We start from the raw sequence: 55,761 nt of genomic DNA on the forward strand, positions 1-55,761 counted from the left end.
CCACCTCGGCCTACTCCAACTCGCCTGCAGCATCATCTGCTTGAGACGACTCCGAACCTCATTCTGAAACGATCAGTTAGAGCTCGACCAAGTGAGCGACCCGCCTGCCTACCAAGCCCATGGCCGGGCATGGTTGGTGCCCTGGGAGTCGCCCATGACCGATCCAGTGTGCTGACGTTGCGTCAGAGGTTGCCGTCACGGCCCCTTCGTCCCGAACGCGATGCCCACCCCCTGACCTCCACACACGCCCCCGCTGGACTGCGGCTCTCGCCCCCGCGCGCTTTCCTCGCCTGGCGGTGGCTGTTGCGCGCCCGGTCACTTCCGTACCGCTCTCAAAGCGGCCCGGCATCCGCCTCTACCTGCACAAAAGCCTCCCTCGCCAGCATGGCAGACCGGCAGGAACTCTCACTTCCCGCTCATGATCCGGGCGTCGCCGCACGTGAAACCCCTCGATTTGCCCGCTCTTCGGGCGTGTGCGATACCAGACGAGGGGGCTCTCAATGATCGCCTGGGAACCCTGCTGGCCGTTCTGGAAGAGGGAGCGCCGTGACAGGAGCACACGAAGCCGCCGGGCGTGTGATCGCCGGGCGCTACCGGCTCCTGCGCCGGCTCGGTGCCGGGGGCATGGGGCGCGTGTGGCTCGCCTACGATCAGGAACTCGCGTGTGAGGCCGCGCTCAAAGAGATCGCCCTGCCGCCGGGCGTCTCGGACCGCGAGGTGAGCGCCCGGATCGCCCGGGCCCGCGGCGAGGCGCGGCACGCCGCCCGGCTGCGCGAGCACCCCCATGTCGCCACCGTGCACGACATCGTGGAGGACGGCGGCCTACCGTGGATCGTCATGGAGTTCCTCCCCGGCGCCACGGACCTGGAGGCGCTGGTGCGCGAGCGCGGGCCGCTGCCGCCCGCCGAGGTGGCCCGGATCGGGCTGGCGGTCCTCGACGCACTGCTGGAGGGCCACCGGCTCGGCGTCCTGCACCGGGACGTCAAACCGGCCAACGTTCTGCTGACCAGCCCGGACCCTCGGCCGAGGTACCGTACCGAGGGCGGGCAGGTGCTGCTGACCGACTACGGCATCTCGCTGGAGCTGAGTTCCGGCGAGCCGCGCCTCACCGCCACCTCTGAGATCCTCGGGACCCCGCGCTTCATGGCCCCGGAACGGGCCCGCGGCGAACCGCCCACGCCGGCCTCCGACCTGTTCGCGCTCGGCTGCACCCTTTATTTCGCGCTCGAGGGGACCGGCCCCTTCGACCGCGACACCGACTACGCCACAATGACCGCCTTGCTCTTCGAGGGCCCCACCCGGCCGCATGGGGTGACGGACCTGACGCCGGTACTCCTCGGACTGCTGGCCAAGGACCCTGGGGAGCGGATGGACGCCGAGGAGGCGGCGCGCAGGCTCACCGAGCTCACCACCGCGCCACGGCCCGGGCCCCCGGCGCAGGAGGAGCCGACCGCCGTCTCGCTGGAGCCGCCGTCAGAGGCGCCGCCCGTCTCGGCGCTGGAGCCGCCGTCAGAGGCGCCGCCCGTCTCGGCGCGGGAGACGCCGGCGGAGGAGCCGACTGCCGTCTCGCTGGAGCGGCCGCCGCAGCCGACCCCCGAGCCGGAGGAACTCGGCCCCTCCCCGGGGCCGCTGCCGCACGAAGGTGGCGCGGCCCGCCTGCGGCCCGGCTTGTCCAGGCTCAGACGCCGGCGAGCCTGGCTCGTTGTGGGGGTGGTGCTGGTGGCGCTGGCCGCGGCCGGCGGCATCTACCTGGCACAGTTCCGCCCCCCGCGTCCTGAACCCACCACTGCTCTTCCCACCGCGCCGACATCCGTGTCCTCGATCCCCGTCGGCTCCCGTCCGTGGGGGGTGGCGGTGTTGCCGGATGGGAGCCGGGCCTACGTGGCCAACTTCGACTCGGGCTCGGTGTCGGTGATCGACACCGCCGCGAATCGTACGGTGGGCAGCCCCATCTCGGTCGGCAAGCAGCCGGTGGGGGTGGCGGTGTCGCCGGATGGGCGGCGGGCCTACGTGGCCAACGGCGCCTCGGATTCGGTGTCGGTGATCGACACCGCCGCAAATCGTACGGTGGGCAGCCCCATCCCCGTCGGCTCAGGTCCGGCGGCGGTGGCGGTGACGCCGGATGGGCGGCGGGCCTACGTGACCAACAGCGGCTCGGATTCGGTGTCGGTGATCGACATTGCGACGAATCGTACGGTGGGCAGCCCCATCCCCGTCGGCAAGCATCCGGCGGCGGTGGCGGTGTTGCCGGATGGGCGCCGGGCCTACGTGACCAACATCGGCTCGGAGGTGGGCTCGGTGTCGGTGATCGACATTGCGACGAACCGTACGGTGGGCAGCCCCATCTCGGTCGGCAAGCAGCCGGATGTTGTGGCGGTGTCGCCGGACGGGCGGCGGGCCTACGTGGCCAACATCATCTCGGATTCGGTGTCGGTGATCGACACCGCGACGAACCGTACGGTGGGCCGCCCCATCACCATCGAGAAGGGGCCGGAGGGGGTGGCGGTGTCGCCGGATGGGCGCTGGGTCTACGTGGCCAACAACTTCTCGGATTCGGTGTCGGTGATCGACACCGCGACGAACCGTACGGTGGGCCGCCCCATCCCGGTCGGCAAGGAACCGCTGGAGGTGGCGCTCTCGCCGGATGGGCGCCGGGCCTACGTGACCAACGGCGCCTCGAACTCGGTGTCGGTGATCACGTTCTAGAGGGTTCTGGAGGCCGTCTGAAAAGCTCCGGTCTGCTGAGGGCCCGGCGCCTGGCACGCGGTGACGCCAGCTCCCGGTGGACCAACAGGCCCTGCTGGTGCCGGCCAATCTGTGGTACGGCCATACCTATGCCCAGCTCGCGGCCGGGCTCGGCACCACTACGCCGCCGAAGGACAGGAGGGTCACCTGTTCGTCGGTCCGCGAGGCGGGCAGCTTCGGCGGAGCAACTTCCGGGATGACTGGGGCAATGCCAGGAAGGCGACGGGCGTCTCGGTTGAGCTGCACTTTCACGACCCGAGGCACACCGGCAATACGCTGGCTTCGACTGCCGGCACCAGCACCCGGGAGCTGATGACACGGATGGGGCACAGCAGCTCGCGCGCGGCACTGATCTATAAGCACATGACCAGTGACCGTGATCGGCGATCGCCGATCGGCGCCCGCTCGCTGACACAACGGCCGGACAGGGGCGCTGGGGTACGTCTCTGTCCGGCGTCGTTGATGTCAGCGGTGGATGTCAGAGACCTTCAAAGGCGACCGAGGCGATCATGGTGACAGCGGTGTGGGTCACCTCGTCCCGCTACGTCCGCAGTGCAGCGCTGACTCGGAGGCGTGACCACAGAATGCGACGCCGACTACGAAGCGTTCGCCGGATCATCGTCCTGAGTAGGCGTCCCCTTTCCTCTTCGTACGGCCCTGCCGCAGCCAGGCGAGTAGACCCACGAAACCGGCCGACCCGATCACCGCGAGCTTCCACGCCCCCTTGGTGGCGAACCACCCCAACCAAAAATTGGCCCAGCCCAGCAAGGAGAACATCGCCAGCGCAATTGCCGCCCCGCACACCGCGGCCGCAATCGTGGCGAAGATCGCCACACCCTTGGACAACTTCCGCTCCTCGGATGCTGTGACGTCCATCACTTCATCGTTCATGTTACTCCGTCCGGCCGAAGCGGCGATCACGCGTGAGTCCGGTGGGGTGCTCGGCCGCCGCGCCGTCACGGGGCACTCCATCCGCCGGTGCACGATGAAAAGTGCTCATGGAATCCACCTCGGCTCGATCTCAAAGGCTTGACTGAGGGCTGCATCTTTTGATGCGGCCCCAAGGTCAGCAGACACGACCAGAAGATGTCCGTCATGCCCCAAAAACACGCGACTTGACGCGACGGTGTGTCTTTGCTGGGCGAGTGGTGGTGAGCTCAGAAGCGGACGGAGAGGCAACGTTCGCAGCCCGGTGAGGGTGATCGACCGGCATCACGATCAACATGGCTTGGGGCCTCGGAAGCCATCCCACGTCTGCTGGTGGGTCAAAACGACCAATGTCATCAACGGCGGCGAATGTCGGCGTACGGCGGCGGCCCGGCATGGAGCCGCACTCTGGCGGCAGGGCCGCGAGAAGGATGGGCTGACCGAACTCCTGCCTCCGACTCCTCGTCCGGGGCCGTTTGCGTGAGCGGTGCGTGCGAATTTCTCCCGACGGATCAGCATCGGCACGGACTGCGGGCCGAGCTTCTCCACATCGTCGGACTCGGGCTCCGCTTCGGGGGCGGTGTTCGCGGAGGTGGCGCGGGCGCGCGGTACCAACCGGGCTGCGACCTCGGCGATCGCCAGATCCGCCTCTGGAAGCAGGCTCGTGCGTGTCGGCCGTGCTGGTGATCGAGGAGTGGCCGAGCGCACCAGCGAGAAGCCCTCGCCGCTGCTGGGCGCGGTGCCGCAAACGCCTCAGAGAGTTCCCCGCTGCCACCGCGCGGCAGCGGCGCGGTGGCAGCCATCAAGGGCGAGAGCCGGAACACGCTCGGCCGACTCATCGATTAGCGCGTAACCCCAAAGGCGGCCGCAATCAAGGGAGTTACGAACGGTTCCGGCTGAGCCAGTGGGTTCCGGGGCTGAGTTGGCCATGGGGGACCTTGGCCAGGGGGTGGGGCTGTGTTGTGTGATGATGCACGGAAAATGACCGGCCCTGGAGGGACCGGGTGCGTGAGAAGGGGCGGGAGCGCATCGTGGGCAAGGGCGGGGCGTCCATACCGGACGAGGAGTGGGAGCGCTTCCTACGGGAAGCCGAGGCCGGGACCCAGGGAGCGCCTGAGGAGCCGTCGGCGCGGGCCCGGATGGTGGCGCGGCGGTTGCGGGAGGAGCCCGGCCGGCCGGAGGGGTGGCGGACTCACCAGCCGGCCCGGCGGCGACGGGGCAAGGGCTGGTACGCGGTCGGTCTGCTGGTTGCGGTCGGCCTGCTGGTCGTGGCACTGGATCCGGGCCGGGTGGCCGGGTGGTTCGGAGGCGGAGGCGGCGAGAGAACACCGCTCGCCGCGGAGTCCGAACGTCCGGATCAACCGCCGGCGACCGAGGCGGGAGCCCAACTCCCCACAGTGGTACAGCCGTTCAGGGGGTCGCCTGCGGCGCGGTGGGGCGACGGGACGGCAGGGATCGGTCTGCCTGCGGCACGGGCGATGGGCTGGATGAGCGAGGAGCAGGTCGCGCAGGCACTCGATCGGACCCGGGACTTCCTTGCCGCGTCCAGTCTGGATCCTGGTGTGCTGCGCGGGGAGCGGCCGAGGAAGGCGATCGCGCTGATCAATCCGCATCAGCAGGATGTCCAGGACTACCTGGCGACCGCGTTCCGCGCGCCCAGTCGGGAGAGCGATCCTCTGCTGCTGTTCAGCCGGTTCGAGAAGTCGAAGGTGCGACTCGTCGGGAACGTGGTCAAGACACGAGGGCGGATCACGTACCGGGAAGGCAAGCGCGGCGCGGTCGAGGTGACCACCGACGTCACGTACGTCTACCCGGTCGTACGCGCTGCCGGGGAAAGCGACGAAGTCGCGCGCACCATCGTGCGCCGCGAGGTCGTGATGAGCTGGGACGACCCGGCGAAGGTGGTCATCGAGCCGGGGACGTTCTCCCTCGTCTCCTACAAGGTGGACACCACCAACGGCGGCTGCGACACCTTCACCGGGTATTTCACCCCCGAGTTCAACGCCGAGCGCGCGGCCACGGGTTCGGGAGACGGCCCCGAGGTCGACCCGTACGACCGGAGCAAGTCGATGGACTCGCGCATGCGGGAGGCCGGCGAAGCGGGGTGCGGGACCGCTACTCGGTCGTGAGTGGCGGTGACTCGGCCTATGGCACACGCAAGGCCTGATCCACGTCCCGCTCGCGCCTGGCCGGCGCATGCAACAGGATGCAGTACCGGCCCGACGCACTCGACGGATTCATCGCCGAGACCGGACTGATCACGACACTGCCATGACGTCACCCGAACCGAAAACCTCAGTAGCCGCCCTGGCGGCGGCCGGCTGCTGCTCTGCCAGGGCGGAAAGAGAGATCCGGAATACCGGTGGTCATCATGGCTGGGTAACCCGTAGGTGGCGTCGTTCGGCCAGCTCCTCCGCACTGACCATGGTCAGAAGCGGGGTCCCCGGCGGTGCGAACATGGTCACCACCAGCTGCGACTGCGCGTCCGGAAGATTGTTGGCGCCCTGGTAGTGGATCACGTCGCCCCCGGGCTCGAACAGGGCCTCACCGGCCTTGACTACCCGGGGCGGCTGCCCTTCCAGCTCGAAGAGGATCTCGCCCTGAGTCACGTAGCCGAAGAGCGGCCCGGGGTGCCGGTGCGGCGGCGCGCCGGGGTCACCGGGCGGCAGGGTGACCCGGATGCTCCTGGCCTCGGAGCCGGCCGGGATCCGGGCCGCCGCCTCCGGCAGGGTCGTGATCACCTCAATGCCCGGGGGCAGGGATGCGTGCTCAGCGCTCATGTATTCCTCCAAACAGAGACTGTCCGCAGTAAGGACAGGACGGCCTCCCCGTTTGTGACAGCCCTACGTGGCGACCAGCTTGTCCTGCGGGGGTGGTGGCTGGCCGGTGTACTCGTGCCGGTGTGGCATCGAAGACGGCGGCGGCTAGCCGGGAGGCGGCGGCCGTGCACGGGCTGAGCCCCGGCTGAGATGGACTACTGGAAAACGGACGTTGGTCATCTGCAAGTGAACACGGGTCAACGCCGACTCGTGGCTGGGTCTCGTCCCACTGGAGCCTTCGGCCGTACAGCGCCACGAGGTGGCGGGCCAGGGCGAGTACGGCGAGCAGCGCCACGAGCGCACACACGCTGTGCCACCCTGCCTGGCCGTAGGCGCGTACTCCGAGCCAGGAACCCGTGCTGCCGCCCAGGTAAGCGCAGGCCATGTAGGCGGTGTTGAGCCTGCTGCGGGCGTCGGGGCGCAGGGCGAAGACCCGGGCCTGGTTGGCGACCATGCCGGACTGCATGGCGACGTCGAGTAGCAGCGTGCCGAGAATCAGGGCGGTCAGACCCATCGCTCCGCCCCGGGCGCCCGCGGTGAGGACTGCGGCTGAGACGAGGATCCCGAGCATGCAGACGAGGTTCACAGAATCGGGCCCCCTACGGTCCACCAGGCGTCCGGCGAACGGGGTCCACAGCATGGTCGCCGCGCCGACCAGGGCAAGCATCCCGACCGCCTGGGCGCCCAGACCGTAGACCGGGCCGGTAAGAAGGAGCGCCAGGCAGGTCCAGACGGCCGAGAACCCGGCGAAGGCCGTTGCCTGGTAGAGGCAGGAGCGGCGCAGATCCGGCTCGTGGCGGAGCAGGCGCAGGGACTCAGCCAGGAGTGCCGAGTACGGCTGGCGCGACGGCGGAGTCGTGGCCGGCAGCGTGTAGGCCAGGACGGTCGCGAGGAGCAGGACCAGGACTGCGGCCACCAAGTAGGGGGCGCGCCACCCCAGCCATTCGCCGAGCGTCCCGCTGAAGGTGCGGGCCAGGAGCATGCCGCCGATTGACCCGCTCAGCAAGGTGCCCATCACCGCTCCGCGGCGGTCGGCGGCCACCAGCCCGGCCGCCAGCGGAGCGACGACTTGGGCGGCCACGGTGGTGACGCCGACGAGCGCGCCGGCAGCGACGAGGGGCGGCAGGGCCGGAGCGCAGCCTGCGGCGAGCAGGCCCGCGCCGGTAAGGGCGAGCAGGGTGACGAGGAACGGGCGGCAGGGGAGCCGGTCGCCGAGCGGCACCAGCAGAATGATCCCGGCTGTGTAGCCGACCTGGGTGGCGGTCACCACCAGGGCGGCGGAATCGGGCGACTCGTGCAGTCCGGCGGCGACCAGCGGGCTGATCGCCTGCGGGAAGTAGATGTTGCCCACGCCGACGGCGCAGGTCACGGCCAGGATCAGGACCAACCGGCGGCTCATCTTCAGTCCACCGGCCCGCCTGCGACGTAGATGACCTGGCCGGAGACGAACCCCGCCCCGGGACTCGCCTCGGTCGGTGCCCCCAACTCGGCTGCGATCTGGGCGACGGCACCGGTCACGGCCGTCTCGTCGGCGACGTCGGCGGCGACCGCTGCCGCTGTCCCGCCGTTGCTCGTGATGGCTTTTGCGGTACCGGCGCACTCTGACTCGTTCAGATCGACCACTCCGACTGCCAAGCCGTCTCGCGCAAGTCGCTCGGCCACTGCTGCGCCGATGCCGCGTGCCGCTCCGGTGACGATCGCCACGCGCTGTGCGTGAGCTGTATGTGTCATGCGTGGAAGTTCACGGCACCCGCACTCCGCTGCCAATCGATGTAGCTTCTGGCTTAATGATCAGCTTTGAGCTGGGCGTCGAGGACCTCGCGGACACGCGGTTCGCTGTATCGCCCCTGCATGAGACCGTGCTCAGCCTGCGGGTACTGCGCGAGCCGGGACTGTCCGCGCTGCACCTCCCATGGCGCAGGTCCGTTCTCGGCAGACTCAGCGCGCTCGACACCGACCTGCTCATGTCCCTGGTAGCGGCGAGGCGCACCCTTCCCGACTTCCTGACGCCGCGGCCTGCAAGATTCGCCCCAGCCTTCGAAGAGGAACTGGCCGTCGTCCGCCAGACCTCCCCCGATCTGGTCCGCCGCGATCTGCTGGCCACGCATGCGCCGGACCCGCTCCCCAGCGCTCTGCACGCTGCCACCGCTGCCGACGACGCGCCCGTCGCCAGACTCCGCGATGCCCTCTGCGAGCTCCTGCGGCAGTACTGGGAGGCCGCCATCAAGCCGATGTGGCCGCAAATGCAGCTGCTGCTGGAAGCCGACATGACCTACCGCGCGCGGCAACTGGCCATGGGAGGCGCCCGCCTGCTGTTCGCCGACATGCACCCGAATCTGCGATGGCACAACGGCGTGCTGCACATCGACAAGATGATCGGCAGGTACCGCGTCGCGGCGTCGGGCCGAGGGCTGCTGCTCGTACCGTCCGTGTTCGCTCACAAGCCCGCGCCTCCTGTCAGCCCGGAGGAACCACCGATGCTGGCGTACCCCAGCCGCGGAGTGGCGACGCTCTGGGTCCCGGCGCCCATCGCTGACGCGACTGCTCTCATATCCCTTCTGGGTGCGCCCAGATCGAGACTGCTCAGCCTCCTCGATGAGCCGCTGCCCACAGTCGAGATCGCCCGCCGCCTCAGGGTCACGCCGAGCGCCGTGTCCCAGCACCTGCGCGTGCTCTACGCCACCGGCCTCGTCACCCGGGCTCGCGCCGGACGGCAGGTCCTGTACCGCCGCAGCCCCCTCGGCGACCAACTGACCGGCCGGCGTCAGCCCCCCTGAGCTCGATAAAGCGAGGACCGGCTGTTCAGCCGACGGCTCAGGCCCGCTCCTGCCGGCGAGCGTCAGCCAGCGATATCGGCGACCCGCGGCGACGCTGAAGATCGGCTTGTCCAACGCCTACCGGTTGGCTCGGCTTGTCCAACGCCTACCGGCTGGCTCGGCTTGTCCAACGCCTACCGGCTGGCTCGGCTTGTCCAACGCCTACCGGCTGGTGGCCCGCCGCGGCACTCACGGGGGCGGATCCGCGCAGACGATCACGGTCGTGCCCCGCCCCGGTGGCCCGGACCGGCTACCGTCTCGGTCCCGCGACGGCGTAGGCCGCGGTGCCGACGACCGCGAGGACCAGGGCCGTCCACGTGCCCGCCGCCGTGCCGGGCGGCAGCAGCATCCAGCTCACCACCTGCATCGGCACACCTGTCGGGAGCGGGGCGGAGAGCGAGAACGACAGCCAGGCGATCGGCAGCGTCCACGCGTACTGCGCCCCGCACACCGTCGCCCCGATGGCGACGAGCCCCATCAGCCCCGCGCTGTTGCGGACGACGAACGCGGTGGTGGCCAGGTCCTCGCCCATCGTCTGCACCGCCGGCAGCACCGCGCCGACGACCGCGCCGATGAGCAGCACATGCGCCGCCCTGCGGAGCACCCAGCGGATCGCGGCCGTCCGGTCCAGCGCGACGTCCTGCCCGCCGAGCCCGATCGAGGCCGCCGTCGCCCCCGCGACGATCATGAGCGCGGGCATCCGCGGATCGCCGGGCCCCCCGCTGCCGTCCCGGGCAAGTGCCCACACCACCACCGCGCTGATCACCACCACGGCGAGTGACGCGGGCACCTGCCGCGAGCGCGCATACAGCGTCAGCCATCTCACCGGGACGCACCGCCGTTCAGCGCGTCGAACGCGTCCCCCTTGCAGGAGAGCGCGGCGGCGCGCATCGCGTTGATCCGCGAGAGCTGCTCGGCCCGCGGAAGCGCCTTGAGTTCCTTCCACACCGGGCGGGTCTCGGCGTCGACCTCGCGGCGCAAACCTGCTGACAAGGTGCCGGGAAGCGGCCTGAGGTCCCCGAGGACCCAGCCCACCGCGACGGTCTGCGCGAATTCATCTCCCCCGAAGCCGCTCCAGCCGACGGGGGTGCACCCCGGCACCATGCCTTTGGCGATCAGGGCCCAGGTCAGCTCCTCGCCCTTCGCGGCGGCGATGATGTCGTCATCGAAGTCGAAGAGCACGGTCTTGCGGGACCACTGCGGCGTGGAGCCGTCCGGCAGTACGGCGGTATTCTCCCGGACCGACACCGGCACCTGACTGCCCAGGGCGCCGTGCAGCAGGCGCAGCGCCTCCTTACCCGGACCCGCGAGGTCGGCGAGTCGCGCCTGCTGCGTCTTCGTCACGCACACCGTGCCGTCGCACACCATCTCGGCGGCGGCCTCGTCGACGACATATATCCGGCGCGGATCGGAGGGAAGGACGAGCAGAGCGATCACCGCGCCCGCCAGGACGGGCGTTACGGCCAGCAGCCGGGCGCGCGGGGTCGCGGCGACCAGCAGCGCGAAGCCGGTCGCGGCCATGGCGAGCAGCCAGATCGTCTGCCCGACGTGCACGGAGGCGGAGAGCGTGACGAGTGCATCGCGCACCTCCTGCACCGCCGGTGACAGCAGGGAGACCCGGTTCGGCTCCGTGCTCGGGAGCCCCGTCGCCGTGGTCGTCTCCGTCCGGCCCAACGACATCTGCATGAGGGCCGTGAACACGAAGGCGCCCATGGCCAGCGCGGGCGGGGTGAGCGCGGACGGCAGGGCCCGCCCGGCCCCCATGCCCAGCACGGCCCCCGCGACGAGAGAGAGTGCCCCTACCAGCGAGATCGGCAGCCACCCGAGGTGCGTGTACTCGGTGTTGGCGACCACCTGGACCGCGCCCACGAGGACGAGGAGCGCAAAGGCCGAGGCCAGCGTGATCGCCGTCGCGCCCGCCAGCGTGGCCGCGCGGTGCCGGGCGGGCCGCGGCGTGCTCGTCAGCAGCTCGGACATCTTCGAGCGGTGGTCGCGCAGGCCCTGCAGCGCCCCGAGCCCCACGGCGAGCGGCCACAGGTAGAACAGCAGGGAGCGGGTCCACAGGGCCATGGACGTCCACTGGGCCGTCCACGCCGTGGTGCCACTCCACCACGCGCCGTTCAGCAGGTACAGGAACGCCAGCGCCGGCGCCAGGACCACGACGCCGGCCCACGGGGCGACGGAGCGCCTCAGCTCGATACGCAGGACACGGACGTTCACCAAGTGCCCCTTCCCTGCTCGGGGTTGAGCAGCAGCGCCGAGTAGCCGCGCTCCAGCGGGCTGTCGCCCACGTGCTCGGGGCCACCCACCGAGGCCAGCTCGTCCGGAGGGCCCTGGAAGACCAGTCGTCCCTCGGCGAAGAGCACCACGTCCGTGCAGGCGGCGGCGACGTCCTCCACCAGATGGGTCGAGACGAGCACGCAGGTGTCCGTACCCAGCTCCTGCAGCAGCTCACGGAAGCGCAGCCGCTGCGCCGGGTCCAGGCCGACCGTCGGCTCGTCCAGCAGCAGGATCGTCGGGTCGTTGACGATGGCCTGGGCGATGCCGACCCGTCGCACCATGCCGCCCGACAGGGCCTTCATCTTCTCGTCGGCACGGTCCGCCAGACCCACTCGCTCCACGGCCCGCTGCACCGCCGCGGGGATGTCCGCCTTGGGGACCTCCTTCAGCCACGCCATGTACTCGACGAACTCGCGCACCGTGAAGCGTTTGTAGTAGCCGAACTCCTGCGGCAGGTAACCGATCCGACGGCGCAGCGCACGGTGCTCGCCCATGCCGCCCACGGACTCGCCGAGCAGTTCCAGGCTGCCCTCGGTGGGGCGCAGTACGGTGGCCAGCGCCCGGATGAGGGTGGTCTTGCCCGCCCCGTTGGGGCCGAGCAGACCGTGTACGCCGAGGCCGAGCTTCAGGTCGAGCCCGTCGACTGCCATCCGGTTCCTGCCGACTCTGACCTTCAGCCCGGTGGCCTGGATCTCCCAGGCGTAGGCCGTCGGCGCGATGTCGGCCGCGCTCGCCGCGGACGTCATGAGGTGTTCCTTTCCGATGGTCATCGATGGGCTCCCAGCACGGAGTACGCGCCCCTGCGGGCGATCACGACACCGATGCCGAGCGCGAGGATCAGCCCCCACGCGGGCAGACCGTCCGTCTGCAGGGCGAAGGTCGTACGGCCGGCGGCCAGGGTCGGCGCCACGATCACGGCGGCCCACACGGCGGCCAGCGCGACGGCGGCGCGGGTCACGCCGACGACACCGCCGAGCGCCAGGGTCGTCGAGGTGAAGGCCAGACAGGGCAGCAGCCACTGGGCCACCATCACCCCGGTCACCCATCCGCCCACGAGCAGCGCGGGGACGACCACGGCGAGCACGGACGCGGTGCGCCGCAGCACCAGGTAGAGCCCGGCCCTGGGCACCGAGGCCGTCAGCTCGTACGCCGGGTCGAGACCGCGCGACCAGGACGCCGCGACGCCGAGCACGGGCAGGACCGGGGCGAGCAGCAGCACCAACGACACCTCGCCGGAGCCGGTGTCGACCAGGTCGAGCAGCAGTGCGAGCAGTGTCACGCCCACGACCATGGCCAGCCACGGCACCATCGTGGGCGTCAGCCACCTCGACAGCCGCGCCGACCAGCGCCGTCCGCGCGGCATCGTGACGGTGACCGCCAACTGGGGTTCGAGGCCGGACCACACGGCGTCGACCAGCGCCGCCACCGCGGGCACCTCGGCAGCGACGGCGGCCGACAACCGGTCACGGCACACCCCGCACGCCTCCAGATGGGCCTCCACGGCCCACACCTCGTCGGCGGCGAGATTCGTGCCGCCGCGCGCGTAACCCTCGATGATCCGCATCGACGCGTGTTCCATGCTCATGCCAGCGCCTTTCGCATCGCGATCCGGGCCCGGCGGGCCCGGGTCTTGACCGTGCCCTCGGGCAGCCCGAGCAGGACGGCGGTCTCCCGGACGGACAGCCCGTCGAGAACCATGGCCTGCAGTACCTGTCTCAGCTCCGGCGCCAGGCGCCGCAGCGCGTCGCCGACGTCCCCGCCGACGGTTGCCGCGAGCACCTCGTCCTCGGCGGCGGGCGCCATGGGCTGCAGGGCCGCCGCGGGCGGCGGCTCGGCGTGGTGGGCCCTGCGCCGGAAGGCGTCGACGAGGCGGCGTGCCGCGATCGTCCACAGCCATCCGATGGCCGTTCCTCCGGCCGCGGTCCCGGCGAACGCACCCGCCGCGCGCCACACCGCCAGATACGTCTCCTGCATGACCTCGGCGACGATCTGCTCGTCCGCGCAGCGCCGGCGCAGCCGCACCGCCATCCACGGCGCGGTGCGCCGGTACAGCTCGTCGAACGCGGCACGGTCACCCCTGGCCACCAGCCGGACGAGACGCTCCTCGTCCAGCTCACCGGGTGCCTTCCTTACTGATCTCACACCCTCTAGACGCCCGGCCCGGACGGCAGGTTTTCCCCCCGGCGTGACCCCCGTCACATGCGGGGGATCCCGGAAGACCCGGCCCGACGGCAAGGCCCTGGGCCCTCACGGGCACCGCACGCCGGCCGGACCCGCGGCGCTGTGTCATCAGCGGGCCGAGCGGACCGTGCCGTTCTCCCAGGCCCAGGCGGCGATCTCGACGCGGTTGCGCGCGCCCAGTTTGCTCTGGATGCTCGTCAGGTGCGTCTTGACCGTGGACAGCGACAGGCACAAGTCCGCCCGGATCTCCTGGTTGGTGCGGCCGACCGCCACCAACCGCGCGACATCGACCTCACGGTCGGTCAGGGGGTGGGACCGTGCGCCACCGTCCTCCGAGGGCAGCCGCCGGTCCTCGAGTTGCTGCAGCAGACGCAGGGTCACGGCGGGCGAGACCAGTGCGTCTCCGCGTGCCGCAGCCCGTATCGCCTCGATGAGCGGGGCGGGCCCGGCGTCCTTGAGCAGGAATCCGCAGGCGCCGTTGCGCAGTGCGGTGTGGATGTAGTCGTCCTGGTCGAAGGTGGTCACCACGACGACCCGGATCGGGTCCACCGCAGCGGGTCCGGCCAGCACCCCGATCCCCATCCCTGGTGCTGCCACGATCGCGGTGTACGAGGCGCAGGCCGCGCGCGGCAACCCCCCGGTGCTGATCACCTCCGGCGGACAGGGCCCGGACGAGGACCTTCCCGAGGCCCACGCGATGGCCGACTACCTCACAGAGCGAGGCTTCCCCAAGGAGCACATCGAGCGCGAGGACCGCTCCACCACCACCGAGGAGAACCTGCGGTTCAGCAAGGCGATCATGCAGGAGCGGCGCCCGGGGCACCGCTGCGTCGTCGTCACCAACAACTTCCACGTCTTCCGCGCCGCCATCACCGCTCGCCGTGCCGCCGTCGACGGGCACGTCATCGGTTCCCCCACGGCTTCCTACTTCTGGCCCACGGCCACGATCCGTGAGTTCGCCGCAGTCTTCCTCCAGCACAAGGCGGTCAACCTCGCAACGTGCGTACTGCTCGGCTTCTTGGGGCTGTTGCTCTCATTCTCCAAGTAGTCCATGGAGTCACCGACCGCGAGATCCGCCAAGCCTTCCGGACCCAAGTGCAGTGGTGTGGCGGAGGCCACAGGAACCCCGCCAGACCCGCGGAGAGTAAAAGGTGTGAGACAAACAGAACCAACGGAGTCGGTGCGTGCGCGCATACGGGCAGGGGACCGTGCGGCGTTCGCCGACCTGTACGACCAGTACGCGCGGGGGGTCTACAACCATGCCCTGCGCCTGACCGGCAACTGGTCGGAGGCCGAGGAGGCCATGTCCGAGACCTTCCTCGCCGCCTGGCGTACCCGGGAGACCGTGGAGCCGGAGGGCGGTTCACTCAAGCCCTGGCTGCTCGGCATCGCCACGCACAAAGCTCACAACGCCAACCGTGGTCTGCGCCGACGGCTCGCCTTCCTGGCGCGCAGCCCGGAACCACGTCCCGTCGAGGACTTCGCGGACGAGGCGGCCGGCCGGATCGATGACGCCCGCCGTCTTGCGGTGGTTCACGAGGCGCTGGGCCAGTTGCGCCGCCAGGACCGGGAGGTGTTCGCCCTGTGCGTGTCGGCCGGGCTGGACTACCAGCAGGCCGCCGAGGCGCTCGGCATCCCGGTCGGCACCGTGCGGTCGCGGCTGTCGCGCGCCCGGGCGCGGCTTGCCCGGATGAGCTCCGGTCAACTCGACCGCGCGAAGGCGGAACCGCGGGGCCCTCGCGGAGAGAAGGAGAGTGAGGCCGCGTTCGCGGCCAAGTTTCTGCAGGAGGAAACCGGATGAACAACAACAATCCGCCGCACGCCGGTTCCGCCCGGAGTGAGGCCGAGGAGTTGCTGTCGACTCCGGCCGAATGGGACCTCCCGCCGAGCAGACACCTCCACTTCAAGGACGTTCTGATGCAGCAGATCGACGACGACCGCACCCCTTCCCCCCAGGCACGCCCGACACCACGCCGTCGACTGGCGCGTGCAATGGTGCTGTTGCCCCTCGCGTCGATGGCACTGGCCGGGGCACTGGTCGTCACGCTCTCCGGCAGTGACGACACCTCCGCCCCGACGACCCGAGCCGCCGACGCCAACAGCGCCTCCGCCGTTCTCCACCGGATCGCCGTCGCCGCCATGGCAAGCGACGCGACGCCGGTGAAGGACGGGCAGTTCGTGTACGTCGAGAGCCTGGTCCGCGAGAACAAGGGCGCCTTCGAGGGCCCCGTGCGGCTCGGCGCCCTGCACAAGCGTGAGGTCTGGATGTCGCAGGAGCCCGGCCCGGTCACGAACACCGGGTGGATCCGCGAATCCGGGAAGGACGCTGTGATGCCCGGTGATCTGGGCCCCATCGAGTCCACCGCTCCCGTCTCGGCGGGCATCCACCACCCCACGTACAAGTGGCTGGCCTCGCTGCCCACCGACCCCGACGCGCTGCTCAAGCTGCTCTACGGCCAGACCAGGGTGGAGGAGGGCGAGTCGAAGGAGCAGGCCGTCTTCTCCAGCATCGGCGACCTGGTGAGCGAAACGATCATGCCGCCGGCGAACGCCTCCGCGTTCTACAAGGCAGCCGCGAAGATCCCCGGCGTGAAGGAGATCCCTGACGCCGTCGACGCCGCCGGCCGTCACGGCATCGCCATCACCCGCGAAGACGCCTCCTCCGCGACCCGTTACGAATGGATCTTCGACAAGGGCACCCTCGCCTTCCTCGGCTCGCGCTCGTACATCACCAAGGACGAGGTCAAGGGGATCACTTCCGACACACTGTTCGGGACCAGCGCCATCATGGAGCGCACGGTCGTCGACCAGCACGGCAAGGAACCCGCCAAGAACAGCTGACCTGCGCCCCGCCGGGTCCCTCGGGCAGAGCCGTCACCTCCCGAGGGACCCCGCATCCCCATGACGATCACCGGGTGCCGGTCGGGATCGAGTTGATCCGGATCGACGTGTCGTTCGAGCCGCACGAGGTCAACGGCCAACCCGGCGCGATCTTCCGCGACCGGGACGGCAAGGTGGGCCGGTCGTCGACGCCTGGGCCATCGACCGCGAGGTGAAGCAGGCCCGTCGGCAGCCGAACTGGCCTCGGGAGTGGTGCGGGCCGGCTCGTTCACCGGCAGATCATGTCAGCGGCCGCAGGCTTTCTCGGCCGCCTCCGCGGTCGACGTGGCTGCGAGGTTGAACTCCCAAGTACCGTACGGTGCACAGGGCATGCGCACACCACCATGCCCCCATACCGTCCACATGCTGGGAATGGGCCGATCCGGCCGTCCGTCGCACCGGGCGAGGACTACGCTGCTGTACAGGCGTCCCAGACCCCGGCGGCATGTCGTTGCTGAGCACAGATCGCCGCGGGGAGCGGGCCCTTCGCCCGTCGTCCGGCGCATCCCTGGAGGGAACCGGGTGGGCCCTCAGTCCTGCCGCGCAGGCCGGCCAGTCGGCCGTCGCTCGACCTCCGCCGAATGTACTCCGCTGCCGGAAGTGGGCCGACGGTGCCGGGATCCCGGCACCACCGCGTCCGCTGCCGGATGGTCTTCCGAACCGAGGCGTCATGCCCCTTCCGCCGCTCAACGTCTACCGTCACGATCGCAAGAAACGGGCACTGATCACGCTGGCAGGTGAGATCGACCTGGAGACGGTGCCCCTGGTGCGCGCCTCACTGGAACGGTGCCTGCGTGACGGCATCCGCACCATCGACGTCGACCTCACCCCCGTCACCTTCTGCGACTGCAGCGGCCTCAACGCCTTCCTCCACGCCTCACGGCACATCACCGCGGCCGGGGGGACGCTGCGACTGCACCGTCCGCCGCCGACGCTGGTCCGCATGGTCGACGTGGCCGGCTGCGAATTCCTGCTCCTGGGACTTCCGTTCGGGCATCTGCCGCCTACTCCCGGGAACGCCCCGGCCACGACCGCTCCAGTCCCGCCGCATCGGCCTGTTCCGCTTGTCCCTGTTCCGCTTGTCCCTGTTCCGCCTGTACCTGTTCCGCCTGTACCTGTTCCGCCTGTACCTGTTCTCTCGGACGGTGCGGTGTGATGGCCCGGCCGTATCAGGGACCGTCACGGCAGCCCCGTGGGGACGAGAAGCCCGGCGTGGACTCCGGCGCGGACGCGGTGCGGTTGCGCCGGGTGAACCGATGGCTCGTGGAGGACATCCGAGAGGATCTCGCGGATCTGTACGAGGAGTCCTGCGCCACGGGATCCGGTGAGGCATACCGCAGTCCCAGCCGCCAGGACTTCCTGAACCATCTCGCGGGCGACATCCGCCGGCCGGGGTTCGCCATGGTGATCGCGGAGACGGACAGTCTGGTGGGGTGCGCCTTCGGGTTCCCGGTACTCAGCGACGGCCGCTGGTGGCGCGGTTTCGACGGTGCGCTACCACGCACCATTGAGCGGATCACCAAGTCCAGCAGTGTCTTCGCGATCAGCGACACCCTGGTCGGCCCGCACCCGCAGGACCAGAAGCTGGCCCACCGTCTGCAGGAGAGGCTGTTGACCGACCACCAGGCGACCCTCGGCGCCACCTTGGTGGATCAGGCCGACCGCCCGACTCTCGACTCGCTCCGCTCCTGGGGATGGCTGGACGTCGGGGAGCTTCGGAGGCCGATGAGCCCCACCACGTTGCGTGCGCTGGTGTTCCCCCTCGGGGAACGGACCACGGCAAGGCTGGAGGGTCTTGCGCACGAAACCTGGACCCGGTGGCCCGGGTGAGGTCCGACAGCCGGGAGGCCCGGATCCAGGTACTGGTCGCCGCGCAGGCGGCCCGGCGGGGTGCCCGGGTCGGCGTGGTGGATGTGTGCACCGCGGCCGTGGCGGCACTGCCGGTCGGCGGAGCCGGACTCTCCGCGATGTCCAGATCCGCGGCAAGCCATCCGTTGTGCAGCACCGACGATGTCAGCGAGCAGTTGGAGGAGCTCCAGCTCACCTTGGGCGAGGGGCCTTGCGTGGATGCCTTCACCCAGGGCTCGGCCGTACTGACGCCCGATCTGCTCACTGCTGAAGTGCAGAACCGCTGGGCCGTGTTCGCCGATGCGGCCCTGGAAGCCGGGGCACGCGCCATCTTCGCCTTCCCTCTGCACATGGGGGCGATCAGCCCCGGAGTTCTCGACCTGTACTCCCAAGTCCCGGGCCGGTTGAACGCGGAGGAGCTGGCCGACGCGCTGGCTTTCGCCGACACCGCCACTCTGGTCCTGCTCGACTCCCGGCTCGACGGGGAAGAAGGCCTGGTCGGCGGATGGTCGATGGACGGTCGCTTCGAGGATCTGGGCGCGTACCGGGCGGAGATCGACCAGGCCACGGGCATGCTCGCGGCCCAGCTCGCGGTCGGTGTCGATGAAGCCTTCCTCCGGCTGCGCGCCTACGCCTACGCGCGAGGACGCCGCCTCGCCGCGGTAGCCGCCGACGTGGTCGCTCACCGGCTCACGTTCCCTCCGGGCGCGGACACGGCTCAGACCGACGATGAAACCTGACACCTTTGCCGGGCCAAGAAACCAGACCAAGAAACCGGACCATGAAGTGAGTTGTGCTTCCCGTCCCTTCATTCGGGCCGGGATCAGTCTCGACGGAGGGTGTGCACGATGAATCAGCGACTCCTGGCCAAGACCTTCGTCGAGCTGGCGGACAACCTGGTCGCCGACTTCGACCTGATCGATTTCCTGCGCCTGCTGACCGACCGCTGTGTGGGCATGCTCGGCGCGAGTGCCGCAGGCGTGCTGCTCGCGGACCGCGACGGCGAACTCCGCGTCATGGCCGCCTCCGACGAACAGGTGCGCCTGCTGGAGCTCTTCCAGCTGCAGAACGACGAAGGGCCCTGCCTGGACTGCTTCCGCACCGGCGCACCGGTGATCGTCGCCAACCTGAGCGGGGAGGCCGATCGCTGGCCACGCTTTGTCGCGGCGGCCCACCGCAGCGGGTTCAGGTCGGTCCAGGCCCTGCCGATGCGTCTACGGGACGAGGTCGTCGGGGCCCTGAACCTCTTCCACGCCACCCCGGGCCCCTTCGACCCGGACGTCACTCCGCTCGCCCAGGCCCTGGCCGACGTCGCCACCATCAGCCTGCTGCAACAGCGCACCGCGCACCGCAGCACCGTCCTCAACGAGCAACTGCAGAGCGCGCTGAACAGCCGCGTCCTGATCGAACAGGCCAAGGGAAAACTCGCCGAACGACGGGGCATCGACATGGAACAAGCCTTCACCGCACTGCGCGGCTACGCCCGTGCTCACAACCGGCGCCTGTCCGACCTGGCCCGCGCGTTCATCGACGACTCCGAACCCCTCCCCGGCCTGAGGTCCTGACCAAGGCCACGGCCTGTCAGCAGCAGTTCCCGGGCTGTGGTTCACGGACTCTGGTTCACGGGCCGGACGGCCGCCGCCGCTGCTGCGCGGCGGCGGCCGTGGTCGCGAGGACGCGAGGCCCCCCAGCCATCGTGTCCTCGCGCGCTGTCCTCCGCGACGGCGGGGTTGCGGGAGCACCCCTAGTGGAAAACGCCAGGAGGACGGAAGCTGGAGCCGCTGTCTCCGGCGATGCGGCTCCGGCCGGCCTCGATTGCGACTCGGGGGCTGGGAGCCTGGGTGGGGGACTTGCCGGTTCCGTCGGTTCCTTACACGGACGAAGTCCCGCCTGCCCTGCTCGGAGCGTAGAGCAGATGCACGACGAGCGGAACAGGGCATGACGTACGCGTTCTCGCCTCGATGCGGCTTCGGAGCGGGACGCGGGCGAGGCATGAGGTACGGCTCGCCCGCGAGGACGAGACCGCCGAGGCCGAGGCGAAGGAGGAGACGCCGAAGAGAATCAGCCCGATCGCCACAGCGGCCGGCAGGGGCGGTGGTGTCCACACGGACACTTCGTCGCTCACCCGCGACGCTCGCGGTCCCGCCGGTCCTCGCGGTTCCAACGCCCTCGGTGCTGACGGCTGTAGCGGCGATCCCAGCGGTCCTGACGCTCCCGGCGGTCCCGGTAGTCCTGGTACTCACCGAAGTCGGACCCGCCGCCGCGGCCCCGGCCCCCGCCACCGCGGCCGTAGCGGGTGGCTCCGAAGACCAACACAGCCGCGGCGACCCACCAGATGGGGTTGAGGAAGCCGAAGCCGAACAAGACCACGATCAGGACGAGAAGCAGAACGAACACAGTGGGCCTCCCCGGGAGCGGAACACAGCATCGGTACCGGGGACTGGGGCCTCACCCCACAGCGTAGTCCTGCCCGAAGACTGCCGATAGTGAGCGACACATGCGTCTACTGCCGGATATCAATGGCCACTTGACGCCTGTCAAGGAAATACCGGAAGGGCCGGGGCCTGTCCGGCCCCCGGCAGCGTCGCACCGCGAACGCGCTCCTCAGAGGGCGCACCCCGCGCATCGGTGCCGGAACCCGCCGTGTCACGAGCGTGGCCGTTCCCGCACCCGACGGACACCCTCACCGAGGCCCCGTTCGCCCCAGCGTCCCCTTCCCAGCCTCCAGAACTCCCCCATGTCGACATCACGTTGACACTGGCGGGCGCCGGGCGTTGACTGACAGCACGGCGTAGGGCCATGCCACTCCGGATCATTCGGGCGAAGCATTACCCCTTCCCGCTCCGCCCGGCCCCCGCGGAACCAGGAAATCCCCGCGATCCGGAAGTCCGGCGATGTTACGGATTCCTCTCCTTCCGCTGATCCGTTTCCGATCGCGGCCACAGGAAATCAAGGGCAGGATCACAGAAGCCTTCGGCCGGGCCACCCGCAACAGAAAACTGGAACTGCAGGGAAAGGGCGAACGGCTCTCCGGAAATCTGAAACAGGCGGGCGAGAAAGCCAGGCACGCCTTCAGGCGGTGACCACGGCAGCCCCGGGTGGTGCCCACGTCGCGTGGACACCACCTGACAGGCGTCAACGCGAAATTCTCTACGAGGAGTGAGGGAATGACAGCCCTGTTCACCATCACGATCACCGCCCTGATCGTCCTCGCGACGACAGCCGTACTCGTGGGACGCGGACCGGTCCGGGACAGTGGTCAGGGCAGCGGCGGGCCGAACCACCGCGTCGTGCCCCCGTACGACTCTGCCGCCGCCGATGATGACGACACCGACGTGGCCGATCCGGAACCCGGCCAGCGCTGAAGCCGCACGGCTCCCTCCGGAACGATCACTGAAGAGCGTCCGGCCCGCACCACGCACAGGGAAGTGGCACACGATGATGTACGACCAGACACGCGCCCAGCAGCCCCCGGACCATCGGCCCGGTTCCGCTGAGCGCCGGACCCCGGGCCCGGAGCCGCTGCTCCCGTCGGACGAAGCGAATGAGCTCACCCTGCGCCTCCAACACGCGCTCAACACCTTCGCCGACAGCCCACGTCAGGCGTTGGAAGAAGCCGAGGGCGCATTCGACGAGGCCGTCGCTCATCTCGTGAGCGCCCTCGCGGAACGGCGGCATGCCCTCCACGCGGGCTGGCAGGACCAGGACCCCGAATCGCCGTCGGCCGAACTCAGGCTCGCGTTGAGGCAGTACAGGGAGATCACGCAACGGCTGCTGCGCATGTAGGTGATCGCCGCTCCGACCCAGGTCAGAGCACGTTTCGCCGCCATTCCCGAGCGGGCAACCGGAGGGACTGGGGCGGGCGGGTCACGCCCGCCGTTCCGAGTGCGGTGGAAGCGATCCGGGCCGAACCGGCGAGTACCGCGATCCCCAAACCGTCGAGGGGCCACCCATTCCTTGGGTTGATTATCTTGGCGGTCGGATCACGGCGGTCGGTTCACGATTCATTCGAGTGATATTGCCGGAGCGGGGAGCCGACGAATGGATCGGAAAATACACAGAAATCTTCTGACGGGCGAGAAGCTGATCGCGGTCGGCCCGGGAGCATGTCCGAGCCGCGCTGACCGCAGTATCGTTAATAGCGGGTTGGTTCACTCTCACGTGCAACCGCCCGGAAGGGCGGCTCCGGCGTGTTTGCGCCGGAGCCGTTGGCCCATGCCTCATGGCATTCGGTGGGACGGCCTGCAGCAATGGGTGCGCGTCCGGAAGGGAGAGGTCATGATCCAGGCGGCCGATATCCGTGAGTGGCGCGACCATCATGTCGTGGACGCGAAGGGGCGCAAGATCGGCGTGCTCGAAGCGATCTATGTGGACACCACGACCGACGAACCGGCCGTGGCCACCGTGCGGACCGGGCTGCCCACCCGCCAGCACCTGGTTTTCGTCCCCCTCGACGAGGCAATCCTCGGGCCGGACTACCTCAAGGTCTCCTACGCCAAGAGCCTGGTGAGAAAGGCTCCGTCGATCGGCACGGACGACATCCTGCCCGCCGAGCAGGAGGAGGGGATTTTCCGGCACTACGGCATGACCTACCAGCCAGGCGTGAAGGGCGAGCGCCAACTCGCGCGCCGCTGAGCGACCGCGCCCCGTCCGACCCGGTCCGGTCCGGTCCAGCCCAAGGGAGGCGTTCAGGCGATGGTGCTCTTCCTTCTCCTCGTCCTCGTGGCCGTTGTCCTGGGAATCATCGGCGTGGCATCCGAGGGCCTGGGCTATCTGCTGATCATCGGCATCGGGCTCCTCGCGGCCGATGCGGCGATCGCCTCCGTCCGATGGTCCCGACGCGTCGGCCATCGTCCCCTCCGCTGACGGCGCGCAGCGGGCGACCGTGCGTCCGGCATGCCGTGGAACTCGCGCCACGGTAACGGTCCGTCGGACTCCGGCCAGGAGTATCCTGGAGATACCGAGGGCACTTCGTACACCGGCTTCGATGCCCGTGCCGTCCCCGGCGATTCATGACACCGGGCCGGTCATGGCCGGCCCGGGGCGAGGTCCGCGTGATGACCGCAACCACGTTCGACAAGCCCGCGGTCGAAGACCGGACCTCCTCTTCTTCACCGCCACCTCTCCGGCTGCAGCTGGCGCCGCCCGGCACTGCCCCGGCCCTGATCGACGGCGCATGGTGGCCGCGCTCCCGCGACCTGACGGCCGAACTTCCCGCGCTCACCGCGGTTTTGGACCCGCTGTGGGGGCGGATCACCCACGTCACCGTGAACCCCACGTTCTGGCCGGTCATCCCCCGCAAGGTTCCCGTCCAGGGCCATGTGGTGAAGGTCGGCTGGTTCAAGGCCGAGCAGGACCCGCACAAACTGCTGCTGCTCTCCTACACCGCGGGCCGCTGGGACCTGCTGGTGATCCCGCCCGAGACCGGCGCCGCCACAGCCGCCCGGCTGATGACCGCAGCCACGGACCCCGCGCGACAACTCACTGCGAGCGGCCTGATCCAGGAGGCCGAGCTCTTCCACATCGCCGCCGAGGCCGAGGCCGCATGGGATTCGGCCCGAGAAAAGGCATGGGACTCCGAAGGCGGACACGATGCCCGCCGCACCTCCTCACACGACCCCGCGGAGGCCGCCATCGGCCACGTGCCGATTCCGGCGGAAGGCATGTGACAGGCATACACCCACGCCCGGCCGTCCCAGGCCGGGCGTGGGTGAGCCGACGGCCTTGACGCTGCCTGGCGTCAGGGCCGTCGCGCTGCCCCGGTACCGTTTCGAAACCATTGCCGCGAGCTCGCGCGAGCACGATGGGTGCGCCGTCGCACAAGATGTCCTGCCGGACTCAGCCGGATCCCTGCGGCTACCGGGTGTCAGGGCGTGTTCGGCCTTCCGGGCCCGCCTCAGGGTCTTTCGTGGTGACTGGACGCGCTCGATCGGTCCCGGTGTCGATGAGGATCTGTTCGGCCTGGGTGACATTGTCGGCGTGGACGGCTCTGGCCATCGAAGCGCGTACCGCGTCGGGCGTCGCGTGCGGCGGGACCACGAGCAGGGAGAAGTGGTCCTGATCGCCCCGGGTGATGAGGACGGTGTCGTCGCCGACCGGAGAGAAGTCGAGGTGCACGACGCGGCCGTCGACGATCACTCGCGTCGGTATCTCTTCCCAGGCACTGGAGTCCAGACCGACGCGTGTCACCGGCCCGAGGTGCTCGGTCAGCGCGGCGATCAGGGCGGGAAGCTCGGCACCGATGTCGCGGGAACGCGGCCACCACGCACCGTCGAGAATTCCCCCGCGCTCGTGAGTCGTCTCCAGACGCAGCAAGGCCGTCCCGGGCTTGACGGCCTCGTGGATGGTGTCCGGCAGCAGCTTCGTCACGCGTGGAGGATCGGTTTCGGACATCGCGCTCGCCTGTCTGCGGGGATTCGGCAGCTCGGTGTCCGCGTGCGGCGACGGCGGTGTGGCTGCCGGGAAAACCACAGCGGCTTCCTCATTTCACGGTACTCCTCACTCCTCCCCCGGCCGGGGGAGGACCCACTCGCTGCGAGTCCGCCCATGCCCCCGTGAAGTCGCTGGTCACACGCAAAGGAGGCGCAGGCACGCCGGAGTAGAGTGAAAACCGGTCGGACTCCCTGAGCCCCGCCACGGGATGTGCCTACGTAGAGACCGTCGAACCGTGGCCGCAGTCATCACCCTGATCGCCGACCCCCGTATGGCCTTCTCCCCACTGAGCCACCGAGCCACCGAGAGCTGTCGGTCCGGAGCGACGTGCCGAGCCCACCACCACGTCGCCCTGACGAAAGAGGTCCACCATGAAGCCAGTGGGAACTTCCTCCGACGGGCAGGCCGAGGTACGCATCGTCGCCGCGTCCCCCGAGTCCGCTCGTCGCATCGCCGAGGTCCTCCGTCGCTGCTTCGCCTCCACCGAGCAGCGCAGCTACCCCGCGGGCCGCGATGGCGGGACCCGCTTGCACCTCACCGTGGACACCACCCGCACGGCAGAGCCGGCACGGTCCTGGCTGGAGACCAGTCAGTCCTCTCAGCCCCCAAGGAATGACGGCGAGGAATGACGGTCGCGCCAGACGGACGAGGTCTGAAGCGACCCGGGCGGACCGGCGCGGTGTGTGATGGCACGGTGCGTGAGGGGCGGCGTCCGGAACCGGTGCCGCGCCGGGGCCCGTCCGACGTGCCGCGGGAGTAGCGTGGAGGCATCGAGAGTATTTCGCACACCGGCCGCCATGCCGGTGTCGTTCTCGGCGAGTGACGACACCGGGCCGCCGCTCACAAGCAGCGGCCGGAGACAGGTGCGCGCGATGTCCGCGACCACCGACCAACCCCCGCTGCGGATCGTGCCCTTCAGGGCTCCGACCGCTCGCCTCGCGCTGAAAACCGTGAGCACGTCCCGAGGGCCGCTCGACGGTGCCTGGTGGCCCCGCTCCCGGGACCTGACACACGAACTCTCCGCTCTGGCCGACGTACTGGACCCCCTGTCCGGACGGATCACCCGGATCGCCGTCAACCCGACGTACTGGCCTGCCATCCCGAGCAGAGTGCCCGTCAACGGTCACGTGGTGAAGGTCGGTTGGTTCACAACAGAGCTGGACCCCCACAAGATCCTGCTGCTGTCCCACACCACGGGCAGCTGGAACCTGCTGGTGGTGCCACCGGAGACCAGCACCCCGGCGGCCGCCCGCCTGATGGCCGTCGCGAGCGACAGCTCCGAGCCTCCGACGACCGCGAGCGCGCTCATGGCAGCGGAACACGCCCTCCAGGGCAGTTCCATGGCTGACCGGGACCAGGATTCCGAGGAAACCTGGGAGGACGGGGACGACGCCTCCTCCTACTGGGCAGCTGGCGCCCGGCCGTGCCGCCTGATCACGGCGAAGTGAGCGTCATGGTCAGCGCCGTGGCCTTCAGAGGCAACGGGTCAGTGTCGGCCTCACGCGGATCAAGGGGGTCAAGGGGCCGTCCAGCATCCGCCGACCGACTTGCCGGCCGCCCTCCCAGCGCGGCGATCCGGCCGGGAAGCTCGGCGCCGATGTCACGGGACAGTCGCCACCACGCACCATCGAGGATTCCCCGGCGGGCCTGCGCCGTCTCCAGCCGCAGGGTGGGAATCAGAGGCGCTGCGACAGAAGGCCGCCCTGGGGGCGAGGAATTCGCTGGTCACGCAGGTTCTCCGGACAAGGCCCGGAGTAGAGTGAGGGGACAGGGAATCCTTCACACACCGGCTTCCACGCTGGTGCCGTTCTCGCCGAGCCATTGCAACGGACGGTGAAGACCCGCCGTAAGACGGGTTCGTGCCATGCCCGTGATCGTCGGCCCTACGACCGTCAACGAGCAGGTCTCCGGCGATCACTTCCACGTGGAGACCGTCGTGGCCACTCACTGCGGACACGGCGCCGGCCCCACGGACTCCTCGTCGAAGCCCGGCACGAGTGGCGGCAATCATGGCAACACTGCACGAGCGGAAGAACTACCGCGAAGCGATCATGAAAACCCTGTACGAGGCCACGGAAGGCAATCGCCTTCTTGGCGTCACCGGGGCGACGCTGCGTGACGACCTCCAGGTCCCTGAGCAGGATCTGGCCGCGGCCTGCGCATATCTGGTGGGCGAAGAGCTCATTACCGTCGACTGGGCGCAAGGAAACACACCCGCGATGGTGATGTTGACGCATCGAGGGATCCGGCTCATGGAGGCCGAGGAGGAAAAACGCGGTTGACGCGCCCCCGGGGCCGCCCACGGAACACCACGGGCAGTACTGCCCGAAACATCCGTGGTGCGGCTGTCGGCTCACTCCAGGACGGCGAGGTGGTCGGCGGCGCCCCCGCGCCATTCGATCAGGAAGAGGGTCGCGTCGTCGCTGGTGCGGCCGCCCCGTTGCTCCTTCAGGGCGTGGGAGAGTGAGCGCACCACCGCTCGTACTCCCTTCTCCTCGTGTTCGATGCGGTCGACCCAGTGGATGAGCTGTTCCTCGCCGAACTGTTCTTCGCCGGCTTCGTGCTCCTCGATCAGGCCGTCGGTGAAGCACAGCACTCGGTCGCCGCGTTGGAGCATCTGCTGGCTGATCTGGGGATCTTCACCGCCGAAGCCGACCGGCAAGGTGGTCGGGCCTCCCAGCTGCCGGACGACCCGGTGGTTGCGGATCAGCAACGGTGCGGGGTGGCCGGCGTTGACCCACTGCAGGTGGCCCGTCGCGATGTTCAGACGCATCATCTGCGCGGTGACGAAGTGGTCGGGCCCGAACTGCTCCGCGATGGCCCGGTCCATGAAAGCGTAGATCTCGGACAGGCCGATGTCGGCACGTCTGGCGTGCCGGTAGGCGCCGACGGCGACGGTCGCCATCGTGGCGGCCTCCAGGCCGTGGCCCATCGCATCGACCATGGCCACGTGCAGGATGTCTTCGTTGAGGGCGTAGTCGAAGCTGTCGCCCGCGACGTTGTAGGCGGGCTCCAGGATTCCGGCCACCGCGACCTGCGGGACGGACATCGCCAGCGGCGGCAGCAGGGACCACTGGATCTCCGCGGCCACGCTCATCGGTTCGCGGCGCCGGACGCGGAAGAACTGGTCGGTGTAGCTGTGCTTGGTGACCAGCATGTCAGCGACCAGGCCGGCGAGCCTGCGCAGCAGCCGCCGGTCGTCGTCATCGATGGTGTCCAGGGTGAGGGCCATCACGCCCACCTGGTCGCTGCCGTCCAGCAACGGCAGGTACATCCGGACGCCGTCGGCCTGCGGCACCTCGGCAATGGTCACGTACAGGAAGGCCGTGCCGGCGGGAGAGTCATCGATCGGCTCAGGCTCGCCGACCATCAACCGCCGACCCGGTAGCGGCACCAGCACCAACTGGCCATAGTCCTGCAGCAGGATCGAGACGTCGCGGCCACCGACCCTGGCCACCTCTTCCGCGATCAGCGGGGCGATCAGCTGCGGCGGCATCTCGTGTGCCCGGTCCAACAGCACCCCCAGCAGCCGCTCACCGAACCCTTCCGACCGGTCCACCATGCCCTTGTCGGGCCGCCGCTCACCTTCCGCCATAGCCGCACCCCTGCACCGGCGTCTTCAAAGCCTCGGCCACCGTGTCCCTGCTCATCTCGTGCCGCGGATCCAGCGCCCGCTCCGACGCGCGCGGGTCCATCCGGCGGTCATGGCGGATGCGCTCGACCCGCTCACGTGATCTGTACACACGAGCTCCTGACCCGGCCGTGATCAACCCGCACAGAGTGACGCGGCCGAGCAACCCAAAGAGCCCATTACGCCACACGCGGCATGTCACACACGGTCAGGACAGATGGCCCCCCATCTCGTTGTGCACCAAATCTCTCCCGACGCCGAAGCGCCCTCGACTGAGCGCAACGGCCCGACCGCGCGGCCGGCCGGACAAGCGCCGCTCGGGAGGTGTGGATCCGTAGGCCGCCGCGGTGATCCCGCGCCGCCCCCAGACGCGAGGCGGCGTCCAGCAGTGCAGTGCACTGCACGGATGGTGCCGCCCGTGTGGTGCGGACGGCCGGAACCGGCGCTCGTCAGCGGGTGCCGACCGCCGCGGCCGCCATCAGCGGCTCGGCGTCCGCCGCGTCGACCTCCGGCGGCACGACCAACAGGTCCCAACGGCCCCGGCCGTGGCTGAGCAGACAGATGGTGTGTCGGCCGTGCGACCCGGCCGACCTGCGCAGCCGTACAACCTGGTTGGCGACGAGCATGCGTCCGGGCGACATCGGCCACATCGCCGTGTTGACGGTGACGGCGGTGACCTGTCCCCATGCACGGGGCAACGCGCCGATCAGAAGCGGGAGTTCTACCAGGAGATCGCGCGAGCGGGGCCACCATGCCCCGTCGATGCGCCGCGGAAGGGCGCTGTGCGGCGCCAGCCGCACGCGGGCGAGAGGTAGGGAGGGCAGGGGTTCGAGGACGGTGGCCATGGAAGCTCTCCTGTCTGGGGGCACACCCTTCGGCGTGCCGATGGCTCGCGCGTGTTGCTCCGGCGGCGAGCGGGACGGCTCGGTCGAGCCGAGTGACGGGCAGGACTCCTTGAACTCGGTGGCCTCAGTGGCCTCGGTGCGAACCGTGCGGCCGGGGGGCTCGGGCCGCCTTCGTATGTGGGTGCGCAGGCCCTCAGGCGATGGCCCCGCTCCCGTTGCCGCTCTGCTCAGCGCGGACAAGGAACCGGCGGAGTGCGCGGGCGGCTCGACGCTCCGCCTCGGAGTGGTCGCCAGCGGTTCGGTCCGTGCGTCGGCCCGTACACCGCGGCTGGACCGGCCGAGTGGGTTCGGCCGCCGCACAGCCGAGCGGAGGGCGAACGCCTTCGGCCGTCATAGGGCGGAACCTGCCCCGGGCAATGAGCCGCCCGGCGTCGTCCTGCGCCGAGGACGAGACCGGCCCGATCACCGGCGTACGACGTGCCCTCGGTTCCCCCACCGTACCCCGCCCGCCGGAAAACGGGACTCCGGAGACCGCAAGCCGTCCGGAACCGCTGCCCAGGCCCCTCCCTTGCATCTTTCGTCCCTGAACCACCAGGAACCGACCAGGAACGGCTCCTTCGACGAGCCCCTCCACAGATACCGGAAGCAGGGCAACCGGCCGCCCCTCCGCGGCAGTAAGCTGACCGTGCGGCAGCCCCTGCCCCTGGCCCTCTCCGTGCAGCCCCTTTCCGCGCAACAGAGGCCCTGCGCAAGGCGAAAGCCACCCCGAAGACAGAGGAGATGGGGCGTATGGGCCCGCATCCCGACCTGTTCGACGAGTGCCGCGTGATCCGATCCGACGGCGAGCTGGACCTGACGACCGCTCCAGCCTTCGCGCGCGGCCTGGAGGACGTCCGCCACGGCACCGGACGCCTCTTCCTCATCGTCGACCTGAGCGACGTGACGTTCATGGACGGCAGCGTCCTGGCCGCGCTGTGCGCGGCGTGGGACGACTGCAGGGAGCGGCAAGGGTGGGCGCGCGTCGTCTACACCCGGTCGGGCATAGGTCTCGTGTTCCGGGCCGGCTCCCTCGATGAGCGGTTCCCCCGGTACGCGAGTGCCCAGGACGCCTGGCAGGGCGTGCTCGCCGACAGTGGGGAGCAGCGGCGCCCGGCGGCAGACGGATCCGCGTAACGTACGGCGGCGGCCGTTTGCCGCCTCACCCCGAGGAGCCCCGGCCGCCACGGAACGGGAACCTCCGATCAGCAGCGGCATGGCCGACGTCCTGCGGTCACTGAGCCTCGGCGGGCGCGACGTTCACGAAGCGGCTGGCCTTCGGGGCGGTCGCGTCCCGGCCGTGGCGGGCCCGGCCCGACGACAGGCCCATGGGGCCCTGCCCGCCACTCTTGTCCCGTCCGCGCGACGCGTGGCGTCAGTTCCCCAGGCTCCCCTGCACCGTCTGCGCGAGTTGTCCGACCGCGGTGACGAGCGGGGTCACCGGCTGGACGAACGCGGTCAGGCGGTCCAGGGCGCGCCGCAGGACCGGAGGCTGCGGCTCGTCCTCGTCGAGCTCCTCGCGCAAGCGCCGCAGTTCCCTCATGGTGGCGTCGGGGTCGGCCAGCGCCGAACGATGCTCCTCCAGCAACTGCTCGACGTACGCGAGGAGTTCGGCCGTACGGGCACTTTGCCCGGCGTCCTGTTGCTGGAAGCTGACCGAGCCGGAGAACGCCTGGGCGCGATGGCCGACAGCCTGGTTGCCCACGTAGTGGGTACCGCCTTTGATCACGAGGCCGTTGTTGACGGGAGGATCGTGGTGCCCGTCGTCGTTGCCCACGATGGGGACTCCCTACTTGTCGGAACCGCTTCCGGCGCCGGCGGCGGCCGTGCCGGGCTTCTGCGTGACGTGCTGCGTGGCGCTGGATCCGGCGCCGATCGCCTGGTTGCCGATGATGCTCATGCCGCCCTGTTGGATGAGGCCCTGGTTGAGGATGGTCTGCTGCTGGCTGCGGAAGTCGGTGGTGTCGTAGCCATGCGTGTCCAGGAACTCGCGGATCGCGGCGAGGGTGTGGCGTTCGACCGCGGACGTGATCCGCCCGGCGTCCACGACCTGGAAGTAGTTGTGGTACCTGGGGCTCAGCGCCATCTCCCGTACGCTCAGCCGGGCGCCGTAGTCGAAGACCGGGTCCTGCTCCATGGCCTTCAGTTCGTCCACCATCCGCCTGCTGTGCCGTGCCTCGAAGCGGGCGTGGCGCACCGCGTGGAACAGCGCACCGATGAACGCTGTGCTGGTGCGGGAGAGAGCGGCCACCATCAGCCCGCGCTGCCGCTCGGCAGTGAGTGGGTCGCGCAGGCGGTCCACGAGGTGGTAGGCGGCTTCCACCGGACCGAGCACGTGGTTGTCGCAGTGCAGGTGCAGTGTCCTGCCTGCCGTCGAGAAGTGCAGGAACACGCTCGGCACCACGTCCCCACCCCACAGCGGCACGTGTACCGCCAGACAGTGACGGACCGTGCCGGTCGGATGCAGCATGATCTCCTCGACCGCTTCGGGCGACAGCCGTACGGCCGGGGTCAGGCGGGTGGCCGTCATGAACCGGTCGTCGTCGCCGATGGTCGCGCCGCTCACGAAGACCCGGTCCTCGATGGTGAGGGATCCGAGGGCCTCCTCGTCGGCGTCCGCCGTCCCGTCGGCGCCGCTGCGCGCGGCGACCGCGCGGAGCTGTTCGCGTACGTGGTCGATGAGTTCGGTGACGGTGAACGCCTCCGGCTCGGCGGGGCGCGAACTCGTGTCGACGGGGTCGTCGGCGGGCAGGAGCGGCACGGCGAGCGACCAGTTGGAACTGGCCTCCGCATAGCCGATGAACGGGGAGTACCCGCTGTACACGGTGACGTTTCCGTCCCGCGCCTCCTTGACAACCGCCAGCCGCTTGGCGATCCACTCCCGCTGGGGTACGGCCGGCAGGGGCTGTCGGGCGAACGCCTCGCGGGTCATGGTCGTACGCAGCAGCCGGTCGGTGTTGAGGTCGTGCCGCACCACCGTCACGTACGCGTACAGCACCGCGCCGATGGACGCGAGCACGGCCGGCACCCCGGACAGGTAGGCGCCGAGCAGCCAGGCCACGAAACCCGGCTGGGGCAGTGACGAGACGGCGGCGCCGAAGAAGAAGGCGCAGATCACCACCACGCCGGCCGTGACCCCGGCACCCACCAACGCCCGGCTGTCAGGCTGGTGTTGGCCACGGGTGGCCAGGCTCGGCTTGGAGCGGGCCGCTCGTTCGGTGATCGACAGGAGCAGTGTGGCAAACACCAGCCCCAACGGCGCGAGCAGTGCCACGACCCCGAACGCCCCCGCAAGTCGCAGGTCGCGGTGGTAACGGATTTCCTGTGCCGCCAGGCAGTGGCGGGCGACCGCCACCAAGTCGACATCGGGCGAGGGCGCGACGGCACTGGCCTCGTCGGCCAGGACGCCTTCCACCACCCGGTCGGCGAACCTCTCGTCGGCGTAGGCCGCGGCGCACAGATAGCGCGTGACGTCACCCCGGACACTGCCGACCGGCATGCGCACCTGTGCGGTCGTCATGCCGACATCTCCCTTCCTCCGACGGAACGACGTCTTCGCGGCGTCGATGGACCCGGCGGCACGTGTCCCCGGCAGCCCGACGGCCAGGAGGGCGAAGAGCACGCCGATCGCCAGGCCGAAGATGAGGGCCCCGCGCATCAGGTTCCTCAACAACACGCCGGGCGACAGGACCAGATCGTGAACGAAGGCCTCGGCCAGGACCCACCACAGCAGGACCGAGAGTTCCGATGCCAGCACACCCACGGCGAGGCAGCGGATCCAGCCCGACGCCCCTCGGGCAAGCAGCCGCGACGCGAAGAAGGCGAGCCCCGCGAGCAGCACCGCGACACAGATATCGTCCACGACCAGCGCGGACACGCTGATGTACCGGTCGGGGGACACCCCCCAACCCGGGACGAACGCGGCTTGGACAAGCCACCGCACGGTGTCGTTCTCGTCCTCGTGATGCGCTACGTACAACTCCACGACCCGTCGCTGCACCCAGGGGCTGCCCACGACGAGAACGAGGAGGCACAGCAACGTGATGCGTCCGCGTAAGAACGATGGCGCCCCGGATGCACTCCGTCGAGGCAAGAACACTTGGGGTTCCCCCATCGCCGATCCCCCAATTCGGTGGCCGCACTCTCTGGCATCCCCGTTCGCCGCGACCGCGAATCGTGAACTTCCGTCGCACATAAGCCAGTTGGGGAATATTGACGACCGCGGGACCGCAGCGTGGCCTCCGAGACCGCTACCCCTGGGCGGGAAGGTCCGGGTGGGTGGCGAGGAAGATCAGGTAGGCGACCGCCGCCGCTGTCCCCAGAAGGGACAACGCCCCTCCCACCACAGCACGCCGCCTGCTCGCTCGGCCATGCGTGGACGCCCGATACTCGACGCGGGCCCGCACGAGGCCGGCCAGTCCCATCGGTAGCGCCAGGAACCAGACGAGCATCCAGAACGGGCAGCAGAACCAGCACGCTACGGACAACCCGCCGAACCACACCGCGAGTTCTGCCCCTTCTCGCGTCTCGTCCGGTGAGCCAACAGAAGCCATGGCGTGATCCAAGCAGAGCACTCGCGAGAGCTCCATGTCGGTGCGGGAATCCACCCCCCTGTGGCGGATGCTGTTGGCGAATCGGGTCGGCGGTGTCTCCCCCACCCCAGGGGTGCCGGAAACCGCCAACACTTTGGCCCGAAGTGTTGGCGGTTTCCGAGAAGGGTCCCCGGCAGCGGATTGGCCGACAGCGTCCTGTGGCGGGCCGGGGCCTCTGGGCAACAGGACCCTTCAGTATCCGATCGTGAAGCGCCGCTGCACGAACTGCGGCAGCTCCGCCTCGTCGACCAGGGCGACCGCCGCGTCCTCCGCCGAGATGCGGCTGCGCCCCTCCGCATCGCGGACCGCCTGGTCGCCGCCGATGCGGAAGCGTCCGGTGCGCTCGCCGGGGGCGATCTCCTCGGCGGGGCTGAAGTAGGTCCACAGCCGGTTCGAGGTGCGCAGGACGTTGAAGCCGTCGCGGGCTCCGCGCGCCGCCGCCGCGTAGGCGCGGGGCAGCCCGAGCCGGTCGAGGGTCTCGTGCATGCGCTCGTCCGAGTCGGCGAGCACCAGCCCGGGCTCGACCTCCAGGCTGCCTGCGCCGCCGATCACGATCAGCCGGGTCCGCGGGTGGCTCTCCAGCGCCTTCAGCAGGGCGCGCGCCACGGTGGAGTGGGCCGTGGGGTCGGCGATCGAACGGCGGACGGTGTCCTCGAAGTCCTTGGCGGCATTGCCGGCCTGGTAGGCGCTGATGAGAACGTCGAGGCCGGGCAGCACGGCCATGATGCTCGCCGCGTCCAGGACATCGACGCTCGCCCAGGCGATGTTCTCCCGCTTCTCGTCGGCCTGCGGCCGCGACGCGTCACGGCTGAACGCCCTGACGTGATGCCCCCGGTCGAGGGCCTCGGTAACGACCCGGCTGCCGATGGTCCCGGTGGCTCCGACGACTCCGATGTGCATGATTCTCCCCTGTTCATGCGGATACGAGGGCGTAACCAACAAAGATTGGTTACGCCCGTGCGATAACTATACGCCGTGCAGTTTCTATACGACCCTCAATAAGGTGACGCTGTAGAGTGTCCAGGTGGCAGGTACAGCGAGCAGGGCAGGAAGCAAGGGGCGACGCGAGCGGCTGCGGGCCGAGACGACGGCCGAAATCAAGGAAGTGGCGCTGGAGTTGATGGCATCGGGTGGGCCCGAGGCCATCACCCTGCGGGCCATCGCCCGCGAGATGGGCATGACGGCCAACGCCATCTACGGCTACTTCGCCACCCGCGACGACCTGGTCACCGCGCTCATCAATGACGTGTACACCGAGCTGGCCGACGCCGTGGACACTGCATGGGAGAGCGCCTCCGCCGAGGGTCCGGCCACCCGGATCCAGGGCTGGGCCGGCGCCTTCCGGGGCTGGGCCCTGGCCAACCCCGAGGGCTTCCGGCTCGTCTACGGCGATCCCGTTCCCGGCTACGACACCCCCCACGGAGGCGCCGCCCCGGAGGCTGCCCACCGGGTCTGCGCGGGGCTCACCGCGCTCGCGGCAGCCGCCTGGCCGCACGCCGAACACCTCCATGAGAGCAGCGAGTTCGAGTGGTCCGACTTCGACGCCGGGCTCGTCGACAAGGTCCGCGCGGACTTCCCCGGCCTGCCGCCCGCTGCCGTCGCGCTCGCCCTGCGCCTCTGGGGACGCCTGCACGGCCTGGTGTCACTGGAGGTCTACGGCCATCTGCGCACCCAGACGACCAGCCCGGACAAGCTCTTCCGGGAGGAAGTGACGCAGCTCGTACGGTCGTTGGGCATCCCGCTCCGAAGCTGAAACCTCGTTGGGTGCAGCTCGGCGCATGCAAGATTTTTGTAGCCGAAGATCACCACGGGGCGGCGGACGCCAGATCCTGCGGGGAACCACGGGGAACCGCGGGGAACACCGGGCGCCGAGTCGACAGCCACCCTTTGCCTATCGCCAGATCCGCGCGTGCCGCCTCGTGGAGGCCGTTGAGGGCCTCGACGATCGCAGGGCCCAGCTCACGGCGCCTGCCGAAAGAGACGTCAGCAGGGTCCCGAGCACACGTGAGCAATGCCCAGAGTCGTTCGTTGCCGTTACTTTCGAGCAGGCGGCCGTCGCTGATGTGGAGGCCGGTGGCCAGGGTGCTGGGCGACTGCGACTGCGACTGCGACTGGGCATAGGCGGGGGCCGGGGCGCCTGCGGCGAGCACTGCAAGGCCGAGGAGGGTCGCCAGTGCGGTCAGCAGGGCCGTGAAGGGGTTCTTTCCCGTGGTGCTTCTCGTGGTGCTTAAACATGGGAGCGCTCCCATGAACCCACCGCACCTGGGACACGTCAAGGGGCGCGCCCCAGGCGATGGCCTGGGGCGCGCCGTTCTGGACACGGTCAGTGGCGGTCGTGGTAGCCGTGGTAGCCGCCGCGTCCTTCGTGACCACGCTCGTGCCTGTCGCGGCCGTCGCGGTCGTGGCGGCCGCCCCAGGAGGCGGTGTCGACGACGCGGCGGCGGTCATCGCTGAGCGTGGCGGTGTCGGAGTAGTCGTCCCACACCTGGTTGCGGCGGTCCTGGTAGAGGTCGGTGTCGGTGTCGCGGCCCCTGCCGGTGTGGACGCGGACGGTGGCGCGGCCCTCCAGGCGGTAGTGGCGGAAGGTGTACCTGTTGCCGTCCTCGTCGGACAGCGTCCAGCCGTCGAGGTTCACCGTCCGGCGGGAGGTGTTGGTGACGTCGACCCACTCCTTGTTCAGGGAGTGGTTGCTGCGGCTCTCGCGGCCCGGAGAGTCGTACTGCACGTCGCTGATCTCCACGGACTGGCGGTACGAGCGCCCACCGTTGTCGGCGGAGGCCGATACGGCGGCCGCACCGACCAGGGTGCCGGCGGCCAGGGCGGCAGCGGCGACGCGACGGGCGGTGACAGACTTGGAACGGGACAAGATTGCCCCCTCATTTCGTACGGGCAGACCCGCATCCCGACACGTGAGTGCCGCGGGTCCGGCATGTGCGGATCCCGGCCCGGTGGCCGAGGACTCACAATCTGCCGTCGCCGTCGGCCGGTTCAGGCGAGGCGCGGAGGCTGTTACGAATTGCCCATATTTCTGTCACTGTCAGATGTAGCGTCCATTTATGCATCGAATGCGCCAATTTGATGCGCCGAGCTCTGTCGCCTGCCTCCCCCTCACCCGAAAGTGCGTAACACCGCCAGAGCTGCACGCAGCGGATGTCGTCGTTCCAGTCGAACTGGTGACCCTCCGGGGGACCGTCACAACTCGCGCGGGGTATATTGTTGACGATTTTGTCTGGCCCTCCTACGGTCGGTAACCATCTCCCAAGGAGACCGAAAACCTAAGGAGTACGGACGTGCCCTCAGTCACCGGTAGTGCCAAAGGCAGCGGCGCCGCGGCCAAGGAAAAGGCCCTGATCGCGCTGCGCCGGGCCATCCTCGCCGGTGACATGGTGCCGGGACAGCGGCTGGTCGAAGCCGAGCTGGCCGAACAGTTCGACGTCACCCGGGCCAGCTTGCGGGCCGCGCTGGTCGATCTCGCCGCCGAGGGCCTGGTCGAGCGGATCCGCAACCGCGGGGCCCGGGTCCGCACCGTCTCCGTGAGCGAGGCCGTCGAGATCTACGAGTGCCGCATGGTGCTGGAAGGGCTGTGCGCGGCCAAAGCCGCCGAGCGGGTCACCGACACCGAGGCCGAACAGCTCCTCGCACTCGGCGAGCAGCTGCGTGCCGCCGTCCGGGCGGGCGAGCCCCTCACATACTCCGAACTCAACCGTCAACTCCACGACTACGTCCGCGACATCGCGCGCCAGGACAGCGCCGCCGAACTCCTCACCCGGCTCAACGCCCAGATCGTCCGCCACCAGTTCCGGCTGGCCCTCCAGTCCGGCCGCCCCCAGGTCTCCCTCGGCGAACACCTCGCCCTCATCGAGGCCATCGCCGCCCGTGATCCGCAGCGCGCCGAGGCCGCTGCCCGCGGCCACGTCGCCAGCGTCATCGACGCCCTCCGCGCCATCGAGGGGCCACAGGGGACCGGTCGCGCCTGATCACTCGTACAGATTTCTTGTACGGGTTCTCCGCGGTGAACGTACGCCCCGGATGGGGAGTTCGACCCCATGAACGTCGTAAGCGGCAAGCGCCGCGTCAAGGACGCGTCGGCCATGAAGATGGTGGGGCGCTGGTCGGCATCAACGTGTGCCGCGTCTCCGTGAGCATCACCCGCTCCAGCACGTCCACCGTCTCGACCACGAACTTCCCGTACATCTCGGAACTCCTCCCTGACAGCCGTCCACGGAGGTACTCGGCCAGCGTCCGCTGGGAAGCGAACCGGGCCTCGGCGTCCGCCCAGTAGGCGGCGAGACGCTCGGCCCCCTCGACGCCCCCGGCCTCCACCACCTCGGCGATCCGCGCGAGCGGCATGTCGAGCTGGCGCAGGAGAGCGACCGTACGGGCGCGTTCGACCTGGTCGGCGCGGTAGTAGCGGTAGCCGCTGACCTCGTCGACGTATGCCGGAGTCAGCAGTCCGAGCCGGTCGTACAACCGAAGGGCCTTCGCCGAGAGCCGCGCACGGGCGGCGAACGCGCCGATCGTGAGCAAGCCCTCCGTAGGCAGGCCCTCCGTAGGCAGGCCCTCCGTAGGCAGGCCCTCCGTAGGCAAGTCCTGATGCACGAGCCCATCCTCCGTCACCGGGCGCCTTCCGCCCGGTGCAGAGGACGGTGGTCCCTGCCCCAGGGGCAAGGTCAACCGGCGAGCGACTTCTCCACCGCCGCCACGACCTCCGCCGACTCCGGCTCGGCCTGCGGCGAGAAGCGGGCCACGACGTCGCCGGCCGGCCCGATCAGGAACTTCTCGAAGTTCCAGCGGATGTCCCCGCTGTGGCCCTCGGCGTCGGCGGTCCCCACCAGCCGCTCGTACAGCCCGTGCCGCCCGTCCCCGTTGACCTCGACCTTCTCGGTCATCGGGAAGGTCACGCCGTATGTCGCGGAGCAGAACTCGGCGATCTCCTCGGAGGTGCCGGGCTCCTGCCCCATGAACTGGTTGCAGGGCACCCCGAGCACGGTGAAGCCCTGGGCTGCGTACCGCTCCTGCAGCCGCTCGAGACCCGCGTACTGCGGGGTCAGCCCGCACTTGGAGGCCACGTTCACGATGAGCACGGTCTTGCCGCGGTACTGCCCGAGATCCGCGGAACCGCCCTGGAGAGCCCCGATTTCGACGTCAAGCACAGAGTTGTCAGTAGTCATACCCGGATGCTAACTCCGCCACCCGACGCAACCATCAGCCGCGCTGCGCTGTGACGAGCACCTCACCCGCCGCCGTCCGTGAGTACAGCACCGACCGCCCCGCCCGCCGCCGCTCCACCAGCCGCGCGTCCAGCAGCACCTTCAGGTGCCGCCCGACCGAGCCCAGCCCCTGCCCGGTCACGGCGACGAGCTGGCTCGTGGACAGGGGGGAGTCGAGGAGGACGAGGATGCCCGCGCGGGCGGTCCCGAGGAGCGCGCCGAGACTCTCCGGCACCGCTTCGGCGCGTACGTCGGCCAGCGCGCCCGCGCACGGGTAGACGACGGCGTACCGCTTGTCCTCCTCCCAGCACACCCACCCGGCCGTGGGCGTGACGGGCACGAAGAGCAGCTGGGCCCCGGAGATCTCACGCGGCGGATACTCGTGCAGATTGACCTGCAGCCGGTTCCCGCCGAGCCACCGCGTCCCCGGCCGCAGCGCGTCCAGCGCCGCCGCCCAGCCGCCCTGGCCCAACTGCGCGGTCCGCGCGACCACATCCGCCTCCAGGACGCGCCGACGCCGGTCCCAGTAGGGGCGTACGGATTCCTCCCACACCCAGGTGAGGAGGTCGGCGGCGCGCCGGGGCAGGTCGTCGCGGTCCGCCAGCCGGTCGGGCAGCGGTCCGCGCAGCGAGACGGCGAGATGGGCGCGCGCGTCCTCGGGCGAGACGTCCCGCACCCGGGCGACCTCGTCCTCGAAGGTCTCGTCGCCGTACGGGGTCGGGGTGAGGAAGTCGGCGATCCACTCCCGGCCCAGCCCGGAACGGACGAGCAGCGCGGTGAGGGGATCGGCGGCCAGTCGTCTGCGGTACGCGGGCAGGTGGGCGTTCAGCCAGGCGCGCTCACCGGGGTGCGCGGCGGCCCCCGTGTGCAGGACCTTCAGACTCGCGAAGGTCTCGGCGAGCGGCGACAGCACGAAGCGGCTCCCGGCAAGGGTGTCCGCGTTGACCTGCCACCAGCCCATGCGCCCGCCCCCGTTGGTTTCGCCTCCGCGCGAAACAATAACGACCGCCCCGAACCGCGCCCGAGACTCCGCACATGCGCAGCTACTCGGACCTCTTCCGCACGCGGGAGTTCACCCCGCTGTTCGTGTCCTCCTGCTTCAGAAACGCGGCCTCGACGCTGGGCGGTCTGGCCCTCGCCACCCTGGTGTACCGGGCGACCGACTCGCCGCTGCTGTCCGCCCTGAGCATGTTCGGCCCGCAACTGGCGCAGGTCGTCGGCGCGAGCACCCTGCTGTCGGCGGCGGACCGGCTGCCGCCGCGCGCGGCGACGGCGGGCATCGCGCTCGCGTTCGCGGCCGGTACGGCGGTGATGGCGATCCCCGGTCTCCCGGTCTGGGCCATCTTCGTCCTGCTCCTGCTCCTCGGCCTGATCCAGTCGCTCGGCGGCGGAGTCCTGTGGGGCCTGGTGAACGAGATCCTCGCCAAGGAGGGCTATCTGCTGGGGCGTTCGGTATTCAACATGATGAGCGGCATCGCACAGATCGTGGGGTTCGCGACGGGCGGCGTCCTGGTGGCGTCCCTGTCCCCACGGGTCACCCTCCTCATGGCGGCGGCGCTGTATCTGGCCTCGGCGGTGACCGCCCGCGCGGGCCTCACCCGCCGCGCCCCGCGCGCCTCCGGCCGCCCGTCCGTCGCGCAGACCTGGCGCACGAACGCGCGCCTGTGGTCCTCGCCCGACCGCCGCACCCTCTACCTCCTGCTCTGGATCCCCAATGGCCTGATCGTCGGCTGCGAGTCGCTGTACGTCTCGTACGCGCCGAGCCGGGCGGGCGCGCTGTTCGCCTTCGCGGCGTTCGGCATGTTCGTCGGGGACCTGGTGACGGGCCGCTTCCTGCCGCCCCGGGTGCGCGCCCGCCTGGGCATCCCGTTCCTGCTGCTCCTGGCGACTCCGTACCTGGTGTTCATGTTCCGGCCGGGGCCGGCCGTGGCGGCGGTCGCCGTCACGGTGGCATCCGTCGGCTTCGGCTCGAGCCTGATCCAGCAGGAACGTCTGGTGTCCCTGATCCCGGACGAACTGAGCGGCCACGCCCTCGGGTTGCACACGGCGGGCATGCTCACCATGCAGGGCGTGAGCGCGGCGCTGGCGGGCGGGATCGCCCAACTCACCTCACCGGCAACGGCGATGACGGTCATGGCGGCTGTCTCGATCGCCGTGACACTGAGCTTGACACTGACGCTGTCCGGGTTCGCCCTCCGCCGCCAACACCCGGAGGTGCCCGCGTCACCGGAAGGGCAACCCGAAGTCCACTCTGCCTGAACAACCGGACGTTGCATGACCGGACGACCGGAGTCACGGCAACCCCCAACCCCCAACCCCCGACGTCGAACGAGATGCCCTGCCGCGCACAGACCAACGCGCAGGATGGCAACAGCGGTGATGTCCCTGTGGTGGTGTAGCCGCGGGGAGTTCGGCGCGGCGTCGTGTCGGTGCAGATGGACCTTCTACGGTCACCTCGACTGCCCCGGTGCTGGGACACCCATCGCGGCGCACCGGCCGTGTCCCGCGGGGCGGTATAGCCGGTCAAAGTGGGAACGTGCAGGCCATGGTCGAGATCACGGTGATCTGGGCCCGCTCGTACGGGCCTGACGGGTACGGGTCGTCCGTCACGCATGCTGGTCGCGTACGGGCCTATCGTGTGCGCGTCCTGCGCGTTCCCCACGCCTCTGAGGGGCGGAGCCCCCAGGGGACACGTCACCTCACCTCAGTTCCTCTGGGCACGGGGTGCCTCTGGGGAGTTGGTAGGGGGCCGCCAGGCGGTAGGTGCCCGGGCCGGGGGCCAGCAGTTCCGTCCATTTGTCGCCGGCGGAGTTCTCCTCGGCCTCCATGAGGCAGCCGTTGAGGTTGTCGTACGTCTTCGGCGTGCCGTCGGTGCGGTCTTTGGACGCCTCGGTCTCCTGGGGCGCCTGCACGCTCTTGCCCTCGGCGTCGACAAGGCCGAGCCACGGCGAGTACGGAATGCGGATGAGCACGCGGCCCGCCTGCTTCACCTCGATGGTCAGCTCGCCCTGTTCCGCACGGTCGACGACAGCCGGCGGGTCGGCCAGCGGGGTGGGGTCCGTCACCGCGAAGAGCTGCCAGTTCGCGTCGCCCCAGATCTGGCGGAGGTAGGGCATCCCTCGCTGGACCAACTGGCGTTCGCGTTCGCCGCCGTCGCCGTCCGGTTCGCCCTTCGGGAGCACCACATAGTGGACGGCCCAGCGCTGCAGCCACTCGTGGTAGTTCGCGGAGTTGAGGGTGTCGTCGTAGAAGAGCTGGTTGCGCTCCATGTCGGCCTGGCGGTTCCAGCCGCGGGCGAGGTTCACGTACGGGGCGAGGGCGGACGCCTCACGGTGGGAGCGGGAGGGGACGACCTCGACGCGACCCTTCTCGGCACCGACGACCTGGAGCTCGTTCACCAGGGGGGCGAGCTCCCGCGCCCAGGACGCCACCGGTGTCGTATGCACGACGTCGTCCACCGCCTTGAAGCCTATCCACCCGGTGAATCCGACGAACGCGAGGACGATCGCGTACCACTTGCGTGAGCGCGGCACGGAGAAGGGCAGGGCCGCCAGCAGCACCACGCCCGCGAACAGCATCGCCAGCCGCGTGATGTTGGAGCCGATCTGCGAGCTGATCAGCCAGACGAGGAGCACGCCGAGGCCGTACACGGCCGACGTGATCCGTACCGTCTTCCACTCCTTCGGGACGAGCGCGAAGACCAGCACGGAGGAGAGGAACGGCAGCGAGGCCGAGCCGATGGACATCGGCTGGGTGCCGGAGAACGGGAACAGCCAGGCCGACACCGCGACGACGATGGCCGGCGCGACCCCCAGGGCGTACGCGCCCGGACGTCGCTTCTGCAGGAAGAGGGCGACGGCGACCAGGCCCACGAACAGCCCCGCCACCGGCGACCCGGCGGTGGCGAGCGCGGCGAGCGGCGCCGCGCACAGGGCCTTCGCCCAGCGCTTGTAGCGCCAGCGGTACGGCCAGCAGAAGACCACGGCACACGCACCGAGCGCGAACACCAGACCCAGGCCGTACGTCACCCGCCCCGACGCGGCGTTGCACAGCAGCGCGAACACTCCCGCGAGCGCGGGCCACAGGGGGTTCCGGACGACCCGGCTGCGCATGAGGATCATCGTGAGCAGAGCCGCCGAGATCGTCCCCGCGATCATCATCGTCGTACGGACGCCGAGCACGGACATCAGATACGGCGACACCACGCTGTACGACACCGGGTGCATACCGCCGTACCAGGCCAGGTTGTACGCCGAGGCCGGGTGCCGTCCGACGAACTCCGCCCACGCGTCCTGCGCCGCGAGGTCTCCACCACTGTTCGCGAAGGTGAAGAACCAGACGAGGTGCAGTACGCCGGACAGGGCGGTGGCGATGACGACGGGATGCCGGACGAAACGACTCAGGCGGGTGCTGCGCGTCTTGCTTTCGGCGGCGGGTGCGGGCACGCGTATTCGCGCGCCCGGTCCAGGGCCCGGATCGGCGTCGTCGGCATGTGTCGGCTCCGCTGTCGCCACTGCAAGGCACTCCCCGTGTCCCGTCGTCCCGTTCTCGGCCGGGACCGGCGGCCCGCCACCTGACCCGATCTCGCGACGCTAGCACGCACCCCGCCGACGAGCCCCGGGGTGGGGCGTCATCGGCGGGGTGCGGGGCGTTCGGGGGGCGTTCACGCGGTGTTTGTGGTGTTCGTGATATTCGCGGTGCCCTCCGGCGTGCGCTCGCGCCCGCGCCCGCTCAGCCGACCCGGGTCAGCTTGGCGCCGAAGCCCGGCTCGGCCAGGTCCGACCGGAGCGCTACGGGGATCTTCACGGCGTGGCTGGAACCGTCGCCGACCGTCAACTCGCCGACGACCGTGCCCGCCTCGCCGGAGTGCGGAACCGTCTCGCCGCCCGCCGTGCCGATCGACAGCTTCGTCTTCAGCCCGGGCCAGCCGACCGCCGTCATGTTCTCGGTGGCGACGACCGGGGTCTGGCCGCCGAGCTGGTCGTCCACGTAGCCGACGACGTCACCCTTCTTCACCACCGTGGCGGAGGTCAGGCTCTGCTGGACCGTGTCGATCAGCTTCTGGCTGTTGGTGAGCGCCAGCTGGAGGCTGTCCCAGACCTTGCCGGTGCCGGCGTCCTGGTTCAGGACGGCGCCGTAGACCGTCTGGGTCTCGCCGTCCACGGTCTTGGTCGCGGCCCACACCAGGTTGCCGCCCGCGGGCGTCGACGAACCGGTCTTGAGACCGATCACGCCGACCTGCTTCACCAGCAGGTCGTTGTTGTTGTAGATGGTCGAGTCGAGGCCGGGGATCTTGGCGCTGGCCATCCCGACGATGCTGCGGAACACCTCGTCCTGCATGACCGCCTTGGCCAGCTCGATCTGGTCGGCGGCGGTGCTCACCGTCGTCTTCTCCAGACCGCTCGGGTCCGTGTACGTCGTGTTCGTCATGCCGAGCTTCTTGGCGGCGGCGTTCATCTTGGCGACGAAGGCCTCGTTGCCGGAGTCCCACCGGGCCAGCAGCCGCGCCGCGTTGTTGCCCGACGGGATCATCAGCAGCTGGAGCATCTGCCGCTCCGTGAACTGCTGTCCCTTCGTCATGGCCGCCGTCGACTCGTCCGCGTTCTTCGACTCGTCCTCGGCCTGCTGGTCGACGGTGATCTTCTCGCCGCCCTCGTTCCCCTTCAGCGGGTGCTCCTGAAGGATCACGTACGCCGTCATGATCTTGGCGACGCTCGCGATGGGCGCGGCCGTCTGCTTGCCGTCGGTACCGAGGCTGCCGACTCCCTCGACCTCGATCGCCGACTGGCCCTGACCCGGCCAGGGCAGGTCGATGGTGCCGCCCTCGAAGGTGTACGTCGCGTCGGCGGTGAGCGCGAGGCTCGCCGCCGGGAGCGGGCGTACGGCCTGTGCGATTGCGAAGACCACCGCGAGCAGCAGGACCAGCGGGGTCCAGATCTTGATCCGCCGAGCGATCGTCCGTACGGGGGTCTGCGGGGGCGGCGGCGTGTTCGTCAGCTCGGCCAGCAGGTCCAGCGGCGGCTTCGGCGGAAGGGGTTGCTGGGTGGTGCGCTCAGGGCCGACCTGAGGGAGAGCCGCGGTGGCATCGGCGGGACTTGTCGCCGGCTTGGCGGAGGCCGGCGGGGCGGAGGGTGTCGCCCGCGGCTTCGCCGGTGCGGGTTCGTCGAGGGGCTTGAGGGCGACGAATTTGCTCGTGCGTTCGGATGCGGACTCGGGGGTCGGGTTGGGCTTGGGCTTGGGCTTGGCCTTGGTCTTGTCCTCGGATTCGGGCTTGGGGTCGGGCTTCTTCTCGGGCTTGGGCTTGTCGGTGGCCGGCCTGGCGTCGCCCAACTTGAGCATGGTGGTGGGCTGGTCCACCGCCGGACGCGGCGCCTTGAAGACGGCGGTGGGCTGGTCGACGACAGGCTTGCTGTCGTCCGTGTCCGAGGAATCCTTGGAGGTGCCCTTCGGGGAGTCCTTCGGGGAGTCCTTCGGGCTGGGCGTGCCGGACGGGCTGGACTTCGCGCCGGGGCTCGCGTCCTCCTCCGAGACGTCACCGGAGTCGGCCTCGTCCGCCTTCGGTTCGTCGTCCGCCTTGGGCTCATCGTCCGTTACGGGCCCATCGTCCGTTACGGGCTTGGCACCCAACTCGGGCTTGGCTTCCGCCTTCGGCTCGTCGTCCGTCTTCGGCTCGTCGCCCGCTACGGGCTTGGCGCCCAACTCAGGCTTGGCTTCCGCCTTCGGCTCGGCGTCGGTGGCGTCCGCCGCCGCGCTCTCGGAATCGGAGTCGACCTCGACATCGGCCTCGGAGTCGTCATCGACAGCGACCTGGCCGTCAGCCGTGAACTCGCCGTCGCCCGCAGCCTCATCCTCGCCATCGCCATCGCCATCGGCATCGGCGTCAGCGTCAGCCACCACGGCCTCGGCCTCCGCCTCGCCCCCGGCGTCAGCCACCACCTCCGCCTCGACCGCCTCCCGCGCCTCCGAACCGGACTCCCCGGCTCCGTCGGCCTCCTCGGCCCTCTCAGCGCCCGCAGCGTCGGCCTCAGAGCCCTTCGGGCCCTTGGGCTTGCCCTCGTCCGCGCTCGCCACCCAGGCAGCCACCGCCGCCCGCAGACGGGCATCCCCCGCGGAGCCCTTGGTCCCGGACGCGGAGGAACCTTCCGCCACCGCGGAACCCTCATCCGGCGCGGAACCCTCCACCGGCGCCGAACTCTCCTTCAGCCCCGCCGTCGAGAACACCGCCGTAGCCTGGTCCACCCGCACCGTGGCGGCCCTCTCGCGGGCCACCGCCAGACGGGGATCGGCCGACGGCAACCCGGCGGACTGGGCCGGCCCCGGAACCGCGGCCGGGGTCCCCGACGTCGCTTCTGCCGACGATGCCGACGACTCGTGCTGCTTCGACCTGTCGGGGGACTCGCCCGCCACCGATGCCTCCTCCGTGCGCCACTCACTGGGCGCCCAACCGAACCGTGAACCCTTGACCCGCCGCCCGGACATCGCTGTCCGAACCATGTACCAGTGTCCTGTGTGCGGGCTTAACCTCTCCGGTAGACGAGAACGACATACCTGCCGGTTCCACCACGAACCGGTCACGCGCTCTCGACAGACCAATGTGAGAGGGGTCACCCTGTCATTCATCCACGCGGGGAGGCATGGATGGGCAGGAGCCGCAGAACAATTCCGGAGGAGCTTCTGCTGCTGGCGTTGGACCCGACCACGGGTACCACTGCACAGCCGCAGTCGCTCGACCTCGGTCTGGCCGGAGCACAGCTAGTAGAGCTGGCGCTGGCCGGACGGATAGCCCCAGACGGGGATCGTATCGCCGTGGTGCAGCCACGGCCGACTGGAGATCCAACACTGGACTGTGCGTTGGAACTGCTTCGCCGGCGCGGAGCACCCGTACGCGCAGTGAACTGGATTGGCGGACCCCGACTGGGGCTGCGCCAGACCTATCTCTCGCATCTGGAGAGGTGCGGCATGGTCCATGCCGTGGCCGGCCAGATGTGCGGGGTGCTTCCGACGACTCGCTACCAAGCGACGGACACGGAGATCAGCCGGGAGATCAAGGCCCGGCTGGACAGCGCGATCCGCACCGGCGTCCCGCCGGACCCGCGGACCGCGGCGCTCGCCGCGCTGGCCCATGCGGTCGGTCTCGGCAAGCACTTGTATCCGGGTAATGAGGGACGCTCGTCCCGCTCCCGGCTACGGGACCTGATCAGGCACGACCCCATGGGCGGCCTCGTGGCACACGCGGTCATGGACGTCCAGAACGGTGTGGCCGCACAGCCACGCCGCAGCCCGGCACCGGCAGGCCGTCCGGCCACCGCCGGAGTCAGGTCCGCACCGGAACCCGCCCGCGGTGTTCCGATGCAACCGCACCACGGTTCCATGGCGCGCGCCGTGGCCCACTGAGCCGCAGTCCCACGGCACACGCAGTACCAGCACCGCCGCACCAACACGCAGCACGCAGCACGCAGTACCCAGCACCGCCCTCAGCGCCGCACCGCAGTCCCCAAGACCCGGTTCGGGAGCCGCTGGCTCGCGCGGGCCGGTGGGACCGTACGTCCGGACGACGACACGGCCCCACCGCCCCGCGCGGCCGCATATGCGTGCGGTACGCGCCTGCGCGCCGTACGCTTACGCGATCTGCGCGATATACACGCCGGATCACCGAACTTGCGCGTACCCAGCGCATATCCGCTGTTTCCCAGCGGTAGAAAGCACCTTGGTGGCAATCTGCTCAACAGCAGATACGCATAGTGGCAAGCAGAGGTCCGCAGCCGGAGGTGCACGTCCCGTGGCGTCCAATGTCAATCCCACCGTCCGGCGGCGCCGGTTGGGCCAGGAGCTGCGCCGGCTCCGCGAACTCAAGGGCATGACGGCCGAAGAGGTCGCCGAGCGGCTACTGGTCTCGCAGTCGAAGATCAGCCGGCTGGAGAACGGGCGGCGCAGCATCAGCCAGCGCGACGTGCGCGACCTGTGCGGGGTCTACGAGGTCGAGGACCTCCGCATCGTCGAGTCCCTGATGCAGATGGCCAAGGACTCCCGTCAGCAGGGTTGGTGGCACTCCTTCGGCGACATCCCGTACAGCGTGTACATCGGGCTGGAGACCGACGCGGCGTCCCTGCGCGTCTACGATCCCCAGGTCGTCCCGGGCCTGTTGCAGACCCGGCCGTACGCCGAGGCGCTCATCGCGGGCGCCCTGCCCGAGACCGCGCCCGGCGAAATCGACAAGCGCGTCCAGGTACGGCTGCGACGACAGGAACGTATCTCCGCCCCGGAGAACCCGCTGCGGCTGTGGACCGTCCTCGACGAGGCCGCGCTGCGCCGGGTCGTCGGGAACCGCTCGCTCATGCGCGACCAGCTGGAGCATCTCGTCGAGCAGTCCCAACTCCCGCATGTCACCGTGCAGGTGATCCCCTTCGACATGGGCGCGCATCCGGGGCTCAACGGCCAGTACGCGATCCTGGAGTTCCCCGACGCGGCCGACTCCAGCGTCGTCTACATCGAGGGCGTCACCAGCGACCTTTACCTGGAGAAGGCGAACGACGTCCAGAAATACAGCGTGATGTACGAGCATCTGCGGGCGCAGGCCCTGAACGTGGAACAGTCGCGACAGTTCATCGCGGACATCGCGAAGGAGTACGCGCGCTGAGGCTCGCAAGAGCACCCCGGCGAGGAAAGAGACGCACCCTACACCTTCACCACGCCGGGACGGAAGTCCCAATGGAATATGCCATCCGGTCGAGTGAATAGCCTCTTCGCCCGCCGATGTTGGCGAGTAGCGTCGATCACGCCATCGAGCAACATCGTTGGCGCAAACCGCACTGCGAGTTCCGGAACGAACCCGCAGTGCGGTGACAGCAACTCAACGACTGGCTACCGGAGCAAAAATGGCAATCCAGCAAGGCGCCACGGACACGTGGACCAAGTCCTCCTACTCCACCGGCAACGGCGCATGTGTCGAGGTCAAGTCCCCGGTTCCCGCGGCGATGGCCGTACGGGACTCCAAGGTCCCCGCGGGCCCCACGCTGGCGTTCCCCGCGAACTCGTGGAACACCTTCGTGGCAGAGGTGAGCCGGGGGGCTTTCGACCTCGTCTGATGCCTCGACGTCCACCACCACAACTGCACCGACCAACCGCATACGCACAACCCGCGCTACTCGCATCATTTGCACCACCTGCACCACGGAAGAGCCCTCTCGACTGGCCCGCCGTCCTGGCCGAGGGGGCTCGGTGCTGTCCCGGCGGGCCGCGCCTACCTGAGCCGGTCCACGTACCGGTCGGTCCCCGGCACCGTGGGGATGAACGGCGCCACCAGCTCGACCCTCCCCAGCCCCGCCTCGCCCACGGCCCCCTCCAGCCCCGTGAAGTACCCCTCCCAGCACTCCCGCGGATCCGCCTCCAGGAACCACAGCAGGGTCAGCCGCGTATCGACCCCCTCGACCTGCTTGACGTACGTCATCCGGTCACCGGGGAGCGGCGTTGGGCGGAAGATCGTGACCATGGCTGCGGGTGAGCTGGCGAGCCTCTCCGGAAGGTGGCGCGAACGCAGCCATTCCAGCAAATCAGCCCGCTGTTCCGGGGATTCCGCGTCGATCACCTCGACGACCAGGCCCGCGTACGGGTGATCCAGGGCGTGGAAGTCACGGGGACCGGCGGCTCCGTCCCGGTAGACGGTGGCCTCGTGGTCCTGAAAGGCCGTGAACACGTGCGTACGGTCCTGATAGACCCGCCCGTCGCGGTTGAGGCGCCGGTTGATGCCGACGGTCCACTTCATGTGGTCGTCGTAGCGGCCCTCGGTGACCCAGTACGTGGAGAGGTAGCAGCCCGCCGTGACCGGCTGAGCGACGGCCGACTTCTCGGGGTAGCGCAGAAGTTGGAGGTCGCGGGTGGCGACCCAGCGGCGGCCCGCGTACATCCAGGGCATCGCCATCGCGCCGGCGTAGTAGTGATCGTCCTCGTACCAGCGGTTGTACGCGTACTCGTGGCCCGGATGCGGCTCGACCATGGTGATCAGGGCATGGCCGGGGCGCACTCCGTACGGGCCGACGGCGGCCAGCTCCGCGTACACCTCACTGCGGGTCTCCTCACTCATACCCTTCCCCTTCCTCCCTCTTCCTTCCTCCGACGGTCACCCATACTCTGACGCCCCGTCAGACCATGCGCCAGAGTCACGGCAACCTACGGCGAGTGAGCCGAAGGGGCGCGCCTGTGTCGGGGGGGCCGACACAGGCACCAGCGCCCCGGAGGCGAACCGAGCCACAAAAAAAAGGAGGGTCCCGATGTCGCTGCTGGAGGGCAAGACCGTCGTCGTGTCCGGGGTCGGGGCCGGGCTCGGGCGGCAGGTCGCGGCGGCCGTCGTACGGGACGGGGGCGACGCGGCGCTCGGGGCGCGCACGGAGGCGCATCTGGCCAAGTCCGCGGCCGAGCTCGATCCGGACGGGGCGCACACGGCCTACCGGGCGACCGACATCACCGATGAGCGGCAGTGCGAGGCGCTGGCGGCGCTGGCGCTGGAGCGGTTCGGGCGGATCGACGCGGTGGTCCATGTGGCCGCCTGGGACAGCTACTTCGGCGGGCTGGAGGACGCCGACTTCGCCACCTGGCAGTCGGTCATCGACGTGAACCTGCTCGGCACCCTGCGGATGACCCGCGCCTGCCTGCCCGCGCTGAAGGTGTGCGGCGGCTCGGTCGTCATGATCGGGACGCAGTCGTCGGTGGCCGCCCCGTCGCAGGTCCGGCAGGCGGCGTACGCGGCGTCGAAGGGCGCGCTGACGAGCGCGATGTACTCGCTGGCACGGGAGTTGGGGCCTCATCGCATCCGGGTCAACACCGTGCTGCCGGGGTGGATGTGGGGGCCACCGGTGGAGGCCTACGTACGGTTCACCGCGCACACCGAGGGCGCGCCGGAGAGTGAGGTGCTGAAGCGACTGACCGACCGGATGGCGCTGCCCGAACTGGCCACGGACTCGGACGTGGCGGACGCGGCGGTCTTCCTGGCCTCGGACCGGGCACGGGCCATCACCGGCCAGTCCTTGCTGGTGAACGCGGGTGAGCTGATGCGCTGACCCTCCCCCGCGCCATTCATGGACATGAACCGAGGTCAGTAAGCAGAACTATTTTACTCCCTCTTGACCCTACGGGCTGTTGTCGCCGCCATGTCATCGAACCCACGATGAGCGGGCGTTCACGACCCCTGGGAGGGAGCACATGAACGGTCTCGACTGGGCCGTGCTCATCGGCTATTTCGGCGTGATGGTCGCGATCGGTGTCTGGTCCCACAAACGGGTCGACAATGTCAGCGACTTCTTCACCGCCGGCGGAAAGATGCCCTGGTGGCTCTCCGGCATCTCGCACCACATGTCCGGCTACAGCGCGGTGATGTTCACCGGATACGCGGGCATCGCCTACACCTACGGCGTCACGTCCTTCGTCACCTGGTCGTTCCCGATCGCGCTGGGCATCGCCGTCGGGTCGAAGCTGTTCGCGCCGCGCATCAACCGGCTGCGCTCGCGGCTGCACGTAGCCTCCCCGCTGGAGTACCTGAAGAACCGTTACGACCTGAAGACCCAGCAGGCCCTCGCCTGGTCCGGCATGCTGCTGAAGATCGTGGACGTGGGCGCCAAGTGGGCCGCGATCGCGACACTGCTGTCCGTCTTCACCGGCATCTCCCTCAACCAGGGCATCCTCATCACCGGCGCGATCACGGCCGTCTACTGCACGATCGGCGGCCTGTGGGCCGACGCCCTCACCGAGCTCGGCCAGTTCGTGATCCAACTCCTGGCCGGAATCGCGATGTTCGTGGCGGTCGTCCTCGAACTCGGCGACAAGGGAATCGGGTTCCTCGGCGCCTGGGACGAGCCGGCGCTGAAGGGGCATGAAGAGCCGCTGGTGGGCCCGTACGGAACGGTGTTCCTGCTCGCGTTCCTCTTCATCAAGCTCTTCGAGTACAACGGCGGCATGCTCAACCAGGCCCAGCGCTACATGGCCACGGCCGGCCCGCGCGAGGCCGAGCGCTCGGCCCGCCTCTCCGCGGTCCTCTGGCTGGTGTGGCCGCTGGTCCTCTTCTACCCGATGTGGATGTCGCCGCTGCTGGTCGAGTCGCAGAAGCCGGACGGCTCGGACTCCTACGGCCTGATGACCGAACAGCTCCTGCCGCACGGCCTGTTGGGCCTGGTCATCGTCGGCTTCTTCTCCCACACCATGGCCATGTGCTCCTCCGACGCCAACGCGATCGCCGCCGTCTTCACCCGGGACTGCGCGCCCGTGGTGTCGGCCAAGGCCCGCGCGTGGAACGAGCGTTCCGGGCTGATCGCCGCCCGGATCACGACCGTCGTCTTCCTCGGCCTCTCCATGGCCGCGGCCACCCAGGTCAACTCCCCCGCGTTCAAGGACATCATCACGGTCGTGATCAAGTGGGTCGCCGGACTCATGGGTCCGATGGCCATCCCGATGATGCTCGGCCTGCTGCGCCCGTTCCGCCGCTCCGGTCCGACAGCCGCGCTCACCAGCTGGTCCATGGGCCTGCTCGCCTTCTGGCTGGTCAACTACCCCATCAACTGGAACGTCGACGGCGGTGTCCCGCTCCAGTACCAGGTGTCCGTCCCGCTGGCCGTGTCCCTGGTCCTGTACATCCTCATCGGCTTCCTGAAGCCGGAGGACACACCGGAACGGCTCGCGATCATCGAGAAGATCAACACGGATGACAGCGGGTCGGCGGCAGCGGCGATCCCGACCCAGGCGGACACCACCAGCCCGACGGGCGTTTGACCCACCCCCGCCGCCCCTGGGACATGTCCGGCAGGATGGCCGGCCCGCATCGCTCACGCGTCGGGCCGGCCAAGCAGTTCACCCGCTTCACCCGCTGTCGGAAACCTCCGACGAACGAGTGAAGGAACCAGGTCCGCCGGGACCGACCACGGTGTGTTCCAGATCGCGGAGCGAGCCCTCGATCCTCGACAGCTCGGCGTTGAGGCTGCTCAGCCACGTCTCGAGGTCGATCAGTACGGGCAGCGGCGGGGTGTTCTCCGGCGGCGTGAGAGGCGCGTCAGGCGCACCCGGCCGCTGCTGGTCACCGGCGGCGAGAGCGGCGATCCGTGTCGCGGCGGCGGCCACATGGCCTGCTGCCGTACGGGCCCACACCGCGGCTCCGGCCGGAACGTCGGCCACGGGCAGGTCGAAGCGGGGCAGCCACTGGGTGCCGAGCAGCACGTGGCGGGCGGAGATGAGCACGGCCTGCCAGTCGGCGCGGGCCTCTGCCGGCGTTCCCGAGGGCTCGCTGCGGTACTGGGCGTACGCGGCCTCCGCGAGCCGTAGCCGGTGCTCGGTGGGCAGCGTGGACGGCGAGCGGGCGGCGCCGGGCGGGGCGGTGACCGCGTCCACGGTGCCCGTGACGAGCGGACCGCAGGAGCGGAGCAGCGCGGCCATGGTGGTGCGCACCTCACGCCGGGCACCCGCGGGCCAGGCGAGCAGTCCGCAGAGCAGGCCGATCACGCTGCCCGTCACGACATCGATGACGCGTGCCTCGGCAAGCTGCCAGGAGGCCGGGGCGATCTGTGCGAACGCCGACGCGACGACGAGGGTGAACAGCGCCTGCGCCCAGGCGATGCCGAGCAGCGGCCCCAGCGCGAACGCGGCCAGCATGCCCGGCGCGAGCACCGCCGCGTACGCATCGGTCTGCCGCCCGAAGCCGACGAGCAGCGCCCCGGCGACCACGGCGCCCAGGAGGTTCCCGGCGAGCATCTTGGGGACCGTCGCCCAGGTCTGCGCGACGGTGGTCCTGCTCATCGTCAGCACGGCGAGCATCACCCAGAAGCCGTGCGGCAGATCGAGCGACCCCGCCACCAGCCGCGCCGCGCCGAGGCCCAGTGCGGTGCGCACGGCGTTCTGGAACAGCACCGACCGCAGCGTCACATGGCCGAAGAGCCGCTTCACCCACAGCCCGACGGTGCTCGTGTCGGCGTACCAGAACAGCTCCCGTGGCGGAATCGGCGGCGTCCGCCGCCCGTGCGCGGCGATCCGTGCGGCGCTCTCCACCACGCGGGCCGACTCGGCGATCCCCAGCACGGCCGACTGTCGCCTCAGCACCGGCACCGGCGGTACGGCATCGGGCGGCCCGGTCGCCTGGCTCGTCCGCAGGACCTGGAAATCGAGCATCGCCTTCTCCAGCGCGCCGGGCCGCGGCGGCGGACGGCCGTCGCGCAGCGCGCCCGCGGTGACGTCGCAGAGGCCGGCGACCCGGCCCAGCAGCGCAGCGCAGGCCCCGTACGCGAGCTCCGTGCCGCCGCCGACCCTGCCGCTCGCCCGGGGCGGGGGCGCGGCCGGCATCACCTCGGCGAAATGGGCCAGCTGGTCCAGCAGACGGCGGGTGGCCGTGCCCGCCTGCGTCAGCGCCCGGTCCCTGCGCGCGGGGCCCGCCGGGCGCTCGGCCTCCGGCACGCCGGACAGCCGCAACCGCCTGCCGGCGTCCCGAAGGCCGGCGGGGTCGGCGCCGGTCGGGTCCGCCGCGGCGTCGGCCGCGACGGTGAGCGCCGCCGCAAGCCGGGTCCGGTACGGGGCGGCGGGCGGGGCCGGCAACACCAGGACCTCGCAGGCCGCGAGGAGCAGGATCCCGGTGGTGAGGCCCGCCAGGCGCAGGCCGAGGCTGTCCGGGGCGTACGGCGGAACGCACGCCAGGATGTAGAAGAGCTGGAGGCCGGGGCCCGCCCTGGCCGCCCGGGGACCCGCGACCGCCGCGAAGGCGAGCAGGAAGCCGACGACCAGCATGCCGAGCACCGCCGCCCAGGTTTGGACCGCCAGCACCGTCCCCAGCGTGACCAGCAGCAGACCGACGGGCAGCGCCTTCAGCATGACGGCCGCGCGCTGCCGGCCCGAGCCGGGGATCGAGGACAGCATGCCCAGCGCCACGGGTCCGAACAGCGCGTACAGGGCCATTTCGGGCCTGTCGAGCCCGTACAGAAAGGCGTAGAACCCGGCGCTCGCGGCGACGGTCACCCGGACGGCCCGACGGAGGACTGCCATCCGCTCCGGCCCGCCGGTCACGGCCGGCCCTCGGGGCCTGTTCCTGGTTGCGGGCCGGGCTCGCGCATGGGCACTGTCCTCTCGGCCGACGCCGTCTCGACGCGGTGAGCGCGGTGAGTGGGTCGGGCCGGCGACCTGCTCCCATTGTCGGACGGTGCCCCACGGCACGCAGCCCGTACGGATCGCGCGGACGAGGGGCCGGGGCCACCATGGCAGCAGGTGCGGGCCGGAGGCGGGAGGTCGTACGGTGCACACCCTCGTCCCGGTCCTGTTCGCCCTCGCCGCCGCGCTGAGCAACGCTGTCGCCACGGTGCTGCAGCGCCGGGAGGCCCTCGCCGTGCCCAGCTCGGCCGGCTTCCGTCCAGGGCTGATGCTCGATCTGCTGCGGCGTCCGCTGTGGCTGCTCGGGATCGTCGCGGTCATCGCCGCCGGTGTGTGCCAGGCCCTGGCCCTGAACGCCGGGGCGCTGGTGATCGTCCAGCCGCTCCTCGTCCTCGAGCTGCCGTTCGCGCTG

The 55,761-nt window shown here is 70.0% G+C and carries 54 protein-coding genes and 6 pseudogenes (1 of these 60 only partly in view); 31 read left to right on the plus strand and 29 right to left on the minus strand.

Annotation, left to right across the window (positions count from 1 at the left end; genetic code table 11):
- Positions 1-546: 546 nt before the first annotated feature.
- Positions 547-2,706, plus strand: a complete 2,160-nt coding sequence (locus ACX28W_RS20045; protein ID WP_459000363.1) for a protein kinase domain-containing protein — start codon at positions 547-549, stop codon at positions 2,704-2,706.
- Positions 2,707-2,862: 156 nt separating this feature from the next.
- Positions 2,863-3,129: pseudogene (locus ACX28W_RS20050) on the plus strand (tyrosine-type recombinase/integrase); the annotation flags it as partial.
- 231 nt (positions 3,130-3,360) lie between these two features.
- On the opposite strand, the gene ACX28W_RS20055 reads toward ACX28W_RS20050, so the two are convergent.
- Positions 3,361-3,636: a hypothetical protein gene (locus ACX28W_RS20055; protein ID WP_459000364.1), complete on the minus strand. Its 276-nt coding sequence runs from the start codon at positions 3,634-3,636 to the stop codon at positions 3,361-3,363.
- 1,067 nt (positions 3,637-4,703) lie between these two features.
- On the opposite strand from ACX28W_RS20055, the gene ACX28W_RS20060 reads away from it, so the two are divergent.
- Positions 4,704-5,801 carry a hypothetical protein gene (locus ACX28W_RS20060; protein WP_459000501.1) on the plus strand — a complete coding sequence of 366 codons (1,098 nt, stop codon included), beginning with the start codon at positions 4,704-4,706 and terminating at the stop codon, positions 5,799-5,801.
- A gap of 240 nt (positions 5,802-6,041) precedes the next feature.
- On the opposite strand, the gene ACX28W_RS20065 is transcribed toward ACX28W_RS20060, so the two are convergent.
- From ACX28W_RS20065 to ACX28W_RS20075, 3 genes and pseudogenes are all read right to left on the minus strand, one after another.
- The gene (locus ACX28W_RS20065) at positions 6,042-6,452 is read right to left on the minus strand and encodes a cupin domain-containing protein (protein WP_459000365.1); all 411 of its coding nucleotides are present in this window, start codon (positions 6,450-6,452) and stop codon (positions 6,042-6,044) included.
- Between the two features lie 274 nt (positions 6,453-6,726).
- Positions 6,727-7,890 (minus strand): annotated as a pseudogene (locus tag ACX28W_RS20070) (MFS transporter); the annotation flags it as partial.
- A gap of 2 nt (positions 7,891-7,892) precedes the next feature.
- Positions 7,893-8,222 (minus strand): SDR family NAD(P)-dependent oxidoreductase, encoded by a 330-nt coding sequence (locus ACX28W_RS20075; RefSeq protein ID WP_459000366.1) that lies wholly within the window; start codon positions 8,220-8,222, stop codon positions 7,893-7,895.
- A gap of 56 nt (positions 8,223-8,278) precedes the next feature.
- Here ACX28W_RS20075 and ACX28W_RS20080 point away from each other — a divergent pair, with 56 nt between their 5' ends.
- Positions 8,279-9,268, plus strand: coding sequence for an ArsR/SmtB family transcription factor (locus ACX28W_RS20080; RefSeq protein WP_459000367.1), 990 nt, complete (start codon positions 8,279-8,281; stop codon positions 9,266-9,268).
- 289 nt (positions 9,269-9,557) lie between these two features.
- Here ACX28W_RS20080 and ACX28W_RS20085 read toward each other — a convergent pair whose 3' ends face one another.
- From ACX28W_RS20085 to ACX28W_RS20110, 6 genes and pseudogenes are all read right to left on the minus strand, one after another.
- The gene (locus ACX28W_RS20085; RefSeq protein WP_459000368.1) at positions 9,558-10,133 is read right to left on the minus strand and encodes a hypothetical protein; all 576 of its coding nucleotides are present in this window, start codon (positions 10,131-10,133) and stop codon (positions 9,558-9,560) included.
- Entirely contained in the window at positions 10,130-11,527 is a 1,398-nt protein-coding gene (locus tag ACX28W_RS20090; protein WP_459000369.1) for a hypothetical protein, read from the minus strand. The genes ACX28W_RS20085 and ACX28W_RS20090 overlap by 4 nt, the downstream gene beginning before the upstream one ends.
- Positions 11,524-12,357: an ABC transporter ATP-binding protein gene (locus ACX28W_RS20095; RefSeq protein ID WP_459000370.1), complete on the minus strand. Its 834-nt coding sequence runs from the start codon at positions 12,355-12,357 to the stop codon at positions 11,524-11,526. Before ACX28W_RS20095 ends, ACX28W_RS20090 begins: the two co-directional genes overlap by 4 nt.
- Complete coding sequence (locus tag ACX28W_RS20100; protein WP_459000371.1) at positions 12,354-13,172, minus strand: zf-HC2 domain-containing protein; 819 nt, start codon at positions 13,170-13,172, stop codon at positions 12,354-12,356. The genes ACX28W_RS20095 and ACX28W_RS20100 overlap by 4 nt, the downstream gene beginning before the upstream one ends.
- Positions 13,169-13,729 (minus strand): RNA polymerase sigma factor, encoded by a 561-nt coding sequence (locus ACX28W_RS20105; RefSeq protein WP_459000372.1) that lies wholly within the window; start codon positions 13,727-13,729, stop codon positions 13,169-13,171. The genes ACX28W_RS20100 and ACX28W_RS20105 overlap by 4 nt, the downstream gene beginning before the upstream one ends.
- Positions 13,730-13,876: 147 nt before the next feature.
- Positions 13,877-14,338: pseudogene (locus tag ACX28W_RS20110) on the minus strand (LuxR C-terminal-related transcriptional regulator); the annotation flags it as partial.
- Between the two features lie 34 nt (positions 14,339-14,372).
- Here ACX28W_RS20110 and ACX28W_RS20115 point away from each other — a divergent pair.
- From ACX28W_RS20115 to ACX28W_RS20150, 8 genes and pseudogenes are all read left to right on the plus strand, one after another.
- A pseudogene (locus ACX28W_RS20115) lies at positions 14,373-14,816 on the plus strand (YdcF family protein); the annotation flags it as partial.
- Between the two features lie 132 nt (positions 14,817-14,948).
- Positions 14,949-15,569: an RNA polymerase sigma factor gene (locus ACX28W_RS20120; protein WP_459000373.1), complete on the plus strand. Its 621-nt coding sequence runs from the start codon at positions 14,949-14,951 to the stop codon at positions 15,567-15,569.
- On the plus strand, positions 15,566-16,609 hold the full coding sequence (locus ACX28W_RS20125; protein WP_459000374.1) for a CU044_5270 family protein: 1,044 nt from the start codon (positions 15,566-15,568) through the stop codon (positions 16,607-16,609). Before ACX28W_RS20120 ends, ACX28W_RS20125 begins: the two co-directional genes overlap by 4 nt.
- Before the next feature lie 92 nt (positions 16,610-16,701).
- Positions 16,702-16,841, plus strand: a pseudogene (locus ACX28W_RS20130) (RNA polymerase subunit sigma-24); the annotation flags it as partial.
- A 477-nt stretch (positions 16,842-17,318) separates the two neighbouring features.
- Positions 17,319-17,804, plus strand: coding sequence for an STAS domain-containing protein (locus ACX28W_RS20135; RefSeq protein ID WP_459000375.1), 486 nt, complete (start codon positions 17,319-17,321; stop codon positions 17,802-17,804).
- Complete coding sequence (locus tag ACX28W_RS20140) at positions 17,804-18,478, plus strand: hypothetical protein (RefSeq protein WP_459000376.1); 675 nt, start codon at positions 17,804-17,806, stop codon at positions 18,476-18,478. Before ACX28W_RS20135 ends, ACX28W_RS20140 begins: the two co-directional genes overlap by 1 nt.
- Positions 18,475-19,236, plus strand: a complete 762-nt coding sequence (locus ACX28W_RS20145) for a GAF and ANTAR domain-containing protein (RefSeq protein WP_459000377.1) — start codon at positions 18,475-18,477, stop codon at positions 19,234-19,236. The genes ACX28W_RS20140 and ACX28W_RS20145 overlap by 4 nt, the downstream gene beginning before the upstream one ends.
- A gap of 108 nt (positions 19,237-19,344) precedes the next feature.
- Positions 19,345-20,061 (plus strand): GAF and ANTAR domain-containing protein, encoded by a 717-nt coding sequence (locus tag ACX28W_RS20150; protein ID WP_459000378.1) that lies wholly within the window; start codon positions 19,345-19,347, stop codon positions 20,059-20,061.
- A 556-nt stretch (positions 20,062-20,617) separates the two neighbouring features.
- Here ACX28W_RS20150 and ACX28W_RS20155 read toward each other — a convergent pair.
- Complete coding sequence (locus tag ACX28W_RS20155; protein ID WP_459000379.1) at positions 20,618-20,893, minus strand: hypothetical protein; 276 nt, start codon at positions 20,891-20,893, stop codon at positions 20,618-20,620.
- A gap of 497 nt (positions 20,894-21,390) precedes the next feature.
- Here ACX28W_RS20155 and ACX28W_RS20160 point away from each other — a divergent pair, with 497 nt between their 5' ends.
- The 6 genes from ACX28W_RS20160 (at position 21,391) to ACX28W_RS20185 (ending at position 24,165) form a co-directional block, all read left to right on the plus strand.
- A complete protein-coding gene (locus tag ACX28W_RS20160; protein ID WP_459000380.1) occupies positions 21,391-21,579 on the plus strand; it encodes a CsbD family protein in 189 nt (62 codons plus the stop codon).
- An 84-nt stretch (positions 21,580-21,663) separates the two neighbouring features.
- Positions 21,664-21,861 carry a hypothetical protein gene (locus ACX28W_RS20165; RefSeq protein ID WP_459000381.1) on the plus strand — a complete coding sequence of 66 codons (198 nt, stop codon included), beginning with the start codon at positions 21,664-21,666 and terminating at the stop codon, positions 21,859-21,861.
- Between the two features lie 73 nt (positions 21,862-21,934).
- Positions 21,935-22,282: a hypothetical protein gene (locus ACX28W_RS20170; RefSeq protein ID WP_459000382.1), complete on the plus strand. Its 348-nt coding sequence runs from the start codon at positions 21,935-21,937 to the stop codon at positions 22,280-22,282.
- Positions 22,283-22,774: 492 nt separating this feature from the next.
- Positions 22,775-23,131: a PRC-barrel domain-containing protein gene (locus tag ACX28W_RS20175; protein WP_362078712.1), complete on the plus strand. Its 357-nt coding sequence runs from the start codon at positions 22,775-22,777 to the stop codon at positions 23,129-23,131.
- Between the two features lie 60 nt (positions 23,132-23,191).
- A complete protein-coding gene (locus tag ACX28W_RS20180) occupies positions 23,192-23,362 on the plus strand; it encodes a hypothetical protein (RefSeq protein ID WP_459000383.1) in 171 nt (56 codons plus the stop codon).
- Between the two features lie 191 nt (positions 23,363-23,553).
- Entirely contained in the window at positions 23,554-24,165 is a 612-nt protein-coding gene (locus ACX28W_RS20185) for a DUF5994 family protein (RefSeq protein ID WP_459000384.1), read from the plus strand.
- A 187-nt stretch (positions 24,166-24,352) separates the two neighbouring features.
- Here the strand turns inward: ACX28W_RS20185 and ACX28W_RS20190 are convergent, their stop codons facing one another.
- Entirely contained in the window at positions 24,353-24,889 is a 537-nt protein-coding gene (locus ACX28W_RS20190; protein ID WP_459000502.1) for a DUF5994 family protein, read from the minus strand.
- Positions 24,890-25,299: 410 nt separating this feature from the next.
- Between ACX28W_RS20190 and ACX28W_RS20195 the strand changes: the two genes are divergently transcribed.
- Positions 25,300-25,557, plus strand: coding sequence for a hypothetical protein (locus ACX28W_RS20195; protein WP_459000385.1), 258 nt, complete (start codon positions 25,300-25,302; stop codon positions 25,555-25,557).
- Between the two features lie 243 nt (positions 25,558-25,800).
- Complete coding sequence (locus tag ACX28W_RS20200; RefSeq protein ID WP_459000386.1) at positions 25,801-26,376, plus strand: DUF5994 family protein; 576 nt, start codon at positions 25,801-25,803, stop codon at positions 26,374-26,376.
- On the opposite strand, the gene ACX28W_RS20205 is transcribed toward ACX28W_RS20200, so the two are convergent.
- Positions 26,363-26,608: a DUF5994 family protein gene (locus ACX28W_RS20205; RefSeq protein ID WP_459000503.1), complete on the minus strand. Its 246-nt coding sequence runs from the start codon at positions 26,606-26,608 to the stop codon at positions 26,363-26,365. The two genes, ACX28W_RS20200 and ACX28W_RS20205, sit on opposite strands and share 14 nt — an antisense overlap.
- 329 nt (positions 26,609-26,937) lie before the next feature.
- Between ACX28W_RS20205 and ACX28W_RS20210 the strand changes: the two genes are divergently transcribed.
- Positions 26,938-27,210 (plus strand): hypothetical protein, encoded by a 273-nt coding sequence (locus ACX28W_RS20210; protein ID WP_459000387.1) that lies wholly within the window; start codon positions 26,938-26,940, stop codon positions 27,208-27,210.
- Positions 27,211-27,281: 71 nt separating this feature from the next.
- On the opposite strand, the gene ACX28W_RS20215 is transcribed toward ACX28W_RS20210, so the two are convergent.
- From ACX28W_RS20215 to ACX28W_RS20225, 3 genes are all read right to left on the minus strand, one after another.
- Positions 27,282-28,523, minus strand: coding sequence for a PP2C family protein-serine/threonine phosphatase (locus tag ACX28W_RS20215; RefSeq protein WP_459000388.1), 1,242 nt, complete (start codon positions 28,521-28,523; stop codon positions 27,282-27,284).
- Positions 28,510-28,671 (minus strand): hypothetical protein, encoded by a 162-nt coding sequence (locus tag ACX28W_RS20220; protein WP_459000389.1) that lies wholly within the window; start codon positions 28,669-28,671, stop codon positions 28,510-28,512. The genes ACX28W_RS20215 and ACX28W_RS20220 overlap by 14 nt, the downstream gene beginning before the upstream one ends.
- 337 nt (positions 28,672-29,008) lie before the next feature.
- Positions 29,009-29,404, minus strand: a complete 396-nt coding sequence (locus ACX28W_RS20225; protein ID WP_459000390.1) for a DUF5994 family protein — start codon at positions 29,402-29,404, stop codon at positions 29,009-29,011.
- A gap of 789 nt (positions 29,405-30,193) precedes the next feature.
- On the opposite strand from ACX28W_RS20225, the gene ACX28W_RS20230 reads away from it, so the two are divergent.
- A complete protein-coding gene (locus ACX28W_RS20230; RefSeq protein ID WP_459000391.1) occupies positions 30,194-30,577 on the plus strand; it encodes an STAS domain-containing protein in 384 nt (127 codons plus the stop codon).
- A 238-nt stretch (positions 30,578-30,815) separates the two neighbouring features.
- Here ACX28W_RS20230 and ACX28W_RS20235 read toward each other — a convergent pair whose 3' ends face one another.
- From ACX28W_RS20235 to ACX28W_RS20250, 4 genes are all read right to left on the minus strand, one after another.
- Positions 30,816-31,220 (minus strand): DUF5955 family protein, encoded by a 405-nt coding sequence (locus ACX28W_RS20235; RefSeq protein ID WP_459000504.1) that lies wholly within the window; start codon positions 31,218-31,220, stop codon positions 30,816-30,818.
- A gap of 9 nt (positions 31,221-31,229) precedes the next feature.
- On the minus strand, positions 31,230-33,425 hold the full coding sequence (locus tag ACX28W_RS20240) for a hypothetical protein (protein WP_459000392.1): 2,196 nt from the start codon (positions 33,423-33,425) through the stop codon (positions 31,230-31,232).
- A gap of 265 nt (positions 33,426-33,690) precedes the next feature.
- The gene (locus ACX28W_RS20245; protein WP_459000393.1) at positions 33,691-33,993 is read right to left on the minus strand and encodes a hypothetical protein; all 303 of its coding nucleotides are present in this window, start codon (positions 33,991-33,993) and stop codon (positions 33,691-33,693) included.
- A gap of 231 nt (positions 33,994-34,224) precedes the next feature.
- Positions 34,225-34,932: an NAD(P)-dependent oxidoreductase gene (locus ACX28W_RS20250; RefSeq protein WP_459000394.1), complete on the minus strand. Its 708-nt coding sequence runs from the start codon at positions 34,930-34,932 to the stop codon at positions 34,225-34,227.
- Positions 34,933-35,056: 124 nt separating this feature from the next.
- Here ACX28W_RS20250 and ACX28W_RS20255 point away from each other — a divergent pair, with 124 nt between their 5' ends.
- Positions 35,057-35,785: a TetR/AcrR family transcriptional regulator gene (locus tag ACX28W_RS20255; RefSeq protein WP_459000395.1), complete on the plus strand. Its 729-nt coding sequence runs from the start codon at positions 35,057-35,059 to the stop codon at positions 35,783-35,785.
- Between the two features lie 49 nt (positions 35,786-35,834).
- Here ACX28W_RS20255 and ACX28W_RS20260 read toward each other — a convergent pair whose 3' ends face one another.
- On the minus strand, positions 35,835-36,281 hold the full coding sequence (locus tag ACX28W_RS20260) for a hypothetical protein (protein ID WP_459000396.1): 447 nt from the start codon (positions 36,279-36,281) through the stop codon (positions 35,835-35,837).
- A 74-nt stretch (positions 36,282-36,355) separates the two neighbouring features.
- The gene (locus ACX28W_RS20265; protein WP_459000397.1) at positions 36,356-36,898 is read right to left on the minus strand and encodes a lamin tail domain-containing protein; all 543 of its coding nucleotides are present in this window, start codon (positions 36,896-36,898) and stop codon (positions 36,356-36,358) included.
- A gap of 424 nt (positions 36,899-37,322) precedes the next feature.
- Here ACX28W_RS20265 and ACX28W_RS20270 point away from each other — a divergent pair, with 424 nt between their 5' ends.
- Positions 37,323-38,009: a GntR family transcriptional regulator gene (locus tag ACX28W_RS20270; RefSeq protein WP_459000398.1), complete on the plus strand. Its 687-nt coding sequence runs from the start codon at positions 37,323-37,325 to the stop codon at positions 38,007-38,009.
- A 142-nt stretch (positions 38,010-38,151) separates the two neighbouring features.
- Here the strand turns inward: ACX28W_RS20270 and ACX28W_RS20275 are convergent.
- The 3 genes and pseudogenes from ACX28W_RS20275 to ACX28W_RS20285 all read right to left on the minus strand — a co-directional run.
- Positions 38,152-38,589 (minus strand): annotated as a pseudogene (locus ACX28W_RS20275) (MerR family transcriptional regulator); the annotation flags it as partial.
- 113 nt (positions 38,590-38,702) lie between these two features.
- Positions 38,703-39,203 carry a glutathione peroxidase gene (locus ACX28W_RS20280; protein WP_459000399.1) on the minus strand — a complete coding sequence of 167 codons (501 nt, stop codon included), beginning with the start codon at positions 39,201-39,203 and terminating at the stop codon, positions 38,703-38,705.
- 34 nt (positions 39,204-39,237) lie between these two features.
- Positions 39,238-40,203 (minus strand): ArsR/SmtB family transcription factor, encoded by a 966-nt coding sequence (locus ACX28W_RS20285; protein ID WP_459000400.1) that lies wholly within the window; start codon positions 40,201-40,203, stop codon positions 39,238-39,240.
- Between the two features lie 74 nt (positions 40,204-40,277).
- Between ACX28W_RS20285 and ACX28W_RS20290 the strand changes: the two genes are divergently transcribed.
- Positions 40,278-41,501, plus strand: coding sequence for an MFS transporter (locus ACX28W_RS20290; RefSeq protein ID WP_459000401.1), 1,224 nt, complete (start codon positions 40,278-40,280; stop codon positions 41,499-41,501).
- 440 nt (positions 41,502-41,941) lie between these two features.
- Here the strand turns inward: ACX28W_RS20290 and ACX28W_RS20295 are convergent, their stop codons facing one another.
- On the minus strand, positions 41,942-43,756 hold the full coding sequence (locus ACX28W_RS20295) for an MFS transporter (RefSeq protein ID WP_459000402.1): 1,815 nt from the start codon (positions 43,754-43,756) through the stop codon (positions 41,942-41,944).
- 217 nt (positions 43,757-43,973) lie between these two features.
- A complete protein-coding gene (locus ACX28W_RS20300) occupies positions 43,974-46,736 on the minus strand; it encodes a D-alanyl-D-alanine carboxypeptidase family protein (RefSeq protein WP_459000403.1) in 2,763 nt (920 codons plus the stop codon).
- Between the two features lie 144 nt (positions 46,737-46,880).
- Between ACX28W_RS20300 and ACX28W_RS20305 the strand changes: the two genes are divergently transcribed.
- From ACX28W_RS20305 to ACX28W_RS20315, 3 genes are all read left to right on the plus strand, one after another.
- The gene (locus ACX28W_RS20305; protein ID WP_362078765.1) at positions 46,881-47,636 is read left to right on the plus strand and encodes a GOLPH3/VPS74 family protein; all 756 of its coding nucleotides are present in this window, start codon (positions 46,881-46,883) and stop codon (positions 47,634-47,636) included.
- A gap of 385 nt (positions 47,637-48,021) precedes the next feature.
- Positions 48,022-48,879 (plus strand): helix-turn-helix domain-containing protein, encoded by an 858-nt coding sequence (locus ACX28W_RS20310; RefSeq protein ID WP_459000404.1) that lies wholly within the window; start codon positions 48,022-48,024, stop codon positions 48,877-48,879.
- Between the two features lie 238 nt (positions 48,880-49,117).
- Positions 49,118-49,327, plus strand: coding sequence for a DUF397 domain-containing protein (locus tag ACX28W_RS20315; protein ID WP_362078771.1), 210 nt, complete (start codon positions 49,118-49,120; stop codon positions 49,325-49,327).
- 155 nt (positions 49,328-49,482) lie between these two features.
- Here ACX28W_RS20315 and ACX28W_RS20320 read toward each other — a convergent pair whose 3' ends face one another.
- Positions 49,483-50,322 carry a hypothetical protein gene (locus ACX28W_RS20320; protein ID WP_459000405.1) on the minus strand — a complete coding sequence of 280 codons (840 nt, stop codon included), beginning with the start codon at positions 50,320-50,322 and terminating at the stop codon, positions 49,483-49,485.
- Positions 50,323-50,509: 187 nt separating this feature from the next.
- On the opposite strand from ACX28W_RS20320, the gene ACX28W_RS20325 reads away from it, so the two are divergent.
- Complete coding sequence (locus ACX28W_RS20325) at positions 50,510-51,295, plus strand: SDR family oxidoreductase (protein WP_459000406.1); 786 nt, start codon at positions 50,510-50,512, stop codon at positions 51,293-51,295.
- Between the two features lie 142 nt (positions 51,296-51,437).
- The gene (locus tag ACX28W_RS20330; RefSeq protein ID WP_459000407.1) at positions 51,438-52,997 is read left to right on the plus strand and encodes a sodium:solute symporter family protein; all 1,560 of its coding nucleotides are present in this window, start codon (positions 51,438-51,440) and stop codon (positions 52,995-52,997) included.
- An 87-nt stretch (positions 52,998-53,084) separates the two neighbouring features.
- Here ACX28W_RS20330 and ACX28W_RS20335 read toward each other — a convergent pair whose 3' ends face one another.
- Positions 53,085-55,247 carry an FUSC family protein gene (locus ACX28W_RS20335; protein WP_459000408.1) on the minus strand — a complete coding sequence of 721 codons (2,163 nt, stop codon included), beginning with the start codon at positions 55,245-55,247 and terminating at the stop codon, positions 53,085-53,087.
- Between the two features lie 247 nt (positions 55,248-55,494).
- Between ACX28W_RS20335 and ACX28W_RS20340 the strand changes: the two genes are divergently transcribed.
- Positions 55,495-55,761: the 5' end (the start) of a DMT family transporter gene (locus ACX28W_RS20340; protein WP_459000409.1), read on the plus strand. It continues 612 nt past the right edge of the window; only the first 267 of its 879 coding nucleotides appear in the window; its start codon is at positions 55,495-55,497; its stop codon lies off the right edge, out of view.

This window comes from Streptomyces sp. SD15 (genome assembly GCF_054462255.1).

What these genes read in the sequence shown, in the direction of transcription:
- ACX28W_RS20055 (WP_459000364.1), bottom strand. Translation starts at nt 3,636, where the DNA reads ATGAACGATGAAGTGATGGACGTCACAGCATCCGAGGAGCGGAAGTTG.
- ACX28W_RS20065 (WP_459000365.1), bottom strand. Translation starts at nt 6,452, where the DNA reads ATGAGCGCTGAGCACGCATCCCTGCCCCCGGGCATTGAGGTGATCACG.
- ACX28W_RS20075 (WP_459000366.1), bottom strand. Translation starts at nt 8,222, where the DNA reads ATGACACATACAGCTCACGCACAGCGCGTGGCGATCGTCACCGGAGCG.
- ACX28W_RS20080 (WP_459000367.1), top strand. Translation starts at nt 8,279, where the DNA reads ATGATCAGCTTTGAGCTGGGCGTCGAGGACCTCGCGGACACGCGGTTC.
- ACX28W_RS20095 (WP_459000370.1), bottom strand. Translation starts at nt 12,357, where the DNA reads ATGACCATCGGAAAGGAACACCTCATGACGTCCGCGGCGAGCGCGGCC.
- ACX28W_RS20100 (WP_459000371.1), bottom strand. Translation starts at nt 13,172, where the DNA reads ATGAGCATGGAACACGCGTCGATGCGGATCATCGAGGGTTACGCGCGC.
- ACX28W_RS20125 (WP_459000374.1), top strand. Translation starts at nt 15,566, where the DNA reads ATGAACAACAACAATCCGCCGCACGCCGGTTCCGCCCGGAGTGAGGCC.
- ACX28W_RS20135 (WP_459000375.1), top strand. Translation starts at nt 17,319, where the DNA reads ATGCCCCTTCCGCCGCTCAACGTCTACCGTCACGATCGCAAGAAACGG.
- ACX28W_RS20140 (WP_459000376.1), top strand. Translation starts at nt 17,804, where the DNA reads ATGGCCCGGCCGTATCAGGGACCGTCACGGCAGCCCCGTGGGGACGAG.
- ACX28W_RS20150 (WP_459000378.1), top strand. Translation starts at nt 19,345, where the DNA reads ATGAATCAGCGACTCCTGGCCAAGACCTTCGTCGAGCTGGCGGACAAC.
- ACX28W_RS20160 (WP_459000380.1), top strand. Translation starts at nt 21,391, where the DNA reads ATGTTACGGATTCCTCTCCTTCCGCTGATCCGTTTCCGATCGCGGCCA.
- ACX28W_RS20165 (WP_459000381.1), top strand. Translation starts at nt 21,664, where the DNA reads ATGACAGCCCTGTTCACCATCACGATCACCGCCCTGATCGTCCTCGCG.
- ACX28W_RS20170 (WP_459000382.1), top strand. Translation starts at nt 21,935, where the DNA reads ATGATGTACGACCAGACACGCGCCCAGCAGCCCCCGGACCATCGGCCC.
- ACX28W_RS20175 (WP_362078712.1), top strand. Translation starts at nt 22,775, where the DNA reads ATGATCCAGGCGGCCGATATCCGTGAGTGGCGCGACCATCATGTCGTG.
- ACX28W_RS20180 (WP_459000383.1), top strand. Translation starts at nt 23,192, where the DNA reads ATGGTGCTCTTCCTTCTCCTCGTCCTCGTGGCCGTTGTCCTGGGAATC.
- ACX28W_RS20185 (WP_459000384.1), top strand. Translation starts at nt 23,554, where the DNA reads ATGACCGCAACCACGTTCGACAAGCCCGCGGTCGAAGACCGGACCTCC.
- ACX28W_RS20190 (WP_459000502.1), bottom strand. Translation starts at nt 24,889, where the DNA reads ATGTCCGAAACCGATCCTCCACGCGTGACGAAGCTGCTGCCGGACACC.
- ACX28W_RS20195 (WP_459000385.1), top strand. Translation starts at nt 25,300, where the DNA reads ATGAAGCCAGTGGGAACTTCCTCCGACGGGCAGGCCGAGGTACGCATC.
- ACX28W_RS20200 (WP_459000386.1), top strand. Translation starts at nt 25,801, where the DNA reads ATGTCCGCGACCACCGACCAACCCCCGCTGCGGATCGTGCCCTTCAGG.
- ACX28W_RS20210 (WP_459000387.1), top strand. Translation starts at nt 26,938, where the DNA reads ATGGCAACACTGCACGAGCGGAAGAACTACCGCGAAGCGATCATGAAA.
- ACX28W_RS20215 (WP_459000388.1), bottom strand. Translation starts at nt 28,523, where the DNA reads ATGGCGGAAGGTGAGCGGCGGCCCGACAAGGGCATGGTGGACCGGTCG.
- ACX28W_RS20225 (WP_459000390.1), bottom strand. Translation starts at nt 29,404, where the DNA reads ATGGCCACCGTCCTCGAACCCCTGCCCTCCCTACCTCTCGCCCGCGTG.
- ACX28W_RS20230 (WP_459000391.1), top strand. Translation starts at nt 30,194, where the DNA reads ATGGGCCCGCATCCCGACCTGTTCGACGAGTGCCGCGTGATCCGATCC.
- ACX28W_RS20245 (WP_459000393.1), bottom strand. Translation starts at nt 33,993, where the DNA reads ATGGCTTCTGTTGGCTCACCGGACGAGACGCGAGAAGGGGCAGAACTC.
- ACX28W_RS20250 (WP_459000394.1), bottom strand. Translation starts at nt 34,932, where the DNA reads ATGCACATCGGAGTCGTCGGAGCCACCGGGACCATCGGCAGCCGGGTC.
- ACX28W_RS20260 (WP_459000396.1), bottom strand. Translation starts at nt 36,281, where the DNA reads ATGGGAGCGCTCCCATGTTTAAGCACCACGAGAAGCACCACGGGAAAG.
- ACX28W_RS20280 (WP_459000399.1), bottom strand. Translation starts at nt 39,203, where the DNA reads ATGACTACTGACAACTCTGTGCTTGACGTCGAAATCGGGGCTCTCCAG.
- ACX28W_RS20285 (WP_459000400.1), bottom strand. Translation starts at nt 40,203, where the DNA reads ATGGGCTGGTGGCAGGTCAACGCGGACACCCTTGCCGGGAGCCGCTTC.
- ACX28W_RS20290 (WP_459000401.1), top strand. Translation starts at nt 40,278, where the DNA reads ATGCGCAGCTACTCGGACCTCTTCCGCACGCGGGAGTTCACCCCGCTG.
- ACX28W_RS20300 (WP_459000403.1), bottom strand. Translation starts at nt 46,736, where the DNA reads ATGGTTCGGACAGCGATGTCCGGGCGGCGGGTCAAGGGTTCACGGTTC.
- ACX28W_RS20305 (WP_362078765.1), top strand. Translation starts at nt 46,881, where the DNA reads ATGGGCAGGAGCCGCAGAACAATTCCGGAGGAGCTTCTGCTGCTGGCG.
- ACX28W_RS20315 (WP_362078771.1), top strand. Translation starts at nt 49,118, where the DNA reads ATGGCAATCCAGCAAGGCGCCACGGACACGTGGACCAAGTCCTCCTAC.
- ACX28W_RS20320 (WP_459000405.1), bottom strand. Translation starts at nt 50,322, where the DNA reads ATGAGTGAGGAGACCCGCAGTGAGGTGTACGCGGAGCTGGCCGCCGTC.
- ACX28W_RS20325 (WP_459000406.1), top strand. Translation starts at nt 50,510, where the DNA reads ATGTCGCTGCTGGAGGGCAAGACCGTCGTCGTGTCCGGGGTCGGGGCC.
- ACX28W_RS20330 (WP_459000407.1), top strand. Translation starts at nt 51,438, where the DNA reads ATGAACGGTCTCGACTGGGCCGTGCTCATCGGCTATTTCGGCGTGATG.
- ACX28W_RS20335 (WP_459000408.1), bottom strand. Translation starts at nt 55,247, where the DNA reads ATGGCAGTCCTCCGTCGGGCCGTCCGGGTGACCGTCGCCGCGAGCGCC.